Annotated in this window: 48 protein-coding genes and 4 pseudogenes; 25 read left to right on the forward strand and 27 right to left on the reverse strand. The window is 70.0% G+C overall.

The annotated features are described in order from the left end of the window. The coding region (locus tag IF00_RS0113185) for a polymorphic toxin-type HINT domain-containing protein (protein ID WP_030317640.1) at window positions 1–1,927 on the forward strand (1,927 nt) is incomplete at its 5' end. Beyond that, complete coding sequence (locus tag IF00_RS0113190; protein ID WP_158710453.1) at window positions 1,924–2,391, forward strand: hypothetical protein; 468 nt, start codon at window positions 1,924–1,926, stop codon at window positions 2,389–2,391. The genes IF00_RS0113185 and IF00_RS0113190, both read left to right, overlap by 4 nt. A 1,346-nt stretch (window positions 2,392–3,737) precedes the next feature. Here IF00_RS0113190 and IF00_RS41175 read toward each other — a convergent pair. Next, a pseudogene (locus IF00_RS41175) lies at window positions 3,738–4,600 on the reverse strand (substrate-binding domain-containing protein). A gap of 295 nt (window positions 4,601–4,895) precedes the next feature. Between IF00_RS41175 and IF00_RS0113205 the strand changes: the two are divergent. Then, entirely contained in the window at window positions 4,896–5,348 is a 453-nt protein-coding gene (locus IF00_RS0113205; protein ID WP_030317644.1) for a hypothetical protein, read from the forward strand. Between the two features lie 169 nt (window positions 5,349–5,517). On the opposite strand, the gene IF00_RS42625 is transcribed toward IF00_RS0113205, so the two are convergent. Then, window positions 5,518–7,581 carry a WD40 repeat domain-containing serine/threonine protein kinase gene (locus IF00_RS42625; protein WP_078944661.1) on the reverse strand — a complete coding sequence of 688 codons (2,064 nt, stop codon included), beginning with the start codon at window positions 7,579–7,581 and terminating at the stop codon, window positions 5,518–5,520. 255 nt (window positions 7,582–7,836) lie between these two features. Here IF00_RS42625 and IF00_RS45605 point away from each other — a divergent pair, with 255 nt between their 5' ends. Then, entirely contained in the window at window positions 7,837–9,483 is a 1,647-nt protein-coding gene (locus IF00_RS45605) for a hypothetical protein (protein ID WP_030317648.1), read from the forward strand. Between the two features lie 113 nt (window positions 9,484–9,596). Here the strand turns inward: IF00_RS45605 and IF00_RS0113220 are convergent, their stop codons facing one another. Beyond that, window positions 9,597–10,088, reverse strand: a complete 492-nt coding sequence (locus IF00_RS0113220; RefSeq protein WP_030317650.1) for a hypothetical protein — start codon at window positions 10,086–10,088, stop codon at window positions 9,597–9,599. Window positions 10,089–10,380: 292 nt separating this feature from the next. Between IF00_RS0113220 and IF00_RS0113225 the strand changes: the two genes are divergently transcribed. The 4 genes from IF00_RS0113225 (at window position 10,381) to IF00_RS0113245 (ending at window position 15,472) form a co-directional block, all read left to right on the forward strand. Then, window positions 10,381–10,812, forward strand: coding sequence for a hypothetical protein (locus tag IF00_RS0113225; protein WP_030317652.1), 432 nt, complete (start codon window positions 10,381–10,383; stop codon window positions 10,810–10,812). A 720-nt stretch (window positions 10,813–11,532) separates the two neighbouring features. Beyond that, complete coding sequence (locus IF00_RS0113230) at window positions 11,533–12,261, forward strand: hypothetical protein (protein WP_245234509.1); 729 nt, start codon at window positions 11,533–11,535, stop codon at window positions 12,259–12,261. Between the two features lie 499 nt (window positions 12,262–12,760). Continuing rightward, window positions 12,761–13,843, forward strand: coding sequence for a magnesium/cobalt transporter CorA (gene corA, locus IF00_RS0113240; RefSeq protein ID WP_030317656.1), 1,083 nt, complete (start codon window positions 12,761–12,763; stop codon window positions 13,841–13,843). An 810-nt stretch (window positions 13,844–14,653) separates the two neighbouring features. Then, window positions 14,654–15,472 carry an SMP-30/gluconolactonase/LRE family protein gene (locus tag IF00_RS0113245; RefSeq protein ID WP_245234510.1) on the forward strand — a complete coding sequence of 273 codons (819 nt, stop codon included), beginning with the start codon at window positions 14,654–14,656 and terminating at the stop codon, window positions 15,470–15,472. A gap of 63 nt (window positions 15,473–15,535) precedes the next feature. Here IF00_RS0113245 and IF00_RS0113250 read toward each other — a convergent pair whose 3' ends face one another. The 7 genes and pseudogenes from IF00_RS0113250 to IF00_RS0113280 all read right to left on the reverse strand — a co-directional run bounded on the left by IF00_RS0113250 (window position 15,536) and on the right by IF00_RS0113280 (window position 20,765). Further along, window positions 15,536–15,793 (reverse strand): DUF6221 family protein, encoded by a 258-nt coding sequence (locus IF00_RS0113250; protein WP_158710454.1) that lies wholly within the window; start codon window positions 15,791–15,793, stop codon window positions 15,536–15,538. A gap of 31 nt (window positions 15,794–15,824) precedes the next feature. Continuing rightward, window positions 15,825–16,061, reverse strand: a pseudogene (locus tag IF00_RS48000) (transposase); the annotation flags it as partial. Continuing rightward, window positions 16,055–16,582 (reverse strand): SUKH-4 family immunity protein, encoded by a 528-nt coding sequence (locus IF00_RS0113255; RefSeq protein WP_245234511.1) that lies wholly within the window; start codon window positions 16,580–16,582, stop codon window positions 16,055–16,057. The pseudogene IF00_RS48000 and the gene IF00_RS0113255, both read right to left, overlap by 7 nt. Window positions 16,583–16,731: 149 nt before the next feature. Next, window positions 16,732–17,202 (reverse strand): SMI1/KNR4 family protein, encoded by a 471-nt coding sequence (locus IF00_RS0113260; protein WP_245234512.1) that lies wholly within the window; start codon window positions 17,200–17,202, stop codon window positions 16,732–16,734. 267 nt (window positions 17,203–17,469) lie between these two features. After that, a complete protein-coding gene (locus IF00_RS0113265; protein ID WP_030317665.1) occupies window positions 17,470–17,910 on the reverse strand; it encodes a DUF6086 family protein in 441 nt (146 codons plus the stop codon). 1,200 nt (window positions 17,911–19,110) lie between these two features. Next, window positions 19,111–19,680 (reverse strand): TIGR03086 family metal-binding protein, encoded by a 570-nt coding sequence (locus tag IF00_RS0113275; RefSeq protein WP_030317667.1) that lies wholly within the window; start codon window positions 19,678–19,680, stop codon window positions 19,111–19,113. A gap of 647 nt (window positions 19,681–20,327) precedes the next feature. Further along, a complete protein-coding gene (locus IF00_RS0113280; RefSeq protein WP_030317669.1) occupies window positions 20,328–20,765 on the reverse strand; it encodes a cupin domain-containing protein in 438 nt (145 codons plus the stop codon). Between the two features lie 740 nt (window positions 20,766–21,505). On the opposite strand from IF00_RS0113280, the gene IF00_RS46895 reads away from it, so the two are divergent. Together IF00_RS46895 and IF00_RS0113290 are read left to right on the forward strand one after the other, a co-directional pair. Next, a complete protein-coding gene (locus IF00_RS46895) occupies window positions 21,506–21,703 on the forward strand; it encodes a hypothetical protein (protein ID WP_245234513.1) in 198 nt (65 codons plus the stop codon). Window positions 21,704–22,069: 366 nt separating this feature from the next. Continuing rightward, window positions 22,070–23,989 (forward strand): hypothetical protein, encoded by a 1,920-nt coding sequence (locus tag IF00_RS0113290; RefSeq protein ID WP_030317672.1) that lies wholly within the window; start codon window positions 22,070–22,072, stop codon window positions 23,987–23,989. Between the two features lie 152 nt (window positions 23,990–24,141). Here IF00_RS0113290 and IF00_RS0113295 read toward each other — a convergent pair whose 3' ends face one another. The 5 genes from IF00_RS0113295 to IF00_RS0113310 form a co-directional block, all read right to left on the reverse strand. Continuing rightward, window positions 24,142–24,450, reverse strand: a complete 309-nt coding sequence (locus tag IF00_RS0113295; RefSeq protein ID WP_030317674.1) for a hypothetical protein — start codon at window positions 24,448–24,450, stop codon at window positions 24,142–24,144. Window positions 24,451–24,556: 106 nt separating this feature from the next. Continuing rightward, window positions 24,557–24,724 carry a hypothetical protein gene (locus tag IF00_RS45610; RefSeq protein ID WP_158710455.1) on the reverse strand — a complete coding sequence of 56 codons (168 nt, stop codon included), beginning with the start codon at window positions 24,722–24,724 and terminating at the stop codon, window positions 24,557–24,559. A 197-nt stretch (window positions 24,725–24,921) separates the two neighbouring features. Further along, window positions 24,922–25,146, reverse strand: a complete 225-nt coding sequence (locus IF00_RS45615; RefSeq protein WP_209439754.1) for a hypothetical protein — start codon at window positions 25,144–25,146, stop codon at window positions 24,922–24,924. Between the two features lie 4 nt (window positions 25,147–25,150). Then, entirely contained in the window at window positions 25,151–25,309 is a 159-nt protein-coding gene (locus IF00_RS45620; protein WP_158710457.1) for a hypothetical protein, read from the reverse strand. A gap of 549 nt (window positions 25,310–25,858) precedes the next feature. After that, a complete protein-coding gene (locus tag IF00_RS0113310; protein WP_158710458.1) occupies window positions 25,859–26,896 on the reverse strand; it encodes a PI-PLC domain-containing protein in 1,038 nt (345 codons plus the stop codon). 719 nt (window positions 26,897–27,615) lie between these two features. Between IF00_RS0113310 and IF00_RS43650 the strand changes: the two genes are divergently transcribed. Then, window positions 27,616–27,939, forward strand: coding sequence for an MDR/zinc-dependent alcohol dehydrogenase-like family protein (locus IF00_RS43650; RefSeq protein WP_245234523.1), 324 nt, complete (start codon window positions 27,616–27,618; stop codon window positions 27,937–27,939). A 446-nt stretch (window positions 27,940–28,385) separates the two neighbouring features. Here IF00_RS43650 and IF00_RS0113320 read toward each other — a convergent pair whose 3' ends face one another. Beyond that, complete coding sequence (locus IF00_RS0113320; protein ID WP_078944665.1) at window positions 28,386–29,252, reverse strand: TIGR01458 family HAD-type hydrolase; 867 nt, start codon at window positions 29,250–29,252, stop codon at window positions 28,386–28,388. Window positions 29,253–29,461: 209 nt separating this feature from the next. On the opposite strand from IF00_RS0113320, the gene IF00_RS0113325 reads away from it, so the two are divergent. After that, the gene (locus tag IF00_RS0113325) at window positions 29,462–29,893 is read left to right on the forward strand and encodes a VOC family protein (protein ID WP_030317681.1); all 432 of its coding nucleotides are present in this window, start codon (window positions 29,462–29,464) and stop codon (window positions 29,891–29,893) included. Between the two features lie 76 nt (window positions 29,894–29,969). On the opposite strand, the pseudogene IF00_RS43655 reads toward IF00_RS0113325, so the two are convergent. The 4 genes and pseudogenes from IF00_RS43655 to IF00_RS0113340 all read right to left on the reverse strand — a co-directional run. Beyond that, window positions 29,970–30,475 (reverse strand): annotated as a pseudogene (locus IF00_RS43655) (transposase); the annotation flags it as partial. A 132-nt stretch (window positions 30,476–30,607) separates the two neighbouring features. After that, window positions 30,608–31,174, reverse strand: coding sequence for a DUF4291 domain-containing protein (locus IF00_RS0113330; protein WP_030317683.1), 567 nt, complete (start codon window positions 31,172–31,174; stop codon window positions 30,608–30,610). 286 nt (window positions 31,175–31,460) lie between these two features. Beyond that, entirely contained in the window at window positions 31,461–32,345 is an 885-nt protein-coding gene (locus tag IF00_RS0113335) for a hypothetical protein (protein WP_030317685.1), read from the reverse strand. Window positions 32,346–32,584: 239 nt separating this feature from the next. Then, window positions 32,585–33,109 carry a hypothetical protein gene (locus tag IF00_RS0113340; protein ID WP_051820217.1) on the reverse strand — a complete coding sequence of 175 codons (525 nt, stop codon included), beginning with the start codon at window positions 33,107–33,109 and terminating at the stop codon, window positions 32,585–32,587. 229 nt (window positions 33,110–33,338) lie between these two features. On the opposite strand from IF00_RS0113340, the gene IF00_RS0113345 reads away from it, so the two are divergent. Beyond that, window positions 33,339–34,325, forward strand: a complete 987-nt coding sequence (locus tag IF00_RS0113345; RefSeq protein ID WP_209439755.1) for a hypothetical protein — start codon at window positions 33,339–33,341, stop codon at window positions 34,323–34,325. Between the two features lie 589 nt (window positions 34,326–34,914). On the opposite strand, the gene IF00_RS0113350 is transcribed toward IF00_RS0113345, so the two are convergent. Continuing rightward, entirely contained in the window at window positions 34,915–35,538 is a 624-nt protein-coding gene (locus tag IF00_RS0113350) for a DJ-1/PfpI family protein (RefSeq protein ID WP_030317690.1), read from the reverse strand. On the opposite strand from IF00_RS0113350, the gene IF00_RS0113355 reads away from it, so the two are divergent. The 3 genes from IF00_RS0113355 (at window position 35,525) to IF00_RS0113365 (ending at window position 38,881) form a co-directional block, all read left to right on the forward strand. Continuing rightward, entirely contained in the window at window positions 35,525–36,964 is a 1,440-nt protein-coding gene (locus IF00_RS0113355) for an aminotransferase-like domain-containing protein (RefSeq protein WP_245234514.1), read from the forward strand. The genes IF00_RS0113350 and IF00_RS0113355 overlap by 14 nt on opposite strands. A gap of 468 nt (window positions 36,965–37,432) precedes the next feature. Then, window positions 37,433–37,648 carry a DUF6243 family protein gene (locus IF00_RS0113360; RefSeq protein WP_030317694.1) on the forward strand — a complete coding sequence of 72 codons (216 nt, stop codon included), beginning with the start codon at window positions 37,433–37,435 and terminating at the stop codon, window positions 37,646–37,648. A 399-nt stretch (window positions 37,649–38,047) separates the two neighbouring features. After that, a complete protein-coding gene (locus tag IF00_RS0113365; RefSeq protein ID WP_030317695.1) occupies window positions 38,048–38,881 on the forward strand; it encodes a hypothetical protein in 834 nt (277 codons plus the stop codon). 201 nt (window positions 38,882–39,082) lie between these two features. Here IF00_RS0113365 and IF00_RS0113370 read toward each other — a convergent pair whose 3' ends face one another. Beyond that, window positions 39,083–39,670 (reverse strand): Imm21 family immunity protein, encoded by a 588-nt coding sequence (locus IF00_RS0113370; protein WP_030317696.1) that lies wholly within the window; start codon window positions 39,668–39,670, stop codon window positions 39,083–39,085. A gap of 610 nt (window positions 39,671–40,280) precedes the next feature. Between IF00_RS0113370 and IF00_RS0113375 the strand changes: the two genes are divergently transcribed. After that, on the forward strand, window positions 40,281–40,835 hold the full coding sequence (locus IF00_RS0113375; protein WP_030317697.1) for a hypothetical protein: 555 nt from the start codon (window positions 40,281–40,283) through the stop codon (window positions 40,833–40,835). 531 nt (window positions 40,836–41,366) lie between these two features. Beyond that, on the forward strand, window positions 41,367–42,650 hold the full coding sequence (locus IF00_RS0113380; RefSeq protein WP_030317698.1) for a hypothetical protein: 1,284 nt from the start codon (window positions 41,367–41,369) through the stop codon (window positions 42,648–42,650). Between the two features lie 498 nt (window positions 42,651–43,148). Here the strand turns inward: IF00_RS0113380 and IF00_RS0113385 are convergent, their stop codons facing one another. After that, window positions 43,149–44,411: a saccharopine dehydrogenase family protein gene (locus tag IF00_RS0113385; protein ID WP_030317699.1), complete on the reverse strand. Its 1,263-nt coding sequence runs from the start codon at window positions 44,409–44,411 to the stop codon at window positions 43,149–43,151. A gap of 123 nt (window positions 44,412–44,534) precedes the next feature. On the opposite strand from IF00_RS0113385, the gene IF00_RS0113390 reads away from it, so the two are divergent. From IF00_RS0113390 to IF00_RS0113400, 4 genes and pseudogenes are all read left to right on the forward strand, one after another. Then, a complete protein-coding gene (locus IF00_RS0113390) occupies window positions 44,535–45,248 on the forward strand; it encodes a TetR/AcrR family transcriptional regulator (RefSeq protein ID WP_030317701.1) in 714 nt (237 codons plus the stop codon). Window positions 45,249–45,507: 259 nt separating this feature from the next. Beyond that, window positions 45,508–45,657, forward strand: a pseudogene (locus tag IF00_RS47625) (aldehyde dehydrogenase family protein); the annotation flags it as partial. Further along, window positions 45,597–46,550, forward strand: coding sequence for an aldehyde dehydrogenase family protein (locus IF00_RS41190; protein WP_280922611.1), 954 nt, complete (start codon window positions 45,597–45,599; stop codon window positions 46,548–46,550). The pseudogene IF00_RS47625 and the gene IF00_RS41190, both read left to right, overlap by 61 nt. 179 nt (window positions 46,551–46,729) lie before the next feature. Further along, entirely contained in the window at window positions 46,730–46,987 is a 258-nt protein-coding gene (locus IF00_RS0113400) for a hypothetical protein (RefSeq protein ID WP_030317702.1), read from the forward strand. 113 nt (window positions 46,988–47,100) lie between these two features. Here the strand turns inward: IF00_RS0113400 and IF00_RS0113405 are convergent, their stop codons facing one another. Together IF00_RS0113405 and IF00_RS0113410 are read right to left on the reverse strand one after the other, a co-directional pair. After that, the gene (locus tag IF00_RS0113405) at window positions 47,101–47,952 is read right to left on the reverse strand and encodes a LysR family transcriptional regulator (RefSeq protein ID WP_030317704.1); all 852 of its coding nucleotides are present in this window, start codon (window positions 47,950–47,952) and stop codon (window positions 47,101–47,103) included. 149 nt (window positions 47,953–48,101) lie between these two features. After that, window positions 48,102–49,523, reverse strand: coding sequence for an alpha/beta hydrolase (locus tag IF00_RS0113410; protein WP_030317705.1), 1,422 nt, complete (start codon window positions 49,521–49,523; stop codon window positions 48,102–48,104). A gap of 525 nt (window positions 49,524–50,048) precedes the next feature. On the opposite strand from IF00_RS0113410, the gene IF00_RS0113415 reads away from it, so the two are divergent. The 3 genes from IF00_RS0113415 (at window position 50,049) to IF00_RS0113425 (ending at window position 55,316) form a co-directional block, all read left to right on the forward strand. Then, window positions 50,049–51,224: a carboxylate-amine ligase gene (locus tag IF00_RS0113415; protein ID WP_030317706.1), complete on the forward strand. Its 1,176-nt coding sequence runs from the start codon at window positions 50,049–50,051 to the stop codon at window positions 51,222–51,224. Between the two features lie 265 nt (window positions 51,225–51,489). Continuing rightward, window positions 51,490–53,274, forward strand: a complete 1,785-nt coding sequence (locus tag IF00_RS0113420; RefSeq protein ID WP_030317707.1) for an N-acetylglutaminylglutamine amidotransferase — start codon at window positions 51,490–51,492, stop codon at window positions 53,272–53,274. Then, window positions 53,247–55,316 carry a S9 family peptidase gene (locus tag IF00_RS0113425; protein WP_030317708.1) on the forward strand — a complete coding sequence of 690 codons (2,070 nt, stop codon included), beginning with the start codon at window positions 53,247–53,249 and terminating at the stop codon, window positions 55,314–55,316. The genes IF00_RS0113420 and IF00_RS0113425 overlap by 28 nt, the downstream gene beginning before the upstream one ends. A gap of 73 nt (window positions 55,317–55,389) precedes the next feature. Here IF00_RS0113425 and IF00_RS0113430 read toward each other — a convergent pair whose 3' ends face one another. Continuing rightward, on the reverse strand, window positions 55,390–56,595 hold the full coding sequence (locus IF00_RS0113430) for an amidohydrolase (protein ID WP_030317709.1): 1,206 nt from the start codon (window positions 56,593–56,595) through the stop codon (window positions 55,390–55,392). Window positions 56,596–56,708: 113 nt separating this feature from the next. Beyond that, the gene (locus IF00_RS0113435) at window positions 56,709–57,152 is read right to left on the reverse strand and encodes a CBS domain-containing protein (protein ID WP_030317711.1); all 444 of its coding nucleotides are present in this window, start codon (window positions 57,150–57,152) and stop codon (window positions 56,709–56,711) included. Window positions 57,153–57,281: the final 129 nt, after the last annotated feature.

Raw genomic sequence — 57,281 nt, forward strand, 5'->3', positions numbered from 1 at the left:
CCTGCCGTCGGTGACACAGACCGGCGCCGACCCGCGCACGGAGACGTACACCTACGACGCCGCCGGCAACACCGAGACCCGGAAGATCGGCAACGCCGACCTGGAGACGTTGGTCTGGGACGACGAGGGCCACCTCAAGTCCACGACCAAGGTCACCGACACCACCGGCTACCTCTACGACACCGACGGACAGCGGCTGATCCGCCGCGACTCCACCGGCACGACCCTGTACCTGCCCGGCGGCAACGAGCTCCACAAGGACAAGGCCGGCAAGGTCACCGGAACGCGCTACTACGGCGGCGGCGCCATGTACAAGGGAGGGAAGCTCACCTTCCTGCTCGCCGACCACCACGGCACCGGCAGCACCCAGATCAGCAACGACGCCGGCCAGGCGATCACCCGCCGCAAGACCACCCTCTTCGGCGGCCCGCGCGGCACCCAGCCCACGAACTGGATCGGCGACAAGGGCTTCGTCGGAGGCACCAAGGACCCGGACACCTCGCTCACCCACCTGGGCGCCCGAGAGTACGACCCGGTCATCGGCCGCTTCATCAGCGTCGACCCGATCCTGGACCTGAACGACCCGCAGCAGTCGCAGGGTTACAGCTACGGCAACAACAACCCCGTCTCGTTCAGCGACCCGACGGGCCTCCGCCCCGACGGCCCGGTCGGCGGCGCCGACTACAACGACAAGCGGGAGACGACCGGGGCGGGCCACTACAACGGCTCCACCGGTAGTGGCTGGTTCGTGGACAACTACGGTGGCTGGAGCTACCGCTACAAGCAGAACATCTCGACCTTCACCGCGAACCAGGTCATCTGGTCGGACCGCGCCACGTCGAAGGGACGCGGACGCGCGACGCAGATGAAGTTCATCGACAACCCGCCTCCGCCGGTGACGTTCTACGAGCGGTACATCGGCCCGGTCATCGGCAGCCTCATCCTCCCCGACGTCGAGGCCTGGTCCGACTGCATCGGCGACGGCCCGTGGTCCCAGTGCGGCTGGGCGGCGACCGACATTCCCTTCCTGAAGCCCGTCAAGGGACTCAAGGCGATCGCCAAGCTCGCGAAGGGCGAGAAGGCCGCGGAACGGACGGAGGAAGTCGCCGAGACCGTGGGCAAGACCTGTCCGGTCGGGAAGCACAGCTTCCTCCCGGGCACGAAGGTCCTGCTGGCCGACGGCACGTCGAAGAACATCGAGGACATCGCGGTCGGAGACACCGTGCTGGCCACGGACCCGGACACGGGAGAAACCCGCGGCGAGGAGATCCTCGACGTCATCGTCACGGAGGACGACAAGGCCTTCACCGAGCTCACGGTGAAGGCGGGTGCGACCAAGGCGAAGATCATCGCCACGGACACCCACCCGTTCTGGTCGGTCAGCCTGAAGAAGTGGATCGACGCCGGTGAGATCACCGCCGGCACGACTCTGCGTGCGTCGAACGGCTCGGCCGTCGAGGCCACAGCGGTCCGGCATTACACGAAGCAGCAGCGGACGTTTGATCTGACAGTCAGTCGCATCCATACGTATTACGTGCTGGTGGGCGCGACTCCGGTCCTTGTTCACAATCAGAGCGGACCCGGTCCTGGCGAGATCTATCTGTGGCGTGGAGTCACTGCAGCGGAGCTGGCTGACATTCAGAGCAATCGCTCTTTCAGGAGCACCCAAGGGGTGAAGTACTTCTCGTACACGGAGCACGGTGCGGCCGAGTTCGCGCGACGGGCATATTCTCTCCGAGGTGAGAAGGACGGCCCCTATACGATGATTCGTACGATCATCAAGAAGGCTGATATTCCAACCAAATCGATCATGCCGCACACGTCGGATGTGGTCGATGGGGGAGTGGCTCTGGAGGACGATGTGCTTTCAAAGCTGGGCAGGCCCCGAATCATGACGGGAATGAGCAAGGCTGTTGGGTGCCCATGAAATATGTCATCGCGTCAGCGACCAAGGGGACCGTCGATGTCTGTCGGGCAGCGCTAGCGAGCTATGACTGCCTGGAGTTCAGGGTCGGCATCGTGCCTGATACGGGTGCTGGCTGCGATGCCGCAGTGGTGTGGTGGCCTCTGGCTCATGAGCAGTATGGGGGGATCCCCGAGGCTGGGCTGGCCCAGGTTCTGCTCAACACCACTGACGGTGACGTGCCGGAGATCATCCTGGCTACACCTCCGGGACCAGGCAGGACGTCAGGGGTTGGCGCAACAGATCCAGAGGTCGAGGACCACATGTTCACGACCTTGGATGCGTGCATTCGGGAATACCTGAAGACCTTTCCTGAGTGCCGCGAAAGCGCGGTGATCCTCATTCACCTAGATGCGGCAGGTCTCGACCGGGGGGACATGAAGGCCCGCGTCCGGGGCCTCGAGAGGTTTCTTCGCGCAGAAAGGTGAACTCGACTCTGGGGTGGCGCTCGCCGAGAACCTCCCCTGAGGTTGGCGATCAAGTTCGGCTAAAGGGTTGAACAAGGAATCCCCCGGCGCGCGTGGACGCGTGCCGGGGGATTCCTTTGAGGGTCTTCTGCCCGACGCGACTACTCGGCGACGAGGTCGCCCTCGCCCTCCTTGACTGACGGCCAAATTCCTGGGTTGAGGTTGAGAATTTGCCGAAGGGGTGCTTCCGGTATCGCATCGAGACGGACGACCAAGCGCAACAACGCGTGGCGGTCCGTCCTCATCGAGGCGCATCCTTAGCGACTCCTCCGCCGCCCATGTCGACGGCGATATGAAGGTCCCTCTGCCGCTGCTCCACGCAGACTACGACCTGGGCGGCGTGGCCAGCCCACCGCGCGGCTGCGTTCCACCCTGCCGGTGATCGGCATTACCCGGGCAGGCCGAGCCTGCGCCCGCTTGGCCCCTTTCTCGGGACGTACATCAGGCGGAGTACGCCATTGCGCCTGATCCATGCGCTATCTGAGCCTGAGGGGGTGACGCCGCGAGCAGTCGGTGTCGATGGGGACGCGTCGGGCCTGGCCGAGTGCCCGGCGCGGCGGCCCGGTGTCGAATCGTATGCCGGGGTCGTGCGCCTTTCCTCGCAGAAAGCGCCTCAGCCGGGCTGGGGGACACGGCAGGCGGTTCAGGTCGCGGAGACCCGCCGTCCCCCAACGAGTGCTCCCGTGTCCAGCACGCCACCATTCACGTGCGGCGACCGCCGCGGGACGGCATGCGGTCCTGCCTTGGCGCTCGGCATTAGCCACAACAAGCCCTGCGGGTTCTCCCGTGCCGGCAACGCCAGGAGATTCTCGAAGGGCAGTGGGAGAACCGTATGTCCGTGCTCGAACGATGCCGGGCCATATCCGCTCATCTCGGCACGACGGACAGCTGCGTGAGCCCTCGCGGTGACGCCGCGGATTCGCCGCACCACAAGGTGCCTGTGAAGCCGCCATCGATGAGCGCGGACGGCCTTCGGGCGCCCACGCGGCTTCGGCCTTCTGATCGACACGACGTCACCTGAAGCGAACGGGGTGGGCTCCGCACGGACGATCGAGCCCCGGCTGCCTCAGGTGCTCCTGCCCTTCACTCACATCACGCGTTCCCCGGGCAACACGTGATGGCGAAGCCCGCCGGCAGGTGCTCTCGCCTGAAACCTAGGCAGCCGCCGCCGTGTTGAGACTTCACCTCTTTTACAAGGAGCATGGCCGCGGCCGACCCCCGGGGACCGGGAAGGGGGCGGAGAGCGCCGGGGCGGTGGACACCTCGGCAGGGCGGAAAGCCCGGTTTCTCCTGGTATGGGCCGAAGGTTACTTGAGGCCCAGCTTGGCGCATTCGTCGGCGAGTTCGGGGGTGCAGATCTCGGCGGCCGTGTAGATGCCTTCCTCGATGACGGTGGACTGGATGTTCGTCTTGTCGACGACCACCGGGTCGAGGAGGTTCGACGGGACGCCGTTGGTTTCGCTCTTGGCGCGGAGCGGCACATCCATCAGCAGATCGACCGCGAACGCGGCGGGGAGATCGCGGCGGACATCTTCTCGCCGGCGATCTTCGGGTCCCACTCGCCGGACGCCTCGTAGGCGATCTTGCCGACCTTGCCGTCGAGGGCGGTGTGTGCGCCCTGCTTGAAGAGACCGGCGTTCGGGTCCTTCTCGTCGCCGTTGATCATCACGACGTTGGCGGAGGCCGCCTTGCCGCCGAGGGCAGCGAGCAGGGCCTCGCCCTGGAGCTCGCCCACCTTGTTGTTGTCGTGGCTGACGTAGGCGTCCGCGCCCTCGATCATGCGGTCGTACGCGACGACCTTGACGCCCTTGCCCTGGGCCTCCTTGACCCAGCCGGCGGCCTTGGTCGCGTCGACCGGGCCGAGCGCGATGACCCGCACGCCGTCGGCGACCAGCTGGTCGAACTGCTGCTTCTGCTTGACCACGTCGGAGACCGCGTTGTTGTACACGACCTCGCAGGTGAGGCAGGCGCCCTTGACGGCCTCCTCGAACTGCGGTCTGTCCAGCGCCTCGTACCGGGCGGTCTTGTTCTCCGGAAGGAGGAGCCCGATCTTGGTCGAGCTGCCCTTGTCACCGGTTTCGTCGCCGCCGGCCTGGCCGCAGGCGGCGAGTGAGAGGGCCATCGACACCGCGGCCGTGGCTGTGACGGCGCGACGCGTCGCTGCGTTCATTTTGGGGTTGCCTCCCTGACGAGGCCGCGACGTTGCGGCCGAGGTGGCACGAAGTCAACAAGGCCTTCACATTGTCGTCAAGAAGTAAACGTTTAACGAGATGGCAACAGTGTTTACCGTTACGTAGGTGAATGCGAGAGGGGATGTGAGTGCTGCGACCCTCATTGTCGGATGCGAGCTCGCTGCCGGGCGGGGTGGCGGGGGTCACACCGCAGACGACCGCCAGGCGTTACGCGGACTCAACCCGGCTCCTCCAGGGAGCCGTTGGTAGGGGGCGTCGTGAAAGCATCGGTGGATGATCAACGCTGAGGACCTTGTCGGCAAGCGTCTGCTGAAGGTGACGACGTCCTGGCACCACTACCGGGATACCGAGCCCTCGCTCCTGCATGTCTGGTTGCACATGGACGGCCTCGGCCCCGTGCGCTTCCACACGCCGGGCGACGGGCTGTTGATGGAGATCGACCAGCCCCACGGCCCCTACAGCATGGACGAATACGGTCATACCACCGTCGAGGGCGACCCGCCCGGCTTCCCCGTGACCCGGTTCATCGGCCAGTGGATCCTCGCCGTCCGAGAGATCCGCTACCAGGACGGCGACTACGACATCGCTGTGGGCGTCTCCGTCCAGTTTTCCAACGGCGTCATCCGCATCCTCGACCTCGCGGACGAGATCGTCCTCGCCCATGACCGGCACCTGGGCCCCGTAGAGGCGCATCTCCACGAAGCGACGACGTCCGCGAGCCCCTGAACCCCGTCTGTGAGCCCCTCAACCCGCGGGCCCAACGGGCATGAGAGAAGAGCCATATGGCCGATATCCGCATGATTGTCCCCGAATGGGTAGATGTGAGCGGGGCTCGGTGCGTGTTGTGAGCCGGGCCGGCGTTGGCTGACCCGCCTCGGGGTGGTGGTGCCGGAGGTCAACCGGGGGAGCTCGTGGGCGTGGGTGTGTGGACGTACCCGGGCGGGTTGCGAAGCGAGAAGGGCCACAGCCGCACCGAGTTGCCGTCGCCACCTGTGGCCAGCCTCTGCCAGTCGGGGCTGAGGGCGACCGGCACGGAGCCCAGCCCTTCGCCGACCCCGGCCTCGCCGGTGACGGTTCGGGTCGCGGTGGACCACAGGAGCAGCTTCGCCGATCCCTCGACGTAGGCCACACTGGCGATCGCGAGGCCGTCCGGACTGGGCATCACCCAGTCGGCCCTCTCTGTGCCGAACTGCGTGATGCTCGCGTCTGTCCGGACGTGCAGGCGTAGCTTGTCGCCCCCGCTGATGACGGCGCTTCCGTCCGGCGTGAACGCCACTGACGGCAAGCCGCTGTCCGCAGCCTTCAGTGCCGCGGGCTCCGAGCCCGATCCCGGCTCCCACCGGCGGAGCGTGCCTTCCTCGTCGCCGATGGCGAGGGCCTTCCCGTCGGGGCTGAACGCGAGGGCCGTCAGCGTTTCCCAGTCGCCGCCCGCCGTGCCGGTGAGCGCGCCGGTGGCGGCGTCCCAGAGCAGGACCTCGCCGTCGCCGTCGGTCGCGATCATCCTGCTGTCCGGTCTGAACGCCATCGGGTACGACACAGGGCCCCTACGCTCCAAAGTGCGGGTGAGGGTGCGTGTCGCCACGTCCCAGAGGTGCACACGGGATATGGGGCCGTTGGTGCCGGTCGCCAAGGTCCTGCCGTCCGGGCTGAACCGGACCTCGCGTACCTCCATCGGATAGTCGTCCCGGGCGGGGTCCGGTGGCACTTCGAGGGTGGCGGCAAGAGTGCCGCCGGCCACGTCCCAGATGCGCACGGTGCGGTCCTGGCATCCCCCGGCCAGGAGAGTGCCGTCGGGGCTGAACGCCAGGGTCCGTACAGGGCTCAGAGCGCCGGTCAGCGCGGTCCACGGCGGAGACGCCTTGGCATCGTCCCCGCCGAACTGCCGCATGGCGAGGGCGGACGCTCCCCCCGCCGCGGCGAGCGCGGCCAGTCCGCCCAGGAGGACACTGCGACGGCGCGGGCCAGGAGGATCCGCGCGACGCGGACCTGCCTCGAGCGCGTCGGGAACGGCAGGGGCGGTGGGCATGTCGGCGAACCCGTGACTGATACCGGCCGGTGCGCGGTCAGGAGCGGGGTCGGGTGCAGGTCCGACATCCACAACCACCGTGGGCGTACGCGCGGGGGCTTCGGGTCCGCCTGCCGTGCCCCTGAGGGCCCGCAACCTCTTCGCGGCGGCTCGGGCGTCGGGACGAGCGGCCGGGTCCTTCTCCAGGAGTCCACCAAGCAGCTCCGCCAGCGGCCCCGCGTAGGCGGACGCCGGGGCGGGTTGCGTCAGCACGGCCGTGATGACGGCGGTCAGGGTCGGCCCGTCGAACGGCGGCCGCCCTTCGACGGCCGCGTACAGGGTGGCGCCGAGCGCCCACAGGTCCGCAGGAGCCTCGACGCGGCGGCCCTCCAGCTGTTCCGGCGGCATGAACTGCGGTGTGCCGATGACGGTGTGAGTGGCCGTCAGCTGCTGGGTGGCGTCGAGGAGCCGGGCGATCCCGAAGTCGGCGATGACCGGCCGGTCACCGGCGAGGAGGACGTTGTCGGGTTTGAGATCCCGGTGCACCACCCCGGCGGCATGGGCGTGTGCGAGGGCATCCGCGATCCCGACGCCGAGGTCCGCGACGCGCTCCCAGCCGAGGCGGCCCTGTGTCCGGACGAGCTCTCCGAGCGAAGGGCCGGCGACGAACTCCATGACGATCCACGGAACGCCGCGGTGGTGGACCACGTCGTGCACGGCCACCACGCCCGGGTGCCGGAGCCGGGCTGCGGCCCGCGCCTCGCGCTCCGTCCGTGCGATCAGTTCGGACCGTAGCCCCGATGCCGCGTCGTCCGGCACCACCACTTCCTTGACTGCCACTTCACGGTCGAGGCGATCATCGTGAGCACGCCAGACCCGGCCCATTCCGCCGCGACCGATCGCCTCGACCAGTCGGTACCGCCCACTCACCAGCTCTCCGGCTGCGCTCGTCATGCCGGTCAGCCTAGAGCCATGCCGCCCCGTGTCCGCGTCCGGCCCGGTCAACCGTCGAAGTGCCCGAAACCGCCTCGGACATGGCCTGAACGCAGGAGTGGCGCATCCGTGAGCAGCACCCGGCCGCGAAGAGTCCGGCCCGACGTCCTCGAAGCCGTATGCCTTTACGGAAGGCGAGTCAGAACCGGTTCTCGTGAACAAGGCCAGTCGCCGCCCCGTCGCCGGTGCTGCCCGTTCGTGGCCGATACTGCCCACATGGGGGAACACGACACCGTCCAGGTACGTCTGCGCGCCGCTCTGCGCGCCCACGATCCGTGGACCGCGCTGTACATACTGAACAAGGACCGGCCCAGCGGTCTCGCCGAGGCGGTCGAGGAGCTGTACCGGTCGGACACGGACCGGGGCGCCTTCCGCCCCCACCTCGCATGGTTTCTCCGGGGGCTCGGCGGGACCGGTGACGAGGTGTTGCTGCGCTTGTTCGCCGAGCCGGCGTTCGTCGCAGATGACCGCCAGGACCTGCTGAAGGCCGCCGTGGCGCGCCGGCTAAGGCTGCCCGCGGAGCTGCTGCGCGCGTACGCGGAAGGGGAACAGTTCCCGGCGTCCGGTGGGAGCGATGCTCGCGCCGACGGCCCGCCCGCCCCCGAACTCGTCGATGCCATGGGGCTTTCCGGCGACCTGTCCTTCGCCCCGCGCCTCGCCGCCCTCCTCGGACTCCCCGCCGCGCGCGGCCGCGCCGCGCTCGCACTGGGCCGCCTCGGTGCCCGCGAGTGGACGGCCCCGATCGCCGGCCGGCTGTCCGAGGTGACCGGGCTCGAGCACACCGCCTTCACCGTCGCCCTGGAGCTGATGGGCGATCCCACCGCCGTGCCGTACCTCCTGCGATGGCTGACCGAGAGCGGCGAGGAGCGGGTCCACGACGTCCATCACGCGCTCGTACGGCTCACCGGACGCGACCCGCTCCTGCCCGAGCGGGTGAGCGGGGCGGCGTACGCGGCAGCCGTGCGCGCCGCCTGGGCCGACGGGCGCACCGAGCGCGCACCCGTGGTGGTGCGGGACGTCGCCGTCGAGTCCGACGCGTGGGCCCGGTTCTCGGTCGACGGGGGTGCGGGCCGGATCCGGATCGCCCTCGACCCGCCGTCGCCCGGATCCTCCTGGCCGCGGTGGGACCGGTCCCTTACGTTCGACGGGAAGCCGCTGTACCGGGTCGGCTCGTTCTGCGACACGTGCGAGCTGGGCCTGACGTTGCTGGACTGGCCGGACCGCGAGGCGACCCGGATCGCGGCTCGCATGCGCGGGCGGCTGGCCCGCCTTGACCGAATCGACACCGCGCTGCTCGCCGAATGGAGTCCTGTGCTCGGCGAGCTGGAGACCGGTCACTACCGCGCCCTCCTGCTCGACCTCCCGTTGGAGCGAGTGTCCGCGCCGGCCCGGTCGTGGTGGTACCGCCGTGCGGCAGCCAGGGCGAAGGACGACGGCGACGACTTCGCGTACGACGGCGACCGCCCCGAGGACTACTGGCCCGGCGTCTCGCACTTCCAGCTCACCGCGCCCGTTCCCGGTGGCCGGGTGCCGTGCACCTACGGCGCGGTTCTGCCCTCGCAGCCGCCGGAAGCGCTCGACCCGGCGGCCGTCGCCCGGCACGCGGCCGCAATTTCGGCGGGGGAGCGGCCCGCCGCCGTGGTCCTCGGCTGGATCGACGACCGGTATGTGGAGGCCCGGCACGAGGAGCGGTGGCTGGTGGGTGCGGTTCTGGACGGTCATCACCGGCTCGCCGCGTACGCTGCCGCCGGCGTACCGGCCCGGGTACTCCTGCTCGCCCGCGTGGGCGAGGTCGGTGGCGCCGACGGCGGCCTGGAGGGCCTGGCGGAGGTGGCTGCGGCGTACAGCTGCCGCAGGGACTGACGAAGGCGCTACGGACGGCCTGCGGTGCGGGCCTGTCTCCTCGATGACAGTGGTGACTGCCGCAGCCCCGCGAGGGCAGGCGCCTCGTCATCGTCGGCGACGACCTCATGGGTTCAGGGCCGTTTCGATCCGCGGGCCCGGCGCCGTGTGGTGAGGTACCCGCCCGCGACGGTGGCTCCGATGGCCAGGGCCAGGCCGATGCCGACGCTGAGAACGGACGGACCGGATGCTCCACCGATTCCCGCCCGGGTACCGCGGCTCGGGACGACGGGAGCCTGCTGAACGGAACTGGTACTCGGGGTCACCGGCGAGACGGTAGGAGCGCTCGGGGTCGTCGGCGGGACGGTAGGAGTGCTCGGAGCCACCAGCGGCACAGCGCCTGGGCTGGTGCGCCTGGGCAGCGCTTCGCATGCGATGCCGTCGTCAGGGCCCTGATCTTCGTCGAGCCGGTTCGGGTCGCTCGTGTCCCGGTCGAACTCCGCCTGGGCGTCTTCCTGGAAGTGGAAGTCGCGGCAGTCGAGAGCCTGAGCGTGAGCGACGCCGGACAACGGGGCGACAGAGACGATCGCCAGGGCTATGCCGGCGACCAGGCTGCGACTGCTCATCGGAAGTCCTCCTGGGTGCTGTGCGAGCGTCATCCCACGCTATGAGCGGCCGATGCTCGGAGCGCGCGACGCTAGGCCGAATGAGCCCCGCTGTACGCGGTCACAGGCCGTTCCCCGTAGGGCGAGAAGGCCCTCGCCGACTACGAACCGCACACCAGCGGAGCCGGCTGACTGCGGCAGAGGACTCCGCCGTGCAAGTCGTGGAGTGTGAGGTAGCCAGGTCGCTGGCACGGCTCGTCAGGTCGAAACCCCTGTCGTGTTTCAAGACGGAGTACACGCTTACAGTGTCGGCATGCCGCTGAGTCACATAGTCCTCTCGTCTGGTCGTTCGATCGAGCTCGCTGAACTGCGGATGTCCTCGACCTATGGAGGCCTGCTGGAGGGTTACCCGTTCAAACGCATCAACGACATGAGGGTCAGCGGCCTCCAGCGGCAGGCTGAACGTGAGTTTTCCTATGCGCCGGTCCATCTCGTACCGCCCCGCCGCGAGTACCCAGACCGCACCGCCGGTGCTTTCGGCCCTGTCGAGACGCTGCCTTCGGTGGCCTGCATCGGCTCCTTCCGGTCGGCAGTGGTCGCTCCTGAGCTCGACCCGGTGCTGCATCGCTCCGCGCTCACCGTGGTCTGGTTCCAACCCACACCGGACATCCCGTCGCGCGAAGATGCCGATCTCGCGCTTCGTGACATTCGCTGGGAGGATCTGGCCCAGGACTACGAGCTCTAGCGACGCGTGCTGATCACAGCCACTCGTTGATGGCCGCGATGAGAGGGTTGCCTCGTAGCGGCCGGCGAGCTTGTCGTAGCGGCTGGCGACGGCGCCGCTTGAGACGGCTGATCCCGCACTCGACCGCATGGCGTTCGCGGTGGTCGACCGAGTCGCAACGCTGCGGCCGGCCGCAGCGGGACCTGGAAGGACGACGGGCGCGGTCGTCGGGCGGAAGGCCTCTCACCTGGAACGCCCCCAGGTCGTCCGCCGTGCTGTGGGTGCAGCCGTCATGCAGAAGAAGGGTGAGAAGCAGCAGGCCTGCTGACACCCCGCCCGGCGTGCGCACGCGGGCGCGTAGGCGGACGATGAAGGGAGAGCCCGCCCGGGACGCCGTCGCACGTTGCACCGGGCGGGTGCCCCATGTCGAGGACTCATGCGCATGGCCCTCCCGGCCGTGTTGAGGTCAGCTGAAACTCTGAAGCCTCTGCGACTCGACCAAGCAGCCGAGTCCGATCTCCATGATCCGGGAACTCGGCGTGGCACGAGGGACAGCGGACACTGCCCACGTGCGGACGGTTGCGACGGCTCCAGGTTGCCGACCGCCGAGAAAATCCGTTGGCACCACGACCTTCAGATGATCCCATTGCACGGGTGACCACTCTTCCGCCGCCGGCCCGCCTGTTCTCCCTGCCGGTGCAGGACCCGCGTGTCCGCGGCGTCGTTCCTGACTTCGCGGACATGGACGCGCTGGTGGCCGACCTCGTTCTGCCCGACGGCGCGTCGATGCACGTCATGAGCGCGCTGGAAACGTCCCGCGAGCTCATCCGACACTCCTACTACCGGTACGAGTTCGCCACCGTCGCCGTCACGCATTCTCTCATCGCCTTGGAGCACGTCCTCGGCGAGCGGCTGGAGCTGAGCGGACCGCTCCACACCCTGATCGAGCGAGCCACAGTCACCGGACTCATCACAGCCGACCTCGCGGCCGAACTCGACCGCGTCCGACGACTGCGCGACAGTCTCACGCAAGGCACTGTGACGAGCGCCGCCCTCAACCCGACCGGGGCCGTCGCCATGGTGCGGGTCGTCTTCGATGCGGTCGACCTTCTTCTTCGCCCACCCGCTGCGGTCGCCGGGGCAGCCGTCCACACGGGCTCGCTACAGCCTGAAGACCAGCTCGCCCTGCTGTGGGACGAACACCGGCGCTCGCCGTACCCCGACAGCTTCCGGGGCATCGACGTCGAGGGCGTGGAGCTGATCCTTCTGGATTCCGACGTCGCCGGCCTCGTTCAGAGAGAGCTGAACGGTGGCCTCGACGACAGTGGCATCGCCATCCTCTGGGCGTGCATTGCCGACCTCGACAAGATCGTGACCCTGATCAACTCGGAGTACTGCGCCTCCTACTTCGCGAAACTCCGGACGATGGCCAAGGTCGCAGCAGCACGCCACATCCCCACCGCGACCTGACCCATGACGCCGAGACCAGGTTCGGTGTCCGGAGAGCATTACGCAGGCTGAAGTGCCGGCCCAGGCAGGGTAGTGGCCCGGACGCCGATGAGCAGGGCCGCTGCGGAGGACGGTGGGTACTCCCTGCCCCCGGGGCGCCGTCCCCCCCCCAGCCCGCCGAGATGCCCCACCCGTCGCATACGGCTGCAGCTTGCCTCAACCATCACCCGAAGCGGTCGTCGAGGCGGAGGTCGCCCTCGCTTCGGGGAACGATCGCCTTCTCTGTCGCCTTGATCAGTTTCGGCCTTGACTCGGCCATCGAGGTCACTTGTCTCCTCTTCTTCTTCTCCTCCGTTGCCGTCTGGCAATTCTTCGCCCGTGACCTTGCCGTGCTTGCGGCGTACGTCCGTGCCAGTCAGGCAGACGAGCCAGGCTCGTAGCGCGCGGTGTGACTGACTGTTGTCCGAAACAGGCTGCTGGCAGACTGGCCGGCGATCTGCCGAAGGAGCACCTCGTGTCGATGATTCACCGCCTGCGCAGCGCCGTCCGCCGGACATACCGGCGTGCCGTGGACCTCAGTCACCCGTCGCGTTCGCCGCTCGGCAGCGCGGTGGTCAACTGTGTGGTCTACAGGGACGGGGTGCGGCAGGACGGCGTCCGGTCGGTGGAGGAGACCGTGCGGCGCGTGCGGAAGTCGGGCGACGGCTTCGTGTGGATCGGTCTGCATGAACCGGAGGAGAAGGAGTTCGCGGGGCTGGCCGAGCTGTTCGAGCTTCACCCGCTGGCAGTGGAGGACGCCGTCCACGCTCACCAGCGGCCGAAGCTGGAGCAGTACGACGACGTTCTGTTCGCCGTTTTCAAGACGGTGCGTTACGTGGAGCACGACGAGCTCACCGCCACCAGCGAGGTGGTGGACACCGGCGAGCTGATGGCCTTCATCGGGCCCGACTTCGTCATCACCATCCGCCACGGCGGGCATGGCTCGCTCGGCCCGCTCCGTGAGGCTCTGGAGTCGGTGCCCGAGCAGCTCGCGAAGGGGCCATCCGTGGTGCTGCACGCGATCGCGGACCATGTCGTCGACGACTACCTCGCCGTCACGGAGGCCGTGCAGGACGACCTGGACGCTATCGAGACCGCGGTCTTCTCCGAGCAGGGACACCGCAGCGACGTCGGCCGGATCTACCAGCTCAAGCGCGAGCTCCTCGAACTCAAGCGGGCCGTGGCACCGCTGGGTCGGCCGCTCCAGCGGCTGGCGTCCGAGCCGGTGCCGATCATCGCGGCCGAGATACGCGCGTACTTCCGCGATGTGGCCGACCACCTTGCGCGGGTCACCGAGCAGGTCGCCTCGTACGACACCCTGCTCGACTCGATCCTTCAGGCCCACCTCGCGCAGGTGACCGTCGCGCAGAACGAGGACATGCGCAGGATCACCGCCTGGGCCGCCATCATCGCGGTCCCGACCATGGTCTGCGGCGTCTACGGCATGAACTTCGAGCACATGCCCGAGCTGCGCTGGACCTACGGCTATCCCCTGGTCCTCGGCGTCATGACTGTCGCCTGCTTCGTCATCCACCGCGGCTTCCGCCGCAACGGCTGGCTCTGACGTCCATGGGCCGTTCCGCCGTATACGGGCCGTTCCGAGCATGGCGACGGACGCTCGCAGCCTGTTTACCGCGGCTTTCGCAGTCTTGGTCCGCCGCCCATCGGTTTCGTCCTGTCGGGCGGCAACGCCCGTGACTGCTCCGAGCAGGTGATGGTTCCGCCAACGTGCTTGGCGCCGGGCCGATGCGGCCCGGCAGATGGTGATCGTCTGCATTCCGGCGCCGGTGACCTGTCCAGGAACGGAGTGACGTAGGTGTACGTACGAGCGCGTCAGGACCACCAGGAACGTCTGAGGCGGTGCGAAACGCGTGGTGACACCCTTCAGGATGCCGCGCGGCACACCCAGGCGGGCAGCCTCAACTGGCGGCAGCGACGGCATCGTCAGGACGAGCGTGATCAGCACCGCGACGCTGAGGACCCCATCGCGGCGCAGCCGGGCAGTGCTCGGCCTGGCGCTCGTATCGGCCGTGCGGGCGACGGCAACCGCTCAGCCAGGACGTCGTGCGCTCGACCGTCCGCGATGTCGGCCGTCGCAGGGGTCGAGCACCGCGTCCCTTGAGCCCGGTGTCTGGGACGTTGGGGTGGCCTGAGGCCGGGTGGGCGGCGTGGTTCCTGCTTCGGCCGGTGCCCTTTCCTATGGTCGGGGCAGGCGCGGCAGTGGGCCGGCCGCTGAGACTGATGGGGAGCCATGGCAAGTACGACGGCCGGGTCCGGAACGGTGACTTTCGCGCCCTCGATGGGGCGTGCCTCGCGCCGATGGGCCCGTCGGCTCGCCGCCGCGGTGGGTTTCGTAGCGCTGTGCACGCTGCCCATGACGACAGCGGGTGCGACCCCGTCGCAAGGCGGTCGGCCCTCCGCGCATGCGCCCCTGTACGTGTCCGACTACGGCAACAACCAGGTCGTCACCCTGCCCGCGAGGGGCGACGACCAGACGCCCGTGCCCTTCGAGGGGCTCGTACGGCCGACGGGCATGGTCGGGGACGTAGACGGCCGCCTCTACGTGTCGGACACCGGCAACAACCGTGTGGTCGTGATGCCGGCGCACGGGAGCGGCCAGTCCACCGTTCCCACCGACGGCCTCTCGCGCCCTCTGGGGCTCGCATGGGACCGGGCGGGGAACCTCTACATCGCCGACAGCTTCAACGACCGGGTCGTGAAGGTGTCCGTGGCCAGCGGCACCCAGACGACCGTACCGACCACAGGGCTGCTGCACCCCTGGGGGCTGGCGCTGGATGCCGCCGGGAATCTGTACATCGCTGACTTCGTCAACGACCGCGTCGTCAAGGTGGCCGGTGACGGGAGCGGCCAGTCCACGATCCCCACCGTCGGCCTCTCCCAGCCGACCGGGCTGGCACTCAGTGCGGCGGGGGACCTCTACGTCGCCGACAGTGGCAACAACCGCGTCGTGAAGATCGCGGAGAGTGGTGGCCAGACCACCGTTCCCACCAGCGGTCTCAGCGACCCGCTCGGTCTCGCGCTCGACGGCTGCGGCGGCCTGTACATCGCCGACGGGTTCAACAACCGGGTGGTCCGCGTCGAGGAGGCAGGCGGCGGCCAGACCACGCTCCCGACCACCGGCCTGAACACGCCGACGGGCCTCGCCTTCCTGCCGACGGGCACCCGAGCCTGAAAGACCACGATCCGGCGCCTTCGGATCGTGGGCACGCCTGGGGCCTGTCCCTTTGATGGGACTCTAAGGGCGCCATTCCTCGCGGTAGTCCGCATGCTCGTCGTAGGACTGCGCTAGAACGCGGAGCGTGTAGGTGGTTCCGTCGAAGCGTGGCTCTGCGGGCTCCATCGCCTCGTAGGCCTGCGCAAGCATGCTGATCAGGTCGAGCATGGGCAGGTGACTGCCGAGGATGGCCTCTCCGCCGAAGCGGTAGGCCACCTCGGCGTAGGCATGGTTGTCGGCCTCGTTCCGGGCGTGAATGAACTTCAGTAGGTCGTCCATGAAGTGATCATCGTGCACTGAATGGCAGAGGAGCGAGGATCCGTTCCCCATGGCCGTCGACGGCCCACCTGATCAGCCGTGGGCGAGCCGTCTGGAACGATCAGAGCTCTTCCGGCACGTCACGCCAGGGCAAGCACGTGCGGTACCTCCACGCGATGGCCTCACGGGTGCGGCGGTGGTCGGCCCACCGTCGGCCGCGGACCTGATCTGCGCGCGCTCCGCTCTGCGCCGACCCGGTCGATGCCGTTCCGATCGGGGGCTCTACCAGATGCCGTGCTCGAGCTCTTCGAGGGAGAGGATCCACTGGGAGTCCTCGCTTTCGAACGGGGTGGGGTCGAAGGCTTCGACGACTTCGCGGAACCGGGCGGCCAGTACCCCGGGGTCGACGTCGTCTTCGTGGTCGTTCTCGAGTCTCCGGAGTTCGACGAGGGCGAAGACGAGCGACTCGATGTCGCGGTGGAGCTCGATGCAGCCGACTGCGCCTTCGGGGAAGGCGTAGATCTTGCCGGACTTCGGGTCCAGTGCGAGCAGCGAGGTGAACAGGTATCCCAGACTCCACCATGAGCGGCTCTCGAGGGGGCACCGCATGCCGTAGTGGTCGAAGCGGCTGCCGAGTGTGATCGCGTCGACGTCCGGACCGTAAGGGTCTTCGATGTCCAGGCGAGAGGTGAACACCTCGGAGGTCGGGAGCCCGACGGTGCTCAGGAAGCCGGCGGTGCGTGCGTCCAGGCCGGCGATGCGACTGTGCGGGAAGTAGGTGACGCCATGCAGTCCGTAGGCATTGGTCACGCTCTGAGGGGTTACGGTGAGGTTCACTTCCAGCATCTGGCGCTCCGGAACGGAAGGCGGCATGGGTACCGCGCGGTGAAAGCAGTACGAATGGACACCGGTCGTTCCGTACGACCGTGGCCCCCGCAGTAACTCGCCTTTCTGGCTGCTCAGTCCTGATTGATCGTCTGCAGCGCTTCGTCCCAGACATTGCCTCCGTCTGCCCAGGTCCAGAGCCAGTGGCGCAGCGACGACGTCGCGTAACGCAGGCCGTCGTGAGGTTCCTGTCCCCACTCCGGCACCCAGCCGTCGGCGTCGTAGAGCAGCACCGGGTGGTCGACCGCCATCAGCGAGACGTACCACTCCATGCTGCAGCCACCGCCTGTCAGAAAGAACCACGACCGCGGCGGTGCCCAACCGGGGCGCTGGTCATGGATGGTCAGCGCGCAGTGCCAGTCCGTCAGGGTTCCGGGCGGCCGATGGCCGTCTGTCAACGACGCCAGGCCTCCCTCTGGTCCGAATCCTCCGTCACCGATCTCGGTGTAGATGCGCCGCAGCAGGTCGGGGAGGCGATACCCGATCTTCTGCTCCGCGCGCTCCAGCTCGGACAGGGCAAGCGGGGGAAACGGCCCCGTCGGCATGGCAGTGGGGTAGGGGACCACTCCTCCGGCACCCCATGCGAGGGCGTGAAGTCTCTCCAACAGCGCGTCGTCATCTGCGGCAGTGTGGTGGGCAGGAGGGGTCACGCAGCGGGAGTCCAGTGCGAAGCGCTTCCAGCACCGTGGCGGTGGACCTGATTGATCCGTGCCTGTTCTGACGGGCCGATCACTGATGGTCACGCGCCGTGCCTGATGGCCGTCTGCGGCGGCGAGGGACTGTGGTCGGTTCGGCGTACGCGGTTGCTCCCGTCAGCGGGGCATGCGCCGTTCGAGTTCCCGTGCCTTCTCGCGCAGGCCCGCAGCCCAGGCTCCGCCGTCTGCCGGGGCGGACATCCCGGTGACGTTGGAAACCTGCACGTCTTCGAACGGGGCTTCAGGGGTGGCTCTGTGCTGTGCCCAGTCCACCGTGATCCCTGCGCGTTCAGCAAGAACCAGCACTGTGGCAGTGAACCCATCGGAAAGCGCGAGCCAGATGGCGTGGCTCGTTCTTCTGTGCTCTGCCAGGAGGGCGTTGACGAAGGTCTCGAAGGTGTCGGGGCTGATCTGGCACTCGTCGTTCTCCATCGGGCTTATGCCCGAGGGGAGTTCCAGCTCCGCCTCGAAGACCGCCACTTGGCGCTGGAACATACGAGAAGCTCCATTGGACGGGTTCCAAAGGGTCTCTTCGCCTAGGTCGAAGTACTGGCTCATCGCGGCGCCTTTCAGCTGGTCAGGACAGGCCAGCGTATCCAGTCGGAAGGTCGCCGTCGTCTGGGTTGTCTCCTGGCCGGACGCCGCTGGCGGATGAGGGTCGCGGCGAGGGTGACAACGGCGACGACGTGTTCAGGGTTGCGTTCGTAGCGGCGGTGCAGTCCGCGACAGTCGGCCGGCCAGGAGACACGGCTCTCTCGGCTACCCACGGTCACCGTTCCCTACGCCGCCTCCGCCTCGCGGGCGCTCACCCCCGTCGGCGGCACCACTCGCCGCGACAGCACCCATCACTCGTCCGTCACCATCCGCTCAACCGGATCCGTCAAGTGCGGTTCAACGACTCGGTGCCGACCGTGCCTGCTGCGCATGTGCTGAGCTTCTTCGATTGCGTGTACGTGAGCGGCATCTTTGAGCGAAGAATCGTGCAGAACAGCTGTTACGCGGTCGGGTCACGCGGTTGGCGGAGTGCGATGGTCGGGCGCGGCGGTTGCGCGCCTCGGTGTGGAAGGGCTTGTGGTTGATCGCTGAACGGGTGGGTGTAGCCGTCAGAGATTGTCAGGGTCACGTCTGTCGCGTATGCGTGTCAGATGCAGCCGATAGTTACGGAAATGTCCGTATCCGGTAACTGGTCGAGGTCGGCATTTCGGCGGGGTCGGCGGGGCGGCAGAGTTCGGGTCCTCGGCCCAGCACCGGACCGGGACCCGCACCCGCTCTCGCCAGCCGCAACCGGCTGGTGGAGCACTGTTCTTGAGGAGACATCACCCATGTCTGCTTCTTCGACCGCCCGCCGTATCGCCGCGACCGTCCTCGCGGCCGGCGCCATGGTTTCCCTCGTCGCCCTGCCGGCCTCCGCCCACGACGGCGACCGTCACCGGACGCCGAAGGTGGAGATCAGCCGTGTCCAGGCCGACAGCCCCGGACGCGACAACCGCACCGTGCGGTCGCTGAACGCCGAGTGGGTCGAGATCACCAACAACACCCGCCACGCGATCAACCTCTTCCGCCCTGTCCACAGCGGAAGCCGGGGCACCGGCATGTGGCCCGTGGCCAGGCCGGCGGCGTGCGGGCTCGGGCTCGCAGAACCGATGACTACTCAGAACCACCGAGGCGGACCATCCGAGGCATGCGGTCCGAGGTGGCGACCATGTGGCAGGCGGGGCCGGCCTGGTGCCCCTTCGGTGGGCCGGTGTGTGGCGGGCCTCAGGGCGTACGGCCGCTCGTCGCGAGGGCTCGGGTGAAGGCGGGGGCGTCGGCGCCCACCGGGGTGGCTGCGGCGAAACCCTCGTATGCGCGGTACGTCTCGGCGTAGCGCTCGACGACGTCGAGGAGGTAGGCGCCCGTGTCCTCGGGCAGTGTGAAGTCCTGGCCCGTTGCGCGGGCCAGGTCCCAGCCGTGCAGGGCGAGTTCGGCGACGAGCATGGCGGCGATCTCGCCGGCGGGCAACGCGCTGCCGCCGCCGAGGTCGATGTCACCGTTCCACGCCTCGGGCTTCGCCCAGGCGGCCAGCGCCCGGTCGAGCTGAGCGTCGTACCGCTCGGGCCAGTCGGCTTCGGCGGTGAAGTCGCGCATGACCAGCTCATCGGGGAGCCGGGTGCGCAAGGCGCGGTGTTCGAGGCCGTGTCCGGTGTAGAGGACGACGTGGTTGGCGAGTTCTCGGACGGTCCAGCCCGTGCAGCCGGACGGTCCGGCGAGCTGCTCCGGGCTGATGCCACGGGTGACCCGGACGACTTCGACGGCGCAGCTGGCGAGGTGTGCGTGGATCTCGTTCATGCCGCCCACGCTAGGCACCTGGTTGGTGTCGGTCTTGAACTTTCCCGACACACCATCGGCGGTACCGAGCGTCCGTGTTCCGGATGAGCGCGGCATGTTCCCCAAGGCAATGTCCGGGCAGGTGGGTCCTTCCGGACCGGTGGCCGAGACATCCTCGACGTCTGTCGGCAGCGCCGTCGTTGGGCAGTCCGCTTCGGTGTGTTGCGTCCGCGGGGCGTGGGGGAGGTGCCGCCGACGGTGCGGCAGTGTGGAGAGAGTGGGCGTCACCGTCGTGCCACTGAGACCCCCGCCGCGGGCGAAAGCCCTGTGGACGGCGCGGATTACTCGGTCGGTCTGGAGTACACGGTCGGCGGGGGGCAGCGGCCCGCTGCGAACGAGCTCGGCGGCGGTGACGGCCGTGATGACACCGAGGGCGCAGGCCATGCCCAAGCGCGACGAACGAGACCCTGCCGTTGCCTCCGCGCCAGGGCGACGGCAGGCCGGCGGCCACGGCCTGAGGCCGTGAGGTCATCCCCTACAGCATCGTGATGATGGCCCACAGGCCCTGGACGAGGCGGCCGGACTCGGCGAGGTCCGCTTCGCGGACACCCTCAGCGCGGGTGCCCGGACCGGCCGCAGCTCGCCCGTTCTGCTTATTCCGCCCCTGATCAGGCGCAGGAACAGCAGTAGCAGTAACACATCAGCGCGCCGTAACGGCCGACCTCGAACGAGTACTCCGTGCCCGCCGGGATGTACATCCAGTCCCCGGCCGTGAGTTCGTAACCGTTGTAGACGATCGACCCACCTGCGATGAACCGGATGCCGGCACCGTCGTTGTGCGAGTGCGGGGACGCGTGCGCACCCGGCTCGGCAACCGTGATGTAGAGCTGGGACTCGCAGGCCATGTACACCGGAAGCTGCCACTTGCGGAATCCCGGCGGGACGTTGTCGACTTCGAGAAGCTTGATCGCCTTCTCGACGCCCTCGTCCCTTGACGTGATGATGCGGCCCTCGGCCTTGAGTCCGCTCTCGCGGACAGCGTTCTTGATCCGTTCCACTCCCTGCTCGAACGTGAGCCGGTTGGGATCGAAGGTCTGCTGTGCCATGGACTTCTCCTTCTGCGCGACGGGCACGGGACCATCCCGTGCGTCTGGTCGAAGGAGTGAGTTCCCCGTCCGCTCAGGGGCCCACGGCAGCCAGGGAGGTTTCACTGCGACAGCCGCATCGAGGTAACCGTGTGGCGCAGGCGAGTTCCTGGATCCGGGAGAAGGTCCTCGGCGCCGGTTCCCGGTCCGAAGGCCCCACTCCGACCTTCCCCGGGGGCCGGATCAGAACGTGACGAGGCGCGTCTGCCAGCAGCCCTTGCACGTGGCGTCGCCCACGAGAGCGCGACTGCGCAAAGGCCGCACCGGCATGGCCGGCCACTTCCGTGCCCGTGAGTACGTCGCCCGTCGGACTGCCGTCGGTCGGACGTTCCTGGACAGTCCCTGCGGCCCGTGCCAAGATCCCCGTATGACGCTCACCCGAAAGGCCGATGCCGCGTAAGCGGCCAGGCGCGCTCCGCGCGCAGAACACAACACCCGGTCAGGCGCGCCGCGCAGTCGGCCTCTGGAGCCACACTCCCTCCTCCATCCCTCGACCGGCTCATACCGGCGGGCTCTCCAGCCGGACGGTTTCCGCGATCCGCCGGGAAGAGTTCCGCCACCTGGACAAAGACCTGCTACCTGGTGACACCGAGGTGGCACTGCGGTGTTACCGATCCTTTCTGGCCCGTCCGGGCCGCTACCTGTACCTGACCGCAACCGCATGCGGCTGCTACGAGTGCGGCATCAAGGAAGACGTGGCCATGGCGCGGGACCTCCTGGAGCTGGTCCTGGCCCGGCTTCCTCGGCGCGCACGCTCTGAACTGGCACTCGTGGTAGCGAAGTTGGACGCGGAGTTGGACCGCAGAACCCTGCCCGACCCGCTCGCCCACCGCCGGCCATGGAGCCCAGGGGAAGAGTGGTGGCACTGGAGGCTCTATGACGACTCCAGCCACCTCTAGTAACTGCCGCGCCGTCGAAGGCGCGCCTCGCCGCGACCCACGGAGGCGCGACCCGCGTACGACACCAACACCTGCAGCACAGAGGACCGTTGGACGGCGCAGACCGCAGACCGCAGACCGCAGACCGCAGACCGCAGACCGCAGACCGCAGACCGCAGACCGCAGACCGCGGCCTGCCGGTGGGCTCGGCCGACGCAGGAGTCCACCGAGACGGCCCAGCCGATGCGGCCATCGGCGGAGGTGCAGCAGGGGCACGGCGACGTGTGAGCGGTCGTCTCGGCCGAAGCGGAGACGAGCGGTCGGGCCGGAGCGGAGACAATCAGTCGGGCCTTGTCCCCACGCGAGCCCGCGGGGGACCATGACCGCGTGCAACACCGAGAAAAGCTCCACGAACTGCTCCTACGCGCCGGACTCACGGATGTCGAGGACGTGTGCCCGGGCAGTCTGTTCCCGCCGGAGGCCGGCTGGCGGATCGCACGGGGGATCGCGGCGCCGGACGGCGCGGTCCGGGATGCGCTCGACGCCGCATGGTGGCGCCGCCTCGCAGATGCCGACGGCGAGTTCCTGGTGGCGGTCGCCGGACACCGGATCGGCGGCAACGACTCCTGGTGGAGCCGGGTCCGTTACGCCGGCGCCGGTGTCCCGGGGCTGACCGGCGACCCCGGATTCGTGGCCCTCTCCCTCGACGGCCAGGTGCTGCTGGCGGAGGTGCCCGGCGCGGACGGGCCCCGGGTCACGGCCCTCGACCGACTGCCGGAGCGGCTGGAGGAAGCCGCCGCGGCCGCCGGGTGCGAGACGGAGGCCGAGCGCGCAGAGGTGTGGGCAGCGGTGCCGGGCCGGCCGGAATGGCCGCTGCACTGGGCGGAGGGGATCGGGTCCAATCCGGCCGCGCCGGACGAGCTGCTGATCCGACTGCTGGATGTGGAGGTGGGCTTCCTGCACGCCTGTGCCCGGCCTGCCGTACTCGACGCCGCCTTGGCGCATCCCGATCCGCAGGTGCGCTCGAGCCCCGCGGACACCTTCCGGCCCAAGCTCACGCCCGACCAGTGGGTACGCCTGGTCCGTGCCGAGCCGTCGTCGAGCCGGCGCGTGCTCTGGGCCGAGCGTGCCTGCGCCTGGGGCGTCGAACTCCCCGCGGACCTGTACGACGACCTCCTCGCCGGCCCGTCCCGTGCTCAGGCTGTCGCACTCCCGGCTCTCCCCGCACATCACCTCCCCAGCCTCGCGGTCGACGCCGACCCCCGGGTGCGGGTGACTGCCTGCACCCGCTGGGAAGACCTCGCCGCGCCGCTGAGGGCGCTGCTGCTTGCCGACACCGACGACGCGGTGCGTACGGCGGCGCTGCTCGCCCACCACGCCACCGTCCCCATGCCACGCGAGATCTTCGCCGCGCTGCCCCAGCCCCAGCGGGCGCTCGAACAGTGCCGTCTCTCGCCCGAGCTGGAGGCGGAGCTGGTCCGAGACGGGGACGCGGAGGCACGCCGAGCACTGGCTGCCAACCCGGCGCTCACCGCCCACGGCGTCGCCGTCCTGTCGGAGGACCCGTACGACGACATACGCTCGGCGGTGGCGCTGCGTCCCGACCTCGACGAGGAGCAGCGTGCCGCGGTGCGCTACGACTTCGACCCGACGACGATGTCGCACGTTCTCCCCTGGGTCGAGGGCCTGCACGGAGACGCCGGTGCGATGCGCCGCCTCGCCGCATCGTCCCATCCGCTCATCCGCCGAAGCGTGGCCCGTGCCCGGCGTCTTCCACGGGACGTCGTGGAGCGACTGGCCCGGGACGACGACCGGACGGTCCGCCTGTTCCTCGCCGAGTCGTGCGACGATGCCCCGGCCGAGATGCTGCTGGAGGTCTGGCGCTGGTGGGACGGCAGTTTCACTCACCCCGACCGCCCCCGCAGCCACCCCAACTTCCCCCGTACGGGGCTGCTGCGCTACGCCGGCGACCCCACCGGGCGGATGCGCCGCCTGGCCCTGGACGATGCGCAGTCCACGCCTGCCGACGTCGCGCGCCTCGCCCGCGATCCGGAAGCCGAGGTGCGCCGCCGCGCGGCCGAGGACCCCCGGCTGTCACCGGCCGACGCGGTGCGGCTGCTGAACGACCCGGCGGCCCACGTCCGCAGGACCGCGATGCGCAATTCGCGGTTGCCGGCCCGCGTCCTCGCCGGGCTGCTGCACGACCGCGACACGGCATCCGCGGCGGTCACCAATCCGGCGATCCCGGTCCCCGTCCTGCACCGCATCCTGGCCGCGGCCGCGGCGGCCGTGGCAGCCCGGCGCTGAACACCGCCCGGCGCCGGGCGGCCGTGGCGCTCCGACCCTGCACTCCGGTACACCCCGCCCGGGCGGCTGTCCGGTCCCGGGTGTGGGCCGTCACCCACACCCGGGACCGGACAGCGGTACGTGGAAGGCACCACGCCGATGAACCGGTGGGCTCAGTAGCGGACGAGCAGACGCAGATACGTCGCCCAGAGCGAGTACGGGACGCAGGCGTAGTTGAGGGCCGCACCGGACCTCACGTAGTAGATGCCGTAGACGTGGCAGCTCACGATGTTCGTCCTGGCGGCCCAGATCCACCGGTATCGGGCGGCGGTCGGTGTCGTCGTGAGGCCGGCCGTGGTGCTCGTGACCGTGACCGCGGTGGTGGACGTGGGCGGCGCGGCCTGGGCGGCGCCGCCGAATCCGAGGGTCACCGCGACGGTGAGGGCGGCGGTGGTGGCAGCGGCGCGGAGGGTGTTTCTCATGGGAATCCTCTCGTGGACACGTTCCTGGACGTGCAGCCGGTTCGCGGAGGGTCACCGGATGGGTCGGCATGGGTCGCGGGCGGCCGGTGTGTGACGGCGCCGGTGCCTACCAGGTGGGGCCGGAGTGCGGCTGTTCCGCGCGCCGGCGGGCCTCCTCCTCGGCGATACGGGCCTGGCGGTCGGCCTCCTGCCGGGCCTGGAACTCGGCGTGCTCGCGCTCGGCGCGCTGTCGGCACTCCTCGATGAAGCGGATCTCGTCGTCGCTGAGGGGCATGAGGTTCTCTCCTGTCTGCGGTTCTCGCGCTGGGATCGTCGTGGTCGATTCGCGCGGCCCGGGTCCGCTGTTCTGCGCGGGGCGCTGTTTGTGCGCCACGGCCCCCCGAGTGGGCCGGGTGGGGCTCGTCGACCCCGCCCCGCACCACGAGTCTTGGCTGGTGGGCGGTTGTTGCGCAGCCCCGTTCCGGCGGTGAATCAATCCTGTCCGCGGGCCCGGACGACGCGAGTGCGCCGTGTCGGGCGGGCTCGGCTGCTGTGGCTCTGGCCACTGCCATGACACCCCGTCAGGGCCGAACCGGCGGGGTCGTCGCTGCCGTCGTTCCACTCCGCGGTGAGGACCGCGCGCACGTTCAGCGTCCGCACGATCCGTCCCGTAGCGCCGAGATAGCCGATGAGACCCGCGCGGGTGTCCACACGCACGTTGTTAGGGCTTCTCCTGAGGAAGGGGGACGTTCAGTACGGGATTGCCGTCGTACTCGTCGAACAGATCTGGTGCGTCGGGAGACCGGCGGACGTTGCGCCACAGCAGAAGCCTGTCGTTGGTCAGACCGGCCAGGAACGCCGAATCCGGACTGAAGGACACCTCGGTGAGGCCGCTCTGGAAGAGCGGTCCAGGCGGGCCCCGGTGACGGTGTCGATCCGTTCCACTTCCTTCTCTCTGAGCACGGAGAGGGTTCTTCCGGCCGGGCTGAACCGCAGGGTGCCGGGACGGCAGGAAGGGTCGCGCTGCACCTCGGTCGGGATGCCGAAGACCGCACGATGATCGGCGCACCCCTGCCCGCGGCGGGCGACCGGGTTCGCGCCCTGGCCGTATCGCCGGACGGCCGCTCCTTGTACGCCCAGGGAGCACACACCCCCCTTCGTACCCACGCGCTCGACCCAGAACGGCTCGTGACCGACCTGTGCACCCGCTTCGGACCACTCACGCCCGATGAGTGGAGGACCTATGTCCCGGACGTGCCGTACCGGTCGATCTGCTGAGGAGCTGTCGGTAGTGCCGTTCCGTCGTGGCTGGGCCGATGAGGACTTCGTCGCTGACCCTCTCGGCCGTGCGGCCGGGTGGCGTGGGAGGAAAGGCGGCCCGCCCCCGTACGGCGGGAGGGGCGGGCCCCGGGGACGTGCCTGCGGCGTCTCAGTTGCGGGCGTTCAGCTCGGCGACGATCGAGGCCGGCGAGTGGCCGCTGCTGTCGGATGTCCGGTGGAAGTCGACCGAGACGAAGTTCGGGTCGCGGCCGCCGGCCGCCGGGCGGCATTGCTGGTTGACGCGGTCCCGCAGTTTGGCCCCGTTGTCGAGAGCGGCGTTGATGACCGTGGGCACGTTCCGGTGGTGGCTCATGGTGAAGAGCCTGCGGAAGCCCGGCTCCTGACGGTCCAGCGGTACGTCGGACCACCGGCTGACGCAGGAGACGTCGTTGCCGAGGTCGCCGAGGCTCCAGAAGTTGCTGACGGTCCAGGCCCTGTCGTACATGACACCCAGGTGCTCGCGGTCAGCCGCGTCGCTGAAGATCAGCAGGCGCTTCCCGGAGCCGACGAGGTCGGTCATCCTCGGCCACCCCTGCTGGCGTACGTTCCACGCGTCGGGCCGGAAGAGCAGCTGGTCGAGGCCGCCCACCCGACCGAGCGAGTTCCCCAGCTGCTGGGCGCTGACATAGTCCTCCAGGAAGATGGTCACCACCTCCTGGGGATTCGCCGCGAGGAAGTCCACCACGGTCTGCATGCTGCTCTGGAAGGACTGCCGGGGCAGCGCGTACGTGACACCGGCGAAGGTCTTGCACTCGCCGTGACAGAGGTAGACGTCGCTCGGGTAGCAGTCGCTGCCGAAGCTGATGACGCAGAGCCACGTGCTGCGCTCGTACCAGTGGGTGTCCAGGCTGAGGCCGCGCACGCCGTTGTCGAGCTGGTGGCGTATGGACTCGGACTGGGAAACCGAACTCCACCGGGAGTCCTCGTAGTTGGTGAACGCGTTGTGGGCGCCGAGGAAGGACACCTGGTCGAGTCGCCGGTCGCCCCAGCGCGCCTGGGCCTGGGCCACGGCGGACCCGTTCGCCGTCGCCGCGGGGGCCGCGACGGCTCGGTCGGGCGCGGGCGGTGCGGCACTGGCCAGGGCCGGTGCCCCGAGAAGGCTCAGCAGAAGAAGGAGGACGAAGGAGAACCGGACGGGTCTCCTCAAGGACGCGGTCCCGACCGGGCGAGGTCCGAACCGCGGGGCCACGCTGAGGCGGGCACTCCGAGATGACATGTTCATGGTCGGCATGGAGGGGAGCGTAGCGCGCATGCATGCGATTTAGACCTGTTTGGGTGGTTATGTTTGATATGGCGCGGTCTTCCGCTCCGTCGCCGTCATCAACGAGCGGAGCACTGGGGCCGCCGGCCCTTCGGGGAGCCGCCCACCCCGCCTCTGGCGGTCCGGCACTACTGACCTACCGGTCAGTCATGGGCATGGTGTACCCCCTTGCATCGACGGGCGCAAGACTCCGCACACACCCTGCGCCGGGCCGGGCCGACCACGGCGTCCTGAAGGGGCTCGCGCAGTAGGTGGGGGTCTGGTCTGCTTCAGGCGGCGGACGTCTGACGGTCAGGGCCGACGGTTCCGCAGAACTGGAGCGGGTGATGGAGCCGGGGCCACGCTGTGGGCAGTCTGCCGGGAGGACGTGCAAGGCCGACCTTTCCCTCTCGATCCCGGACGAGACCGGCAGCGTGGGGTTCCTCGCGCACGACCCCGAGCCGTCATGCACACGCGGCGCCACACACCAGGGCTGACCGCATCGGTGGCCCCATGGCCAGGACCGGGGGACGCACCCGTGATCGCCCGGCACGAGCCGTTCAAGCCAGGTCCGTCACGGAATCTCCGGCGCACCTGCCGGACTGCCGACCCCGGCCGACCTCACCCTGGCTCAGGCGCCCGTTCCCAAGCTCGTAGGCGGCCAAGTGCCAGTCCGACAAGACCCCTTCCTCGTCTTTCCGGGCTTGCGCACTCTCATCGGAGGCGAGACCCGTGATGTGCCGCTGCCGCCGCTGCGCCCCGGCGACTCCTTGTTCGGGCCCGCGATCGGCGAGGTGGTCGACAGCCCGCTGAAGAGGGGCCAGCTGGTTCTGCACCTTCAGGGCTGGCGGGAGTACGCGACGCCCGCCGCCGCGCGCAGGCCGTTGGAGGGCCTCCTGCCGAACTCGTGGCCCACCTGGCCCAGAGCTCCGCAGCCTCCGGTGCGGTGACCTCCCTGGCCGAGGCGCGAGGGGGAGGCGCCGTGTTCGTGACGGGCACCGCAGGCGCTGTGGACGGCCGCCGTCCATGCCGCGAATCGGGGCGTCCGGAGGACTCCGCCGTCGCGCCCACCGTCTGGACCTCCTTGTCCAGGACTCGGCGGGAGCCTGTGGCAGTCGCCCAGGCGAGGCCGACCGCGTCGTGGCCGAGCGCCTGGCAACCCTGGACGCCGAGATCGCACGCCTCACACACCTACGGCAGAACCTCGCCGCAGCGACGGGTGGGCCGGAGGGTGAGAGGGAGCGTGGCGGGAGCGCCGAACGGCAGCGTCGACGCGATTTCGTGAGCAGACGACATCCTGGCGACGCCGAGTGTCCCTGCCACTCGGCACGGCTGTGAGTGACCGGCTTGGACGACCCGAGTGGGCCGTCCCGGGGCGCACGGGCTTGCCGGTGCGCTAGGTTTCTGGCGAGCCGCCGGGCCCGGAGCTGGGACCGGAGTGGGGACCAGATTTGGATCCGGAACCGGCGTCGGAACCGGAGTCGGAACCGGTGTGGAGAAGGGCCGGCAGGTCGGCGAAGGAGCCGAGGACGTGGTCGGGGGTTCCAGAGGCGGCTCGGTGTGCCTCGGGTGTGTACTTGCCCGTCTTCACCAGGACGCCGGTGATGCCTGACTGTTGGGCTGCCAGCACGTCCGACTCGATGTCGTCGCCGATCATCAGCGCTTCGGCTGCGTCGACGCCCAGGTGGGCGAGGGCGCTTGCGAAGAACGCCTGCGCCGGCTTCCCTGTCACCTCCGCCTCTGTGCGGGAGGCCTTCTCAAGGCCGTCGAGGAAGGCTCCGGTGTCGAGGTCGAGACCGCCCTCGGTACGCCAGTACAGATTGCGGTGCATGGACACGAGCCGGGCACCGCGCTGCAGTTGCCGGAAGACGTGGTTCAGAGACTCGTAGCCGAACGCGGGGCCCGCGCCGCCGAGCACGACCACGTCAGCGTCCCCCTCGTCGATCAGCGTGACTCCGGGCAGGTCGTCGCGGACGTCACCGCTGTTGAGGAGGAGACAGCGGGCGCCCGGGAAGTGCTCGCGCAGGTAGGCCGCCGTCGCGGCCGGGGCGGTCAGGATGTCCTCGGCACCGACAGGGAAGCCCAGGGCGGCCAGGCGCGCGGCGATGGCGGCGCGGGTACGAGAGGTGTTGTTGGTGACCAGGGCGAGGCGGAGGCCGGCGGCACGTAGCTGTTTCATGGCCGCGACCGTCCCCGGCAGTGGTTTCCAGGAGACGGTGAGGACGCCGTCGATGTCGATCAGGACCGCACGGATTCGCTCCATGGAACCGACGGTAGCCCCGGAAGCGACGCTGGACGGGCGGCGCGCCCAGGCGCCCTGGAGCTGCGGGAGTGACGGTGTGCCGCCCGGGGCCGTCGTCGGGCGCGCCGGCAGCGTCACCGGGACCGGCCGAAGCGGTGAGGGCCTGCTCCCGGCAACGTGTGGATCCACCCGCCCGGGGAGGTGAGCGGGGCCCCTGTTATCGTGCGCCGATGTCAACGATCAAGCAGTTCCAAGTGACCTTCGACTGCGCGGAACCTGCGCGCCTCGCCGCTTTCTGGTGCGAGGTGCTGGGGTACGTCGTACCGACAGTCCCGGAGGGTTTTGGCACGTGGGAGGAGTACCACCACTCGCTGCCGCCTGAGGACGAGGTCTACTTCGCGTGCGCTGACCCCTCGGGTGTGGGCCCGCGCGTGCTCTTCCAGCGAGTTCCCGAAGGCAAGGTCGTCAAGAACCGGGTGCATCTCGATGTGCGGGTCGGCACAGGGCTCGTGGGGGACGAGCGGCTGGCCACACTCGAGGCCGAATGCGCACGGTTGATGGCGCTCGGCGCGAAACACGTGCTGACGCAGCGCGCCGATGGCGTCAACGAGTCGTGCATCACGATGCAGGACATCGAGGGCAACGAGTTCTGCCTCGCCTGATTCTCCTCCGAGGCTGGGAGGGGGAGCCGTCTCCCGGGGACCTCTCACGTCTCGTATGCGGCAGAAGCTGTTCCGTGAGTGCGAGGTTGTGCAGTCGGGCGATGCCGAGCATGGTGTGTCGGATGCCGTCGCCCCCTAGACGACAGTCGCGGAGGATCTTCCAGGTCTTCCTGCGGGCGAAGACGTGCTCGACGCGGGCCCGGACCTGTTTGCGCGAGCGATTGTGCTCGCGCTTCCAGCCCGGCAACTCTTTGCCTGGGGTGCGGCGGTGGGGGATGAGGGGGCCGGTGCCCGGACAGTCGCCGTCGGCCGTCGTGAGGGTCCTGCCCGCGGCGGCCTTCGTGCCAGAATCCTCCCGTGCCCGGCAGTCGTCGCGATTGCCGGGCACGGCTCACCGACCACAACGACCAGGCGAGTATCCGCGTCAGGGACGACCAGGTGGTTGGTGGCGCAGCGGTGGTTCTCCCGCTGTTCAGCGATGGTGTGGTCCTGGGCCGGCGCCAGGGTGCCGTCGACTACCGGCACGGTGTCCTTGGCGAACCGGCGCCGAGGGTGGAGTGCGATGAGCGGGCCGATGCGGTCAGCCCGGTAAACGGGTTGTCCAGGACGGTTGCGACGCCGTGATCACACGTGCCATGAACTGCTGCCAGGGACCGGTTCATTGATGTCCGACGGCAATCGTTGCGGTGTGGCCGGTTTCGTGGCGGTCGGTGGTCACACCTCTGAGGAAAGTCGGTCAGCCAGTGGTGAGGGCAGTGGGTAGGCACGCTCTGCAGGGAAGAATCGCTGAGCTTTTGCGGCTTGCCCAGTCTGTATCAGGGAAGCAGCCTTGCGGACCTGTGGGGTGAGGTCGGTGAGGCTGACGATCCAGTCGTCGGTGAACGTGCGCATCAGATGGCGGCCGATGCCGACTTGGATGCTGTAGTGGTTCAGCGCTGCTCCGCGCGGTGAGCGCTCCGGGTCCCATTGGACGTGCACGGCCGCCTGGGCCACAGCTGCTGGGTCTGCGGTCGTGAGCACGGCCTGGGACAGGGCCTCCTCCCAGCCCTCGCGCGTGATCCGCACTGCGAGAACGCGCTCCTGACCCGGTTTGCGGGCCCAGTTGCTCCGGTGCATCAGCCACATGAACGACGGCTTGATCCACGTCATCCTGTGGAATGAGAACGGTGCGACGAAGCCGCCTGCCTGCAGCGCCGCGTCGGCGATGCGAGGCGCGTACGCCTGGTAGACCACGATCGTGCGAGCGTCGTAATCGGCACGAATCTGATACTGGGGGGCCATGCGTCGCACCTTGCCATCCGCCCTATGAGCCTTGCGAGCTGTTTTTGTTGGACTGGCCCCGCAGCCGGTTATGAAAGTGCTGGTCGCAAATCTCGGTGAACTTCGGTGGAAGGCCGTCGCGCGAGCCATGCTTCCTGCGGTTGCGCGCATGGTCAGCGTCTCGGGGATGGTGCAACGGATAGCACGTCGCCGCAGGTAGTCGCGGTTCTTGCGGAAGATCCGGGGGCATCGGCTGGGGCCCGGCGGGGGAGGAGCCACGTGGTTCGAATCCGCGATCCCGAGGCCTTCACCACTGGTACATGTACTGGTGCCACGTGCCGTGCCAGCCGGTGCCGTAGTAGGTGCAGGTGTCGGAGTCGAAAAGCACCACGTGACCGCCCCAGTACACGCTCTCGTCGAGCTGGAAGACAGCCCACCATCCGGTGTTCGGTGTCGGCGTGTTGCTCGTGCGGACCGCCTTGGTCTTGAACCAGGACCACATGTTCCGCGCTCGGATGGGCCGGCGGGCGTACGTGTAGCACCGGGCCTTGATGTGCGGGTTGGAAGCGGAGAGTTCCGTGTACCCGGCGCGGATGAACGCGTCCGAGAGGAAATGGGCACAGTTGTTGGCGAAGGCGTCGCCGGCGATGCAACTGTGCGTCCAGTGACTCCCGACGGTGGAGAGAGCCGGGGCCAGCACCCGGGGCTGGGCCGGGGCCACCTGTGCCGTCGGTCCCTCGCTCGCTGCCGCGTAGCGCGGCGCGCCCGGCACGTAGATGGCCGGTGGAGGAGCCATGTGCTCCATCGCTTCGGCGGTCGCAAGTCCGGCCGGCCCGTTCGCCGGCGTGGGGTCTCCGGGCATTCCGGGGCTCGTCGGCGGTGCGATGTTCTCCATCGCGACCATGAAGGCGTCCTGCGGTTCACCGGCGCGCATCCGGCCCAGGCGGAATGCCGTGGCCCCCTCCCGCACATGCACCCTGATCCGGTCCTCACCGAGGGACTCCCGATCCATGATGTCGGACTTGGCGAAGGAATAGACACAGTCGCCGGACTCGACGATCAGGATGTTTCCCGGGATGTTGCCGTCATCTCGACTGTAGCCTTCGAAGGCGACGGTGGAATCGCGTTTCGACGCCCGTTCCATCAGTGAACTGAGGTCGTTCTGTTGACCTTTCATGATGTTCTCGGCCATGTCGTTCGCCTCCTGTGCGCGGGCGTGCGGCCGTCGACATCCCTCCTTCAGCGTGCACCCCGGGCACCGGCTTGCGCCACTTGTGGCGTCGTACGCAGCGCGTCGATCTTCTGGATGGGTTATTCGCCAAGGCCGATGATCGTGCGAGGGCACCCCGCAGGTGCCGCTGCCCGAGGCTTCGCAGATCTGGGCGCCGGCCGACGCATACTCGACGTCGGCGTCTCGCTCAGGCAGCGCCGTCAGATTCCTGTAGGCGGCAGCACCAGAGTCCCGCCCTCGCCCTGCATGGCCTCTTGAACTGCATCCAGATACCCGACGCGGCTGGATGGCACCGAATCATCCTCAGGCCCGGGGCGGGTGTCGTCCCATGCGCGTGCCACGAGGGCTAGGAACAGGGCCTGCGCCGCTTCAGCTACCGGCTGGGGACCTTCCATCTCCACGAGGCCTCGGGCGGTAACAGCGCGGGAGAGCGCCGCGAGGCGATCCGGCGCGTCAAGAGGCCCGTGCGTGCTGGTGAAGTAGAACTCCTCCACCGCTGTGTAGTAGTCGATGTAGACACGGCGGCGATGTTCCAGTGCGTGCACCCGGCGTTGCTCGTCGAGGGTGGCCTGGACGGTCGATATCAATGCCTGCGCCTGCGCCTGGCCGGCGGCCTCGGCCCCCTCGGCTTGCCGGTGTCCCGCCTTCCACGCGAAGAACCCCGTCGTGATGCTGCCCAAGATGGCCGACCCAGCGGCGATCAAGGCGATGCCCCACTCGCTCATGGCGCTGATCTTCCCACCTGCCCCCCGTTCCTGCGGCCCGTTCTGCGCCATTGCGGCCGGACGTGGCTGCCCGTCACCTTCAGCCGCCAGGGCTCGCTGCCCTCGCCTCCGGTGGCTGACCGACAGGTGAGCCGTGCGCCTGGGGTGAGCTTGTAGGCGGGCCGTAGACTCGCGCGCCATGGAAGCGACGTTCGAGCTGGGGACCATCAGTTGTCCGTCCGGCACCCTGGTGCTCATCGACGGCGGTTACCTGGGGCTGTGGAGCGGGGACCGCTCCCCGGCGGACATCGATCCCGTCTCCTTGGGTATCGAGGACCCGGCAGTGGCCGCCGACGTCACGGGCGCCATCGACTTCGTGGTCACCGGGCCGGACGCCGTTGATGCCGTCCGGAGCTTTGACCGTCAGCCGGGCTCCAGGCTCCACGACATCCCGGCCTCGAAGGCCGGCGAATGCGAGGCGGCCTTCGAGGAGCACTGCCGAGCTGCCGGCCGTGACGCCCGGCTGGAGGCCCTGCCGACCAGGGAGGCACATGCCGACAGGGCCCGCCGGACAGCGGCAGAGGGTGGTGGCAGCTTCGGGATGTTCGGGGTGCCCGTCGTCGCCGTAGGTGGCGTGCCCCGAGATCGGCACCTGCCCGTGCTGGCCACACGGGTCGACCGCGGCGACGGTGCCGGGGAACGCTGGTCCGAGATCTCGATCCGTATGAACGAGGGCCAGGCGGTGTCATCGGTTTCGTTGGGTGACATCGGCGTGGACTGGGCACGTGTGCTTTTCGGCGATGTCGACGCGTTGAGCATCTGGCAGCACGACGAGTCGATCGACGGCTTGGCCGACGTGGCGTTCTGGGGTGCCGCGGTGGACGAAGCGGCCGCGGCGTTCGACGCACCCGAACTGGGCGAGCTCGGCGAGGACGGTGTTCGTGGGTGGGCGGGCCTGCCCGTCCCGGAGGCGATGGACAGAGCACACGCTCTGCAGAGATGGAAGGACGAGACCGGTCGACGCATGGCGGTGGACTTCCGCCCGCACTCCCATCACTGGCAGATCATGCGCCAGGTACGTGCTTCGCACGTCGAGGCCGGATCCGTGGAACTCGGTGACGCCCGAGTCCTGTGCGCCATGACGAGCTGGGGCGATGGCTTCTTCCCCGTCCTCGCTGAGCTGGATTCCTCCGGTGTCCTCCTCGCGGTACGAGTGTGCTTCTCCGACGCGCCCTGAACAGCCCGCTCAGAGCACCCGGACGGGTATGTAGCCGCGGTGCTGCGGGGAGCAATTTCCTGGCTCTGGCAGGACTTTCGTAGCAGGGGGTCATCTCGGTGACACGGTCGGCCGGTCCGCGTAGCAGCGGCGGAAGGGCGCGGTCGGAAAGGCATGGTGACGGAGGAGAGGGTCGCCGGGGACGACGGCGCGTCGGGCCACCAGGCGTTCCTGCGGCTTGGCATCGGTGATCCTCTGACCCGGAATCGTCAGGGGCGGCGGGAGTCGGCCCGCTGCGTGCGAGGTCGTCCAGCCAACCCAGGCGGGATGTCGCGTCGCCGTTGTCGAGCCGACTCGCAAGTTCCGCGAAGCACAGCCACAGGATGCCCGTGTGGATGCCGCGTGCTTCCCCACGTGAAGTCGCGGTGACCCTCTCAACGAGACGCTGGAAAAGTGCACTCGCCCCTGCTCCGCAGCACGTCTGGGCACACTGCTAGAACTTCGGTATGGCATACCGATGTGCCGCCCGCGCCGCCAGTACGAGATCGACCCTGACGGCTGCTTCACCGAAGCCGCTCTTGCGGAGGGTGAGGATGGAAGGGTTGTTGCGTCAGGAGCGCACTTGTGTCGGTGCGGGCAGGTAGGGGGTGATGTTGCGCCGGGCGCGGTCGACGTATTCCTCCTTCTCGCCGACGGGGGCGACGTAGTGCAGCGCGTCTTCGGCGGCGGCGCTGCCCTGGAGGCGGGTGATGATCCAGGCGGCGAGGTACTGGCTGGAGAGGCAGCCGCCGGCGGTGGCGATGTTGTCTCTGGCGTAGAAGGGCTGGTTGAGCACCTCGATGCCGGCAGCGACGACCCAGGGCCTGGTGGTCAGGTCGGTGCAGGCGGGGATGTCGTCGAGCAGGCCGAGCCTGGCCAGCACGAGCGCGCCGGAGCACTGCGCGCCGATCAGCTGGCGCGAGGGGTCCAGGCCGCGCAGGACCTCCATGATCGCCGGGGTTTCGACGACCTCGCGGGTGGCGATGCCACTGCCGACGATGACGGCGTCAGCGGCGCACGCCTCTTCAAGTGTGGACATCTGCTCGACGACGACCCCGTTCATCGACGTCACCTTGGGGCTGGGGGTGGCGATGGTGACGCGCCAGTCGTCGGTCTTGATGCGGTTGAGGACACCGAGCGCGATCAGGGAATCGAGCTCGTTGTAGCCGTCGAAGGTGAGGATGGCGATGTGCACGGCGGATGTCCTTCCGACTGGGTGGGACTCGACGGTAAGGATCCGCGAACAGGACAGTCAAAGAATTGTCATGGATACAATGGGGCGCATGGCCGCCCCGCGCTACAAGCTGCTCGTCGACACGTTCGCATCGGAGATCCGGTCGGGGCGACTGGCCGCAGGCGCGCGGTTGCCGACACACCGCGCTCTCGCCGCCCGCGATGGCATCGCTGTGGTGACCGCGACCCGGGTGTACGCGGAGCTGGAAGCGATGGGTCTGGTGAGCAGGGAACAGGGCCGCGGCACCTTCGTGCGTGACATGACGGTCCCCGCCGGCCATGGCATCGACCAGCAGGTCGTCGCCAAGGATGCGGTCGACCTCAGCTTCAACTATCCGTCGCTGCCCGGCCAGGCCGACCTCCTGCGGCAGGCCATGCGAGAGGTGGCTGCCGCCGGTGACCTCGACTCGCTGCTGCGCTACCAGCCACATCGTGGGCGTCCCCAGGACAGAGCCTCGATCGCGCGGCACCTGAGGCGCCGGGGGATGACGACGGACGCGGGGCGGATCGCCATCGCAGGCGGTGCTCAGCACGGTCTGGCCGTCACCGTCATGGCCACGCTCAACGCCGGCGACGTCGTCGCGGTCGACGCACTGACGTATCCGGGTTTCAAGGTGCTCGCGGATGCCTTTCGTCTCGACCTGGAGCCCATCCCCGCAACCACCGACGGGCCGGACTTCGATGCCCTGGAGAAGCTGTGCGCGACCCGCCCCGTCCGCGCGATCTACACCATGCCCACGTTGCACAACCCTCTGGGCTGGGTCATGTCGGCAGCTGACCGGACTCGCCTGATCAAGATCGCCCGACAGTACGGTTCACTCATCATCGAAGACGCCTCGTACGCCTTCCTGGTCGAGGACCCGCCACCGCCGCTGGCCGCGTCGGCGCCGGACATCACCGTCTACGTCTCGGGATTCTCCAAGAGCATCGCCACCGGTCTGCGGGTCGGCTACGTCGTCGCCCCGCCCGGCACGCTGCCGCCGCTCGAACGCGCGATCCGGGCGACCACCTGGAACACCCCGGCCCTCACCACGGCCATCGCCTGCCGCTGGCTCGACGACGGCACGGCGGACCAGTTGGAGGCGCAGAAGCGAGGCGATGCCAAGGCCCGGCAAGCAATCGCCGGACAAGAGCTGGCAGGCCTACCCCTGGTCAGCCACCCCTCGTCCTACTTCACATGGCTGCCGCTGCCCGACGACGCACGCGCCGATCGTCTGACCGCCACCCTCGCGCGTCAGCGCATCTCCGTATCCACGGCGGAGCCGTACACCACGTCGACGCACACACCACAGGCACTCCGCCTCGCTCTCGGCTCGACCGATCTGGACCGTCTGCGGTCGACGCTGCGCACGGTGCGACAGGTCGTCCTTGAGGACGCCCTCATCTGATCTCCCCCAGCTTCTGTCCGGGGTTCTGAGCGCGGCTCACCCCGTCCGGCGGCGACCTGGCCAGCTCTGGCGGCCCCCGCCCCGTCCTCTGCGGCAGCGCGTGCGAGGTGGTGGAAGCCTGCCGCGGCGTGGTCGACGGTGGCTGAAGGGCTGCCCGTCAGGGCGGGAGAGCGGGTGAGACGATCTCTCATGCAGGCAGCAGGGCGCTCGCGAGCGCTGACACCCCGCCCGAGGCACCCAGGACGCATATCGACCTGCCCCGGGCAGGTGGCTGCCACCCGCGGCCGGGGCAGGTCGAGCGCTTGGTCTGCGAGGCCTTCGGAACCGGGTAACGTCCTTGTCATGTTCTTCCAGACGCCGATTTACGAGTGAGAGCGTGACGGGCCCCGGCTGTGCCCCGACCCAGCCGCACCCGTCCCCCCGCTGATGAATCCGCAGACCACTTCGACACCACCACCGGGAGAACCCGTGACCGACAGCAAGAACATCAACAACCCCGTGGGCCAGGGGGGTGGCCAGCGCAAGAAGCAGTCCCGCACCGAGCGGCAGAACAACGGTCCGCACCGCAACTTCGATCGTCAGAGTGCCGCTGACAAGAAGGCGGAGCTGGTGCGCAAGATGCGCGAGAAGACTCATGGAGCCGGGGCCGCCGCGCAGGGGAGCGACGACAGCACAGAGAGCTGACGCACCGGTGCCGCAGGGCGGCACCGCACGGGGCAGGGCCCGGACCGCAAGCGCGGTGCGGGCCCTGCTCCCGTATCGGGGCTCGGTGCCGCACCGGGCGCAGTTCGATCCCGCTCTGCTCGGTCGACCTGCCGCGTCCCCCGGCGACCCGGGGCAGCCACTGTCCGGCGGCCTCGTCACCGCCACGGCCCGGGCTGCATCAGCAGCTCCTTCGACTGCACCGTCATCGAATCCGGCACCGCTCCTACCGCTTCGTCGGCACCCCGGCCCCGCGCCTAAGCACCCGCCGAGGCCGGCTGACCGCGACAGAATCGGAGCCGACGACCCGCCCCCCGTTCAGACGACGGCCCTCGGCCCGTCGGCCGTGGACCAGGGACGCTCCAGTAGGCTGTGCCGGCCATGGATACGGACGTCGCACGCGAGCAGCCCCGGCACAGCGCGAGCGGCGCCGGTCCGCCGATCCGGCGGCTCTTCCGGGACGTCGTCGCCGACCGTCTGCCCGCCCGCAGGCCGCCCCAGGCGGCGATGCTGTTCGGCACCGAGGTCGACCCCTCCTGGGACGACCGAAGCTTCCTCGGCGACTTCTACAACGAGATCCTCCACCAGGACACCTGCCGTCCCGCCACCGCTGCCGGCCTTGTCCTGCTGAGGGCCCTCGCCGTCGACGACCGGGTTCCCGCACGACAGCGTTTCGAATCCGTCGACCTGCTGTTCAGAGCTGCCACCGTTGCCGAGCGCTACCTCGCCGAGACCTGGCCGGCCACCCCGCAGCACGCCGATCCCGAGAGCGCGGCCCGGGCCCGCAGCGCGGTCCAGGCTCTCGTGCCAGATCTCCTGGCCCGCTGGTCGGCCGAATGCCCTGCGGTTCACCTCGCTCTCGCCGGTCTCGCCGTCGTCTTCCCGTCGGACCGCACCCTTCCCGCCCTGACAACGCGCCTGCAGGGGTTCATGCACCAGCACCCCCAGGGCACCGACCTCGGCGACTACGTGCGGTTCGTCCTCGTGCTGGCCGCGCAGGACGACGACCGGATCCTCACGGTGACCGAAGAGTTCACCGACGCCCACTGGACGGGAACAGCGCGCGGAGTTCCGACACGGGCACGAGCCCTCCACCTCCTCGGCCAGATGCTGACCAAGGTCGGAGCCGGACTCACTGCCGTGAACACACGGCCGCACGGCACCTCGCTGCGATTTTCGTGTGGACTCGGCTCTGACCGAGGGGCTGGAGCCTGAGGGCTTTCTCGTAAGTGATCTTGCTCTACGGTGATCTCGCCCGCGTCACGCCCGATCACAGCGTCTGGTCCGTCCTGGATAGCCTCGTACACCCGCGACTGCCGTCTCGAGGGCGATGGCGTGGCACCGCGCGATGCTCGGCATCGCCCATCCGCGCAACGTTGCGCGCCGCTGCTGCCGCACCCGACCGAAACGGTCCGTTCAGGATTCGGCGAGCAGGAGCTGGACCAGGCCGACCCAGTTCGCCTCGTCCACCTTGGTGTGCGTGGCGCGGACCCTCCAGCGGCCGGCCCGCAGTGCGACCGATGCCTCGGCGGGCATCCCCCCGTCGGGGAACTCGATGCCCAAGTCGGAACCCGCCCATGCGGAGTCCATGAGCACCGCCGGACCGTCCGAGACCCAGGTGCCGCATTCCTCCCACACCGTGGCCGGGTCTGCGAGGGCAGCGTCCGCCGCGGCACACAGTCCGGCCTCGGAGTCGGCGGCGAGCCACCGCAGGAACGCTCGGTGCTGGGGCAGATAGCAGCTGGTCGCGGGCTCGTCCGCCAGCACAAGTGCTTGGGCACCGTTCTCGTCGATAGGGATCACACCGGCCAGATCGTCCACCGCACAGGCCCGGTCGTAGTCGTCCGGAGCGGCGGCGTCTCCCGCCATCAGGCCACTCTCCGTACACCCGCCCCAGGAGGCCAGGGCGGAGACGGGAACGACGATCAGAGGGCCGCCCATCGACTCCACCCAGACAGGGGAGGAGCCGGAGGCGACGTCTGCGTTGGACGAAGAGGTGATCATTCAGCCAGTGTGCCCCCGCCCACTGACAGGCTCGTTCGTGTGAGGCCGCGAGGTGAGAACGTCATCGGTCCGATCCACCCCTGGCGGACAAGGGAGATCTGGGAGGGCAGGGGTGACACCGGGGCGAGTGCTCTCCCGCGGGCCCAGATCTCCACCAGCCCCTCGGCGCCTCGACGGCTGACACCACCGATGTCGCCTTCAGGTCCCCGTCGCTCCAGGTGTTCCACAGTCGGACCAGAGGCCGGTCCTCCTCCTGGCAACCGTGACCGTCGAAGTGGTCATGGCCCGGAGCCCAAGCCCGTTCACGCTGCGCTGGAGTGGTGTTGCCGACTGCGAGGCCATGGTGTGCGAGAGCCGTCCTTCGTTGGACGCCTCCACACTGACGCCGTTGGCGAGGCGCTCGACCTCCCGGAACTAGTCCAGGTCACAGAGGAGTGTGGCGCGGGAACCCGGCCAGGCACGTGGTCCCACCCCTGCCCGCTGGTGGCCCGGGATCGTCCGGTCGGGTGTCGTCCGTCCGGGCCGTCTGTGGGAGGGGTGAGGTGGGTGGGGGAAGGGCTAGTGACGCATCCGAATAGTGAGGGATCCGCCGTCGTTGAGGAGTCCGAGTATGGCCCGCACGCTCGCCCTGGCCCTGGCCGGCGCGACCGCGTTCGCCGTGGCGCCCGCCGTGGCCGGGCCCGAGCCCGGCAGGGCGGCGGCGGACATGGCGGTCACCTATCGGGTGACCGCTCCGTACCAGCAGCACGCGAACGGTGTGCGAGCCGGCTACAAGCCCGATCAGTACTGCGTGTTCGACCGGGTGGGTGGCACGGGCGCGCTCGGCTACCCGCACTTCAACCACGCCTACGACAACTCGACGGACCCGGCGAAGCCCACCGCCCTCTTCTACGAGGACGACGGCAAGGGCGGCAAGCGTCTCGTCGGTGTGGAGTGGCTGGTCCAGGACCGCGACCAGAACCTGAAGACGGACGACGACCGGCCGAGCATGTTCGGGGTGCCCTTCAAGGGCCCCAACCGTGGCAACTTCCCCGGCCAGCCCGTCCACTACGCCCTGCACCTCTGGCTGTGGAAGAAGAACCCCAAGGGCCCGTTCAGCACGTACAACCCGGCGGTCACCTGCCTCCCGGGGACGACCCGCCCACAGCCGCGCCCGGCTTCCTGACACCCGGTCGGTGCGGTTTCCGGAGCCCGAGCAGGGCCCGGGCCCGGCCCTCGGCGGGGGCCTGCTCGTTGGACAGGGCGAGGGCGGACACCACCCCGGCCGGAGCCACGCCTTCTGGCGGGCCGTCTTCGCGCATGTCGCCGTGGTGCTCGCCGCGGCAGCACGCGGGGTCGCGCCAGGGCGAGCCCGCGAGAACCGATTCCGACTGACGTGTCCGCCGGGTTCTGAAGTGGGTGGGCGCCCCCCCGCAGGGCCTTGTGATCTTCCTCTGCGGCGGCCGTCACAAGGGACACGGACAACCGGTCCGCTCCGCGTGCGTACCCATGAGCGACGGCTTTGATCGCCCGTCACCGCAAGCTGTGCCGACTCCCGTTGAGGGGGATTCCCCGGTTCCGGGGTGGGGCTGGCCACCCTCTTCGCCGGGGGGCCGTCGGATGTCCCGGTGATCACCGGATCCGTAGCGTCTTCGTCATGACCCAGACGACACCCAACGCGACGCCCCGCACCACGACCGGCACCACGAGTCAGGCCATGCCCCACGCCGCGACGCGCACCCGCGCGGGTGGGTCCGTCCGGCGCCGGAGGGCACGCCAGTCCCTCGCCGCCGCGACTGCCGCCGTCGTCACCGCACTGGCCGCCGCCCCGGCGTTCGCCGCGTCCGAACTCCGCCCCGTACCGGTACCGGCCCCGGTCCAGCAGACCACCGGGCGTGGAACCCTCATCGGTGTCACCCCCGTCGGCGACTTGAGCCGGGCCGACGTGGCCGCGTTCCTCAAGGGCGCCGGCATCGACACCTCGACCGTACGCCACGGCGTACGGGGCTACCGGCTCACCTACCGGACGCTGACGCCGCAGGGGGCGCCGACGACCGCCACCGGTCTGCTGGTGCTCCCCAAGGGCGGCGAGCGTCGGCTTGACCTGGTGGCGGACACGCACGGCACGATGGTCCATCGCGACTACGCGCCGTCCGTCGCCGAGGACTTCGGGCTCTACGCGCCCTACCTGCACGCCGCCGCGGGCCGCGCCGTCGCCGCCCCGGACTACCTCGGGCTCGGCAAGGGCCCCGGCCTCCATCCGTACATGGACACCGCCTCCTCCGTCTCGGCCTCGCTCGACATGCTGCGGGCTTCCCGGACCGCAGCGGCCGCGCTCGGCAGGCCGCTCACCGGGGACGTGTACGGTACCGGGTTCTCGCAGGGCGGCCAGGTCGCCATGGGGCTCGGCCGCGAGCTGGCGCGGGGCGCGGACCGGCACTTCAGGTTGCGGGCGTTGGCACCGGTCGCCGGACCGTACGACCTCCGGGGCGCCGAGGTCCCCGCCCTGCTCGACGGCCGGGTCAACGACATCAGCGGCGTCTTCTACATGGCGTACTTCCTCACCGCGCAGAACCGGCTCCACCCCGTCTACGCCGACCCGGCCGAGGCCTTCCGTCAGCCGTACGCGGGGTACGTGGAGCAGCTCTTCGACACCCGGCACTCCGAGGAGGACATCGTCACGAAGCTCCCCGGCTCGGTGAAGGAACTGCTGACCGACGACTTCTACGAGCGGCTCGGCCACCCGACCGGCGGCCTGCTGACCGCGCTCAAGGCGCAGGACGGCACCTGCGACTGGAAGCCCGACGTGCCGGTACGGCTGCACACCGCGGCGGGCGACACGGACGTGGCGATCGCCAACTCCGTCAGCTGCGCGGCCGACCTGGCCCGCAACGGCGTCAGGGCCCCCGTGATCGACCACGGGAAGGCCGACCACAACGGCTCATTCAAGCTGGCGGGTCCGCAGATCGTGCGCTGGTTCGACAGGCTGACGCACGGCTAGCGGGTGCGTTCCAGGGCCGGCCCCTGGTCCGTCACGCCGGTCGAGCACTTCGCCGGCGCTGCGGTCCCATCGCCTCCGCACAGGTCATGTGCGACGGGCACGCCGTACTCGTCGCGCGGCCGTGGTGACAGAGCGCTGCCGGACCGGCCGCTGCTCAGGTGACCGTGAGCGCCCGACTGCCGGCGCGGGAGGCGCTGTGCGACGCGGTCACCTGGCCCCGCCGCCCGGGAGTGAGGCGCTCCCGGGCGGGCGCCGCCCGCACGCGCGCCTGCGTGGCCAGTGGCACTCGTCCCGCCGATGCGGGCCGGCGAGCGGGTTCGCCCAGGGCGTCGGCGGCGACTTCCGCTCGGAGTGGTCCCCGCCCGTCGGGTCCGGGTGTGCCCCCGGGGACCGCCGGCTGACCCGCGAGGGGAGGTGGAGGGGGGCTGCAGCAACTCCCGCGCGTGACCGGCCCGCCCACTCGCCCATCGGCGCGCGGACTTCCTGCGCCGCAGGGCGTCAGGCGCGGCCGGGGGTGCCGCCGGATGTGGGGGCCGGCTCCTGTTCACGCAGGGCCCAGGGGGAGCCGTACGCGGTGAGCAGGTCCAGGAAGGGGCGCGGCGGCAGGGCTTCGGGGCCCAGGACACCGGTCCCGGACCAGACGCCGGTGGCGAGCAGTTCGAGGGCCACCACCGGGTTGATCGCGGTCTGCCAGACGACGGCCTGGGAGCCGTACTCGCGCATGGACCACTGGTTGTCGACCACGTGGTAGAGGTACACCTCGCGGGGCAGGCCGTCCTTCGTGCCCTTGACCCAGGTCCCGGCGCAGGTCTTTCCGGTCATCAGCTCCCCGAGTGCCGCCGGGTCCGGCAGGCAGGCGGCGACCACGTCCCGGGGTGAGACGCGGGCGGGGCTGCCGTCCGCGCCACGCACGGTGACCGGCACGGTGGAGTCCAGGCCCAGGGCGTGCAGGGTCCTGAGCTTGCCGATGAAGTCCTCGCCGAGGCCGTACTTGAAGGTGACCCGGCGGGCTCCCACCCAGCGCGGGATCAGGAGGACCTCCTCGTGCTCGACGTTGACGCACTCGACGGGGCCGATGCCCTCAGGGAAGTCGAAGACCTCCGGCTCGCTGAACGGGGCGGTGGTGAACCAGCCGCGCTCGCGCTCGTACACCACGGGAGGGTTCAGGCATTCCTCGATCGTCGTCCAGATGTTGAAGGACGGCGCGAAGTCGTAGCCCTCGACGGACAGGTCGGCGCCGTCGCGGATGCCGATCTCCTCGATGTCGTCGAAGAGTTCGTCGGCCGCGTAGCGGGCGAAGACGTCCGACAGGCCGGGCTCGACGCCCATGCCGACGAGCGCGATACGGCCCGACTTCTCCCACTCGGCGGCCCGTTCGAACTGCTCGTCGCCGAGCTTCACCCCGCAGACGCTGTGCGGGTCGTCGGGGTGCGGGCGGGAGAGGGACATGGCCATGTCGAGGTAATGGCTGCCCGCCGCCAGGGCGGCGTTGAACAGAGGCATCACGAAGCGCGGATCGGTGGCGTTCATCAGGACGTCGCAGCCGCGCTCGGTGAGCAGCCGGGTGACCGCCGCCTCGTCGGAGGCGTCGACGCGGCAGGCGCTGAACCGTGTCTCCTCGCCGCCCAGGGCCGCGACCGCGGCCTCGGCCCGGGCCAGGTCGTAGTCGGCGACGACGAAACGGTCGAAGAAGCCGCGGCGGGCGGCGATCTTGGTGATCGCGCTTCCGACACCGCCGGCGCCCACAAGCAGAACACGCATGGCACAGTCCTTTCTCGGTGAGGCGGGTGCCTCGGGGGCTGATGGAACCTGGTGCTCCGAGTTAAGCTCAATGATGTTGGCATAAGGCGGCAGGCCCGCACGGCGACACGGAGGAGTGTGGCGATGGCTAAGGAAGTGGTTCCCGAGGAGGCCCGCAGACGGCGGCGCCCCACTCGGCAGGGGACGGTGCTCACCGAGCGGCTGATAGTCGAGACGGCCCTGCGGATGGTGCGCGAGCACGGGAGCGCGGGCCTGTCCGCCCGGCGGCTCGGCGCCGCGCTGGGGGCGGACCCCAGCACTCTGTACCGGTACTTCGACGGCATGGACGGCCTCACACGCGCCATCGGCGAGGAGCTGATCGGCCGGGCGCTGGCCGGCTGGGCCGCGACGGGGGAGTGGCGTGCGGACCTGCGCTCTCTCGGCCTGCGCATCCACGGCGCCTACCTCGCCCATCCGCAAGCCGCGCTGCTGACCGCGAGCCGGGTGACCGGCCGGCCGCGGGAGATCGCCGCCGACGAGGCGATCCTCGGGAGCCTTCGCGGCGCGGGGTTCGCGGATGTGGACGCGGTGCGGATCTATCACGCCTACATCGATCAGTGCCTGGCCTTCGCGGCGCTCGACGCGGGCGCTCTCGCGCTGACGGAGAAGGCGCGCGAGGCGGACGAGGAGATGTGGGAGTCGACGTATGCCCGGCTGCCGGCCGACGCGTACCCGAACATCGCGGCCACCGCCGGGCTGCTGGCCGAGCGCATGCCCGACAGCGCGTACCCGGTCGCGCTGGACATGCTGCTGGAGAGCGCCGAACGCCGGCTCGCGGCCGGGGGCTCCGCCGGCTGAGCGGGCGGAAGGAGCGAGCGCTCCTCCCGGGGAGAACTTCGGGGGCCCGGACCCCCTCCGGTTCCCCGAATTCACTCGCGGTCGCGGCACCCGGATCGCTTCCGGTCCGGCTCGAATCGCGGGGACTCACCCGGCGACCAGCCATGATCGCGACGGACAAGGGGCTTCTGCCCCAGGTCGACGGCGCGGTGGATTCTGCCGGTCGGACCGCCCGGCGATCGTCGACACCGTCCGCTTCTTCGCCGGAGCGGCGCGGACCCTGCCGGGCGCCGCGGCGGGCGAGTACACCGAGGGCCGCACGTCGCTCCTGCGCCGCGAACCGGTCGGCGTGTGCGCCCAGATCACTCCGTGGAACTACCCCCTGATGATGGCGGCCTGGAAGATCGCCCCGGCGATCGCGGCCGGGAACACCACCGTGCTCAAGCCGGCCGACACCACCCCCTCCTCGGCGGTCCTCCTGGCCCGCACACGGCGGGCCACCTCCCTCCGGGCGTACTCAACGTCGTCTGCGGCGACCGCGACACCGGCCGGGCGCTCACCGCACACCGGGACGTCGCGCTGATCGCCGTCACCGGCAGCGTACGGGCGGGGCAGGAGATCGGGGCCGCGGCGGCAGCGGGCCTCAAACGACTGCACCTGGAGCTCGGCGGGAACGCCCCGGTCATCGTCCACGACGACGTGGACGTGGAGGCCGCCGCCGCGGCCATCGCCCAGGTCGCGTACTACAACGCCGGCCAGGACTGCACCGCACCCAGCCGCCTGCTGGTCCACGAACGCGTGCACGACGCGTTCCTCGCGGCCTTCGCCGCCGCGACGGCCGCCCCGGCGTACCGTGAGGCCACCTACGGCCCCCTGAACAGCGCAGCCCAACTGGCTACGGTGGAGGGCCTCTTGAGCCGCCTCCCGTCCCACGCCGAGATCGTCACAGGGGGAGAGGCCGTCCCGGGCCCCGGCTTCTTCCACCGGGCGACGGTCGTGGCCGGTGTCCGGCAGGAGGACGAGATCGTCCAGGAGGAGACGTTCGCGCCCGTGGTGACGGTCCAGCCCTTCCGTACCGAAGAGGAGTCACTCCACCTCGCCAACGACGTCCGCTTCGGCCTCGCCGCCGGCCTCTGGACCGCGAACCACGACCGCGCGATGCGCGCCACTCGCGCCCTCCGTACGGGCATCGTCTGGGTCAACACCCACGGCACCACCGTCTCCGAAATGCCCCACGGCGGCGTCGCCCACTCCGGCTACGGCAGCGACCTCTCCCTGGCGGGCCTCCTGGACTACACCCACCCGAAGCACGTCATGCTCTAACCGACGGGCTGCGCCGGAGGGGACCCGCGGGACGCGACGGGACCGGCCGGCCGTACGCCGATACGGGGCCGACAGGCCTTGGTCCGGACGGTCTACTTCGCCGGGTTCGGGCGGCCGGAGGCTTCCATACTGGCCGTCGGTAGCCCCGACGACGGGGCGTCACGACGAAGGAGCACGCGATGAACCCACCACCGCCCGAGGAGACCGGCTGCCAGATGATGAAGCGCCTCGCGAAGGAGCTGGAGAAGGGCATCGAGAAGAGCGGGAAGCTCGCGCAGGAACTCAGGGCGAGGATCGCCGGGCTGGAGGCGCAGGCGAACCCGGACCAGGCGCAGATCGACGCCCTCAAGCAGGCCCTGGAGCGCCTCGAACAGAAGATCGAGGACGACCGCGTGGCCCTGTCGGACCTGGAGACCGTGATCAGCGAGAACTGCTAGGAGCGTTCCTTCCGTCATCGGACGACGCTCCGCCGCCGGGCCCCACCGCCGGGGCCTTCGACCGTCTCCTGGCAGCGGCCGAGGCCCGGGGCGGAAGCGGACCGGTCGGCCGCTCAGCCTTGATAGGTGGCGGCCGCGAGCTGAACGAACGACCGGATCAACGGATTCCGGTCCTTCTCGTGCCACGCCGCGACCACCCGGCTCGCCGGCATGTCGCTCAGTGGGACCACGGTGAGCCCCGTGCCCGGCTCGTGGTCCAGGAGGGTGATGCCGATCGTGCCGTTCCACAGGACGGCCTGCCGGCATTCCTGGACGGCGCGCACGACGGGACCCCGACGAGGCTCTCCGCCGCTCCAGTACGACTGCCACGCGGGGTCCGTCCCCTCCGGGAACCGGAACCAGCGGCGGTCCGCCAGGTCGGCCAGCCGCAGGCTGTCGCGGCCGGCCAGTGGATCGTCGGCGCGCAGCAGCGCTCCCACCGGGTCGGCGCGCAGCGTGCGCACGGTCAGGCCCGTCTCGTCGAACGGCCCACGGGTCAGGGCGAGATCGACAAGTCCGGAGTGCAGACCGCAGGTGGGATCGGCGAGGTCGGTCTCGCGGACCCGTACCTCGACCTGTGGGTGGCGCCGGCGGCAGGCGTCGGCCAGCCGGGCGATGTCCGGGTCGGCGCTGTCGCCCAGGACGCCGACGGTGACGCGCGCGGCGCCGGCCGCGACGGCCACGCGTTCACGCACCCGATCGGCCTGATCGAGCAGGGTGCGTGCCTCCTCGAGGAGCACCGCGCCCACCGGCGTGAGCGTGACACCGGCGGACGACCGGTCGAACAGCACGGCGCCGACCTCGGCTTCGAGCCGCTTGATCGACCGACTGAGTGGCGGCTGACTCATGTGCAGCCGGACCGCGGCCCTCCCGAAGTGGAGTTCCTCGGCGACCGCGACGAAGTAGCGCAGCGTGCGTAGCTCCATGGCACGACGATATCCGCGGGGTGTCGAACCCGCGGAATCGGTCTTCGGACCTCGCCGTGCCCTGGTGGTGGAACCGATGCCGGCGCCCGGTCGGCCTGCCCCCTCGCCTACGGCGGCCTTCGCGTCGGCGTGCGGCGGACAGGAAGTGGTCAGGGAGCGATGCCGACGCCGGGCAGCCTGCCCCACGTCTTCTCCTGCTTGGCGGTCAACGCGGGCCAAGTGAGGCCTCCGGGGCGCGGGTTGACTCGCGTGGCGTAGCTGCGAGGTGTGAAGGCCGGATCGTAGAAGCAGCCGGTGCCGTACGTGGCGTCGAAGCGGCGGCAGGCCGACGCGATCGAGGCCGGGTTCGGCTTCCTTCCGGTGCGGACCCAGCTGTCCAGTGCGGCGATGGAGTTGGCGTACTCGGCCGTGCTCAGTCCGCTGTGCTCGTGCTCGTCCGTGAAGGTCTGCACGAGGTGTCTCGCCCGTCCTGTGCCATGCAGCGAAGCGGCGTACGCGGCCTCGTGCTCGACGAACGCGGTCGGGTCGTCGATCGCGTGGAGGGTGAGGACGGGCACGGACACCCGACCGGTGAGGTCACTGTCGTACGACAGGTCCCGGGCGGCGGTGGGGTCGGCCGAGAAGCGTTCCACTCCGGCGTTGAGGGCGGTGTCGTCGTGGGAGCCGGAGTAGACGACGTCCTGGTTGGAGAACGGGTTCCGCCCGCCGAGGCGGTGGTGCACGATGTCCCGGAACGTGAACGTGGCGAATCTCAGATGCGACTCCAGCGTCCGCTCGGGGATCTTGGTCACGGCGAGGATGTCGTCGAGACGGCGCTGCTGGAGCGCCGTGCGCTGGTCGTGAGGCGAGGAGAACCCGGTGCACTCCTGCAGCCTGGCGCGCAGGCCTGTCGGCGTCATGGTCGAGTCCGCACGCAGTCCCCTCCACAGCGGGTACGGGACCTCGGACGGCCTCGGATGGTTCTGGCAGTAGTACTGATAGACGGCACGCAGGTCCACCCGGTAGTCGTACCCCCTGGAGCCGCCGCCGAGGACTCCGTTGGTGAGGAGCGCGCCGTCGTAGGGGCCGTGCTTCTCGGCGCCGTACGTCTCGATGACCTTGGCTGCGACGTTCCCGCCCCACGACTGGCCGTGTACGTACGTGCGCCGCGGTTTGCGGAACTCCTCGACGAACAGCCGTCGCAGGGCCTCTGTGTCGGCGGCTGCCATCCTCGTTCCGTATCCGCCGCGCCGGTACGAGGAACCGGCCCAGGCGTAGCCCTGGTCCACCATGACGGACCAGCGCTCGAGGTCACCGATGCTGCGGGTGGGATCGGACTCCTCGCCCAGGTCCGGGCCGCCGTGGGCGTGCACCACGAGCGAACCGTTCCATATCCTCGGGACGGCGATCGCGTAGTAGGCGCCCTCCGTGCTCCGCCCGGTGTAACAGGTCGCCTTCCCCACCAGGTTCGCCGGACACGCGGTGGCTTCCGGCTGTCCGGCGGGCGCTGTCGCGGCGGCGGTGGGGATCGCGGGGAGGGCGAACGCGGCGGCCACCGCGATGCCGAGCGCCCCGGTCACCGCTGCGCGCATCCGACCGCGGGGGACGGATCGAAGACGCCGTAGCCATGCGCCTGGCTTTTCCATGGGGGTGCCTCGTTCGTTCCGGGCGCGCCGGTCGCGCGGAGGGCTCGATGCTAGGCACGACACGGCGTCAACTGAACGGCGTCGGAATTGAATTCATATCGGTCGCGGCCCGACAGCCGGATCGGGGGCCTGGCGCGGCCTTCTGCTGGTCTCGGATGTACCGGCACGGCAAGGCGATGGCGGATGCACCACGCCTCCCGGCCGCTGGAGGCGGCCGGCGACGGCGCGGACGAACCGGGCATCGTGCTGGGTGGAACCGCCGGAGCGCTCGGGCCTCCGCTCGGGGGCCCACGTGGGGGCGCGCTCCATGGCGATGTGCGCTCGAAAGAGCGTACTTGATACCATATGAGCGGCGTATGCGTGGATTCGCCCCGACGGGGCAGTCGCACATCAGGCCCAGGAAGGGCGGAGGGAACGCCGGTCGGATCGATCAGCAGACCTGAAGATCGTCGAACTCGCACAGGAGACGCAGTGGTCGTCCGAATAGGTGTCGAAGAAGAGTTCCATGTCATCGATGTCGAGAGCGGCGCGCTGGCGCCCCGGGCCGACGCCGTACTGGGGCGGCTCTCCCGGCACAGGAGTACCTACACGCAGGAGTTCCCCCAGTCCGTCGTCGAGTCGAACAGCGGTGTCCACGCGCGTCTCGACGAGCTCTACGCGGACCTGACCGGGTCGCGGCGGCGCCTGAACGCGGCCGCCTCCTCTCAGGGGCTTGCGGTGATGGCGGCGGGGGCGGCCCCCATCGCGCGACTCGGAGCCGTACCGGCGACCGACGACGCCCGGTACCAGGCCATGAGGGAGGAGTACCGGCGCGTCGCCGACGAGCAGCTGATATGCGGCGCCCAGGTCCACGTGGACGTCCCCGACCGGGACACCGCCGTACGGGCGCTCTGCGCGATCAACCCGTGGCTTCCGCCCCTTCTGGCGCTGTCCGCGAGCTCCCCCTACTGGCTCGGCGCCGACACCGGCTACGCGAGCTGGCGCACCATGATCTGGCAGCGCTGGCCCACCTCCGGACCGGCCGGATGCTTCACCGGTGCCGAGGAGTACGACGCCGCGGTCGAGGAGCTGATCGTCAGCGGCGTCATCAGCGACCCGGGAATGATCTACTACGACATCCGCCCCTCCGCCCATCTGCAGACGCTCGAACTGCGCATCTGCGACGCCTGCCCGCGCGTCGAGACCGTGGTGCTGATCGCGGCCCTGTTCCGGGCACTCGTCGTCGACGCCTGCGCCCAGGCCGAGGCAGGCGACGACGCCGACTGCGACGACCGGCACGAATGGCTCCGCACGGCGACCTGGCGCGCCGCGCGATCCGGCCTGGAGGGCGACCTGATCGACCCCGCCACCCACGCGCCCGCACCCGCTCCCGACGTCGTACGCGGCGTGCTACGACGCCTGCGGCCGTCACTGGAGGCGCACGGGGACTGGGACCTCGTCCAGAGCCTGGCCGAGGAGACCCTGGCCCGAGGCAGCGCCGCCCACCGCCTCCGCCGAGCGGTGTCCGAGGACGACCTGCTCGCCGCCGTGGACCTGTTCCTTGCCGAGACCCGGGGCGAGGACCGTGGCCGCAAGCCGCTCGGCCCCCGGCGCGGGGCGACCCGCTCCCGAGCGAAGGGCATGCCGGCGAAGGCCTACCGGAGGTGACTCACCGGCCCGGACGACCACGCGGATCGACCCGCGCGAACCACCCACGCACGAACCACCCATGGGGCACGAGGGCCGTCGGCCTCGCCTGTCGCGAACCGGCCACCCCCTGCCCTCGGACGGCGCATCGAGGAGAGAACCACAACATGCTGATGTCGGACGTCGTGTTGAGAAGAACAGGACTCATGCGGACACGCGCACTCCCCACGCCGCCCCGGGTGTCTCCGGGGCACGCACCGATGTCCGCCTGCCGGGGAGGTGCCGGGTGTGCGGCTTGAGCGGTGAGATCCGCTTCGACGAGAGACGGCCCGATCTGGCGGCGGTCGAGCGCATGACCGACCGGATGGCGGCCCGCGGCCCGGACGGCCGGGGCATGTGGTCCCAGGGAGCCGTCGCGCTGGGCCATCGACGCCTGAAGATCATCGACCTGTCGGAACGCGGGGCGCAGCCGATGACGGACAGTGAGGCGCAGATGACCTGTGCCTTCAACGGCTGCATCTACAACTACCGGCAACTGCGCGAGGAACTGCGGCGGCTGGGCCACCACTTCGTCACCACGTCCGACACCGAGGTGGTGATCAAGGCCTACCGCGAGTGGGGCGCCGACTTCGTCCAGCACCTCGTCGGCATGTTCGCGGTGGCGCTGGTGGAACACGACACGGGCAGGCTCGTGCTCGCCCGTGACCGGCTGGGCATCAAGCCCCTCTACCTGGCCGAACTGCCCGGCCGGCTGCGCTTCGCCTCCACGCTCCCGGCCCTGCTCGCCGGCGGCGGGGTGGACACCTCGCTCGACCCGGTCGCCGTGCACCAGTACATGAGCTGGCACGCCACGGTCGCCGCACCGCGCACCGTCCTGGCCGGAGTGCGCAAGCTCCCGCCCGCGACCGTCCGTGTCGTGGAACGCGACGGAACGTATCGCGACCACCGCTACTGGCAGCCCTCGTACACGCGGCGCGACGACTTCGACGGGATGGGGCCCACCGACTGGAGGGACGCCGTCCTCGCCGCGCTCAGGACGGCCGTCCGCCGACGGACGGTGGCCGACGTACCCGTGGGCGTCCTGTTGTCGGGCGGCCTCGACTCCAGCCTCATCGTGGCGCTGCTGGCCGAGGAGGGGCAGCACGACCTGGCGACGTTCAGCGTGGGATTCGAGTCGGAGGCGGGCGAGGAGGGTGACGAATTCGCCTACTCCGACCAGGTCTCGCGGCTCTTCGACACGGACCACCACCAGCTGATGGTGCCGTCGGACCGGGTCTCCACCGCCCTGGGCGGTGCGATCGCCGCCATGAGCGAGCCGATGGTGAGCCACGACGTCGTCGCCTTCCACCTCCTCTCGGAACTGGTCTCCAAGGAGATCAGCGTCGTGCAGAGCGGCCAGGGGGCCGACGAGGTGTTCGCCGGCTACCACTGGTACCCCGCGCTGGCGGGCGTCGAGCGGGCGGAGGAGCCCCGGAGGTACGAAGAGGTCTACTTCGACCGCTCGCATGCCGACCTCGCGAAGATCCTGCAGCCGCACATGCTGCCCGACCACGACGCGTCCGCCGAGTTCGTCCACACGCACATGGCGGCGCCGGGCGCCGAGACCGCACTGGACGCGGCACTCCGGCTCGACACCCACGTCATGCTCGTGGACGACCCGGTCAAGCGGGTCGACAACATGACCATGGACTGGGGGCTGGAGGCGCGGGTGCCCTTCCTCGACCACGAGCTGGTCGAGCTGGCGGCCGCCTGCCCGCCCGAACTGAAACTCGCCGAAGGCGGCAAGGGCGTGCTCAAGCAGGCCGGGCGCACCGTGCTCCCGCACACCATCGTCGACCGTCCCAAGGGCTACTTCCCCGTGCCGGCCATCCGCCACATGGCGGGTCCCGTGCTCGAACGCGTACGGGAGTCCCTGTCCGCGCCGGAGGCCCGTTCCCGCGGCCTCTTCCGCGAGGAGTACGTGGCCTCGCTGCTGGCGGCACCCGACGACCACCGCACGAACCGAGGGGCGAACGCCCTGTGGCAAGTAGCGTTGTTGGAGACATGGCTGCAGACGCACGGAATCAACTGACGGACGAGTCGGCGGCGCCGGCCCCCGTCCGGACGACGGCCCGCCCCGCGACGGCTCCCGTCGTGGCGCCGGTCGCCGACGCCGCCGGCCCGCGGGACACCCCACGGCCGAGGGTGGCCCACGGCTGCTGGTATCCCTCGCCCGACCCTCGAGGCGAGCACGTGGCGTTCATCTGCGACCGCGACGGCGCGCCACAGCTCTGGGCCGGGCCGGTGGGAAGCGACGACGCGCACCTCCTCGACACCGGTCCGGATCACGTCACGGAGGTCTCCTGGTCCCCGGGCGGCGAATGGATCGCGTACACCGTGGCCCCTGGCGGGAGCGGTCACACACGTGTCCTCTGCGTCCGCCCCGACGGCTCGGACCGCAGGGTCCTGGCGGGCGCGGAACCTGGACGCTCGGCCTATCTGGGGTGCTGGGCCCGGGACGGCTCGGCTCTCGCGGTGACGGTCGCCGAACCGGTCGGCGAGAGAGCCGGCCCGCTGACCGCCACGGACCGTCCCCCAGGCTGGACGGAACGCGACGGGCACGCGACCCTCCTCGACGGCATACGGCCGGGCGGGGCGGGCGACGGAACGACCGCGCCGGTCCGTGACCGGCTCACCGCGTACCTCGTCGATCCCGCGGGCACGACGGCCCCCCGGCTCCTCGCCGACGAGACCGGGGCGGCCACGCTGCGCGTGTGCGACATCAGCCAGGACGGGCGCCTGGCCCTGTTGCGCCGCGGGCCCCGGGCGAGGCGCGAAGCCGTGGTCGTCCGCACGGCGGACCAGGCGCCGACATGCGCGCTGCCGGTCGCCGACGGGGATCCGTGGATCGGCCGCTTCTCGTCCGACGCCCGCACGGTGTGGCTGCGCAGCAACCACGACCGGGAGTTCGCGGCGCTGCTCGCGCTCCGCCTCGACGGCGCCGACGAGCGGAAGGACCTCGGCGTGGTGGTCGCGCGCGACGGCTGCGACCTCGAACTCCTCACCTTCGTGGAGGGCGACCGGCGCGCGGCCCTGGCCTGGAACGACGGAGGGACGAGCGTGCTCGAGACCCTCCCCCTGACGGCTGAGGGGAGCGCGCCGCCCGCGTTGCGCGAGGTGCCGTTGGCGCACGAGGTGGTCACCCGGGTGACGGCCGCGGGGCCGCACGGCATGGTGGTCGCCCTCTCGGGATCCCGGCGACGTCCCGGCGTGTGGGCCGTGCCGACTTCGGCGCCGCCCGCGCGTACGCCCTGGTCGGCGAGCGACGCCGCATCCGTGCCCCGAGGCCTTCCGCCCGCCCCGCCCGTACCACTTCGAGCCACGGCTCGCGACGGGCTGCTCCTCGGGGGCTGGTACCACCGTGCCCCCGGCAGGTCCCCCGGTGAGCCGGCACCCTGCGTCGTACACCTGCACGGCGGCCCGGAGGAGCAGGAACGCCCGGTCTTCGACCCGCTCTACCAGGAACTGCTCGGCCGGGGCATGGATGTCTTCGCCCCCGACGTCCGCGGCTCCTCCGGCTGGGGTCGCTCCTTCGTCGACGCCGACCTGGGCGAAGGGCGCTTCGCCGCGATCGACGACGTCGCCGACTGCGCGACCCACGCGGTCGCGTCAGGATTTGCCGATCCCCAGAGGCTGGCCGTGATGGGGCACTCGTACGGCGGCTACCTCACCCTGGCCTCACTCGTGTGGCACCCGCATCTCTTCCGTACGGGCATCACGGTGTGCGGGATGTCGGACTTCGCCACGTTCTTCGCCGGCACCGAGCCCTGGCTCGCGGAATCCGCCGCTCACAAGTACGGCCATCCCGAGCGGGACAGCGCGCTGCTGCGTGCGCTGTCGCCCATGAGCCGCGTCGACGAGCTGCGTGTGCCCCTGCTCGCGGTGCACGGCGAGCACGACACGAACGTCCCGCCCGGCGAGTCCGAGCAGATCGTCAGCGCGGCGCGCGCAAGGGGGCTGGTAGCGGAACTCATGCTCCTGCGCGACGAGGGCCACGACTTCCGGCGTGCCGACAACCGGCGGCTGTTCCGGCGTGCCGCCGCGGAGTGGATGCAACGGTGGCTGCTCGGCTGAGCCGCCGCGGCGGCTCAGTCGCTCCGGGCGGGCGCGAGCCCCAGGCAGGGACGGACCTGCCCGCCCCGGGTGTTCACAACCCCGCAGCTGCCTTCGCCCGCAGCCGCTCCCAGGCCCGCTTGCTCACCTCCGGACGCACGAACACATCGACGGCCGTGCACGCGAGCGCCTCCGCCGCCGCAGCCATCACGCGCCGCGCCCGGGGCCCGGACGCCGCCTCCGCGAACTCGGGCGTGTGTGCGGATCCGTCGGACCCCATGATGGCGACCCACGGATGGATCCCCGGCACCCGTGTGCTGACGTTCCCGAAGTCGGACGAGCCCAGGTACACGCCGGGCTCGGGCTCCGACAATCGGATGCCCGCCCGGTCCAGGTGGCCGGCGAACAGCCCCGACAGCACCTCGTTGTCACGGAAGTGCTCGTACCGCCCTCCCACGTCGGTCACCTCCACCCTGGTACGGGTGGCCGAGGCCACGCCCTGCGCGCAGGAACGCAACTCCTCCACCAGGTCCTCCAGCGCGGCCGTGGTTCTCCCACGCAGCCCGAACAGACCCTCCGCGTACTCGGGGACGATGTTGGTGGCCCGCCCGCCGTCCGTCACGATGCCGTGGACGTGCGATCCCGCGGGAAGCCGCCTGCTCAGCACGCCGAGCGTGTTGAAGAGCTGGATCAGCGCCCCCAGCGCGTCGATTCCCTCCGTGGGGCTGCTGGTGGGGTGCGCGGCACGGCCGTGGAAGCCCACCCGGACCTGCGCACTGGCCGTCAGCGGCGCCCACGTCCAGTCGTGGACCCCCGGATGGAACATCAGCGCCGCGTCCACGCCCTCGAACAGCCCCGCCGCCACCTCCACGACCTTGCCGCCGCCACGCTCCTCCGCGGGTGCTCCGACCGCCAGGAGTGACCCCTCGACCTCGCCGAGCGCGGCCCGTACGGCGAGCGCCGCACCGAGGCCTGCCGCGGCGATCAGATTGTGCCCGCACGCGTGCCCGAGGAGCGGCAGCGCGTCGTACTCCATCAGCAGGGCGACACAAGGACCTCCTCCAGGCCCGTCAACCGACCCCGTGCGGGCCAGGAACGCGGTCGGCAGGTCGGCCACCCCGCGCTCCACCTCGAAGCCGCCCCGTTCGAGTTCGCCCGCCAGCAGACGGGCCGCCCCGTGCTCCTCGTAAGCGGTCTCCGGCTCACGATGCAGCGCGAGGCTCACGTCCCACAGCCGTTCCTCCCGGGCGGACACCTCCCCCCTGACGCGGGCGTACAGGGACTCCGCGGCCTGTGACACGTGAACCTCCTCGGGCCTGGTCGAAGCCCTCCCGGCGCGTGAGCGCCCACCGTCGGCGGCCGACCGCGAGTTCTTCTCGTCGTCCGCCGCGCGTCGCCCCGGGAGGCGGGCCCTCAATGGGCGCCCGCGTACACCTTGCTCGCGAACTCGGCGATCTGCTTGTCGGTGAGGTTCTGGGCGAGGTTGGCCTCCGAGATCATCCCGCAGAGACGGTGTCCGTTCTGCACGTCGATCACCGGCAGTCGCTTCACCTGGTTCTCCTCCATGACGTGCAGGGCGTCCGACGCCGACGCGTCCGCGTCGATCCAGTGCAGCTCACCGCCGAGGGACCCGCACTCGACCCGGGCCGGGTCGTCACCGACGGCCACACACTGAATGACGATGTCGCGGTCGGTGACCATGCCCATCAGCCTGTCGTCGTCACCGCAGATGGGCATCGCACCCACGTGCATCTCCCGCATCATCCGCGCCGCATCGTGCAGGGACTCGTGCTGACCGACACACTGGGTGCCCGCCGTCATGATGTCGCGGGCCTTGAGCGGCTTGTTCTGTGCCATGATCGCTCCTCCCGTCGTGGCACCGCATGGTGCCTACAGGTCGGCTTCCCTGTTCTCCCCTCGTAACACGCCTCGATGTCCGCCACGCTGCTCGACGCCCGTCGCCACGGTCACGTCGAAGGCCAGGCC

This window comes from Streptomyces flavochromogenes (assembly GCF_000717595.1).
Classification (GTDB): domain Bacteria; phylum Actinomycetota; class Actinomycetes; order Streptomycetales; family Streptomycetaceae; genus Streptomyces; species Streptomyces flavochromogenes.

What these genes read in the sequence shown, in the direction of transcription:
- IF00_RS0113230 (WP_245234509.1), top strand. Translation starts at nt 11,533, where the DNA reads ATGGACGCGCTGGTGGCCGACCTCGTTCTGCCCGACGGCGCGTCGATG.
- IF00_RS0113275 (WP_030317667.1), bottom strand. Translation starts at nt 19,680, where the DNA reads ATGAACGAGATCCACGCACACCTCGCCAGCTGCGCCGTCGAAGTCGTC.
- IF00_RS0113320 (WP_078944665.1), bottom strand. Translation starts at nt 29,252, where the DNA reads ATGGAGCGAATCCGTGCGGTCCTGATCGACATCGACGGCGTCCTCACC.
- IF00_RS0113340 (WP_051820217.1), bottom strand. Translation starts at nt 33,109, where the DNA reads ATGAGCGAGTGGGGCATCGCCTTGATCGCCGCTGGGTCGGCCATCTTG.
- IF00_RS0113265 (WP_030317665.1), bottom strand. Translation starts at nt 17,910, where the DNA reads ATGAGCCAGTACTTCGACCTAGGCGAAGAGACCCTTTGGAACCCGTCC.
- IF00_RS42625 (WP_078944661.1), bottom strand. Translation starts at nt 7,581, where the DNA reads ATGACGAGCGCAGCCGGAGAGCTGGTGAGTGGGCGGTACCGACTGGTC.
- IF00_RS0113355 (WP_245234514.1), top strand. Translation starts at nt 35,525, where the DNA reads ATGGCGATGTGCACGGCGGATGTCCTTCCGACTGGGTGGGACTCGACG.
- IF00_RS0113295 (WP_030317674.1), bottom strand. Translation starts at nt 24,450, where the DNA reads ATGAGAAACACCCTCCGCGCCGCTGCCACCACCGCCGCCCTCACCGTC.
- IF00_RS0113250 (WP_158710454.1), bottom strand. Translation starts at nt 15,793, where the DNA reads ATGGACGACCTACTGAAGTTCATTCACGCCCGGAACGAGGCCGACAAC.
- IF00_RS45605 (WP_030317648.1), top strand. Translation starts at nt 7,837, where the DNA reads ATGGGGGAACACGACACCGTCCAGGTACGTCTGCGCGCCGCTCTGCGC.
- IF00_RS0113220 (WP_030317650.1), bottom strand. Translation starts at nt 10,088, where the DNA reads ATGAGCAGTCGCAGCCTGGTCGCCGGCATAGCCCTGGCGATCGTCTCT.
- IF00_RS0113205 (WP_030317644.1), top strand. Translation starts at nt 4,896, where the DNA reads ATGATCAACGCTGAGGACCTTGTCGGCAAGCGTCTGCTGAAGGTGACG.
- IF00_RS0113330 (WP_030317683.1), bottom strand. Translation starts at nt 31,174, where the DNA reads ATGGCCCCCCAGTATCAGATTCGTGCCGATTACGACGCTCGCACGATC.
- corA (WP_030317656.1), top strand. Translation starts at nt 12,761, where the DNA reads ATGATTCACCGCCTGCGCAGCGCCGTCCGCCGGACATACCGGCGTGCC.
- IF00_RS0113400 (WP_030317702.1), top strand. Translation starts at nt 46,730, where the DNA reads ATGAACCCACCACCGCCCGAGGAGACCGGCTGCCAGATGATGAAGCGC.
- IF00_RS0113365 (WP_030317695.1), top strand. Translation starts at nt 38,048, where the DNA reads ATGGATACGGACGTCGCACGCGAGCAGCCCCGGCACAGCGCGAGCGGC.
- IF00_RS0113225 (WP_030317652.1), top strand. Translation starts at nt 10,381, where the DNA reads ATGCCGCTGAGTCACATAGTCCTCTCGTCTGGTCGTTCGATCGAGCTC.
- IF00_RS0113405 (WP_030317704.1), bottom strand. Translation starts at nt 47,952, where the DNA reads ATGGAGCTACGCACGCTGCGCTACTTCGTCGCGGTCGCCGAGGAACTC.
- IF00_RS0113335 (WP_030317685.1), bottom strand. Translation starts at nt 32,345, where the DNA reads ATGGCCGAGAACATCATGAAAGGTCAACAGAACGACCTCAGTTCACTG.
- IF00_RS0113280 (WP_030317669.1), bottom strand. Translation starts at nt 20,765, where the DNA reads ATGGCACAGCAGACCTTCGATCCCAACCGGCTCACGTTCGAGCAGGGA.
- IF00_RS0113435 (WP_030317711.1), bottom strand. Translation starts at nt 57,152, where the DNA reads ATGGCACAGAACAAGCCGCTCAAGGCCCGCGACATCATGACGGCGGGC.
- IF00_RS0113410 (WP_030317705.1), bottom strand. Translation starts at nt 49,523, where the DNA reads ATGCGCGCAGCGGTGACCGGGGCGCTCGGCATCGCGGTGGCCGCCGCG.
- IF00_RS0113390 (WP_030317701.1), top strand. Translation starts at nt 44,535, where the DNA reads ATGGCTAAGGAAGTGGTTCCCGAGGAGGCCCGCAGACGGCGGCGCCCC.
- IF00_RS0113380 (WP_030317698.1), top strand. Translation starts at nt 41,367, where the DNA reads ATGCCCCACGCCGCGACGCGCACCCGCGCGGGTGGGTCCGTCCGGCGC.
- IF00_RS0113260 (WP_245234512.1), bottom strand. Translation starts at nt 17,202, where the DNA reads ATGCCGACGGGGCCGTTTCCCCCGCTTGCCCTGTCCGAGCTGGAGCGC.
- IF00_RS45610 (WP_158710455.1), bottom strand. Translation starts at nt 24,724, where the DNA reads ATGCCCCTCAGCGACGACGAGATCCGCTTCATCGAGGAGTGCCGACAG.
- IF00_RS0113370 (WP_030317696.1), bottom strand. Translation starts at nt 39,670, where the DNA reads ATGATCACCTCTTCGTCCAACGCAGACGTCGCCTCCGGCTCCTCCCCT.
- IF00_RS0113325 (WP_030317681.1), top strand. Translation starts at nt 29,462, where the DNA reads ATGTCAACGATCAAGCAGTTCCAAGTGACCTTCGACTGCGCGGAACCT.
- IF00_RS46895 (WP_245234513.1), top strand. Translation starts at nt 21,506, where the DNA reads ATGGCGCGGGACCTCCTGGAGCTGGTCCTGGCCCGGCTTCCTCGGCGC.
- IF00_RS0113375 (WP_030317697.1), top strand. Translation starts at nt 40,281, where the DNA reads ATGGCCCGCACGCTCGCCCTGGCCCTGGCCGGCGCGACCGCGTTCGCC.
- IF00_RS0113425 (WP_030317708.1), top strand. Translation starts at nt 53,247, where the DNA reads ATGGCTGCAGACGCACGGAATCAACTGACGGACGAGTCGGCGGCGCCG.
- IF00_RS0113245 (WP_245234510.1), top strand. Translation starts at nt 14,654, where the DNA reads ATGACGACAGCGGGTGCGACCCCGTCGCAAGGCGGTCGGCCCTCCGCG.
- IF00_RS0113385 (WP_030317699.1), bottom strand. Translation starts at nt 44,411, where the DNA reads ATGCGTGTTCTGCTTGTGGGCGCCGGCGGTGTCGGAAGCGCGATCACC.
- IF00_RS0113190 (WP_158710453.1), top strand. Translation starts at nt 1,924, where the DNA reads ATGAAATATGTCATCGCGTCAGCGACCAAGGGGACCGTCGATGTCTGT.